Origin of the sequence: Novosphingobium sp. MD-1 (assembly GCF_001014975.1) — a bacterium.
Lineage (GTDB): Bacteria > Pseudomonadota > Alphaproteobacteria > Sphingomonadales > Sphingomonadaceae > Novosphingobium.
Window position 1 is genome coordinate 1 of sequence record NZ_BBXA01000027.1, and the last position, 56730, is coordinate 56730.

The 56730-nt window shown below is 66.5% G+C and carries 52 protein-coding genes and 1 pseudogene (1 of these 53 only partly in view); 22 read left to right on the top strand and 31 right to left on the bottom strand.

Features of this window, described 5'->3' with window-relative positions; all coding sequences use genetic code 11:
- Positions 1–276, bottom strand: a pseudogene (locus NMD1_RS09790) (ABC transporter); the annotation flags it as partial.
- Positions 261–1706 carry an ATP-binding cassette domain-containing protein gene (locus NMD1_RS09795; RefSeq protein ID WP_233497530.1) on the bottom strand — a complete coding sequence of 482 codons (1446 nt, stop codon included), beginning with the start codon at positions 1704–1706 and terminating at the stop codon, positions 261–263. The gene NMD1_RS09795 and the pseudogene NMD1_RS09790, both read right to left, overlap by 16 nt.
- On the opposite strand from NMD1_RS09795, the gene NMD1_RS21525 reads away from it, so the two are divergent.
- From NMD1_RS21525 to NMD1_RS09815, 5 genes are all read left to right on the top strand, one after another.
- A complete protein-coding gene (locus NMD1_RS21525) occupies positions 1596–1868 on the top strand; it encodes a hypothetical protein (RefSeq protein WP_233497541.1) in 273 nt (90 codons plus the stop codon). The genes NMD1_RS09795 and NMD1_RS21525 overlap by 111 nt on opposite strands.
- Positions 1869–2000: 132 nt before the next feature.
- A complete protein-coding gene (locus tag NMD1_RS09800) occupies positions 2001–3572 on the top strand; it encodes a cytochrome ubiquinol oxidase subunit I (RefSeq protein WP_125954585.1) in 1572 nt (523 codons plus the stop codon).
- Positions 3573–3584: 12 nt separating this feature from the next.
- Positions 3585–4733, top strand: coding sequence for a cytochrome d ubiquinol oxidase subunit II (gene cydB, locus NMD1_RS09805; protein WP_125954587.1), 1149 nt, complete (start codon positions 3585–3587; stop codon positions 4731–4733).
- A gap of 12 nt (positions 4734–4745) precedes the next feature.
- The gene (gene cydX, locus NMD1_RS09810) at positions 4746–4856 is read left to right on the top strand and encodes a cytochrome bd-I oxidase subunit CydX (RefSeq protein ID WP_124809957.1); all 111 of its coding nucleotides are present in this window, start codon (positions 4746–4748) and stop codon (positions 4854–4856) included.
- Between the two features lie 169 nt (positions 4857–5025).
- Entirely contained in the window at positions 5026–5367 is a 342-nt protein-coding gene (locus NMD1_RS09815) for a helix-turn-helix transcriptional regulator (protein WP_124809956.1), read from the top strand.
- A 4-nt stretch (positions 5368–5371) separates the two neighbouring features.
- Here the strand turns inward: NMD1_RS09815 and NMD1_RS09820 are convergent, their stop codons facing one another.
- The 3 genes from NMD1_RS09820 to NMD1_RS09830 form a co-directional block, all read right to left on the bottom strand.
- Positions 5372–5980 carry an HNH endonuclease gene (locus NMD1_RS09820; RefSeq protein ID WP_124809955.1) on the bottom strand — a complete coding sequence of 203 codons (609 nt, stop codon included), beginning with the start codon at positions 5978–5980 and terminating at the stop codon, positions 5372–5374.
- 248 nt (positions 5981–6228) lie between these two features.
- On the bottom strand, positions 6229–7674 hold the full coding sequence (locus NMD1_RS09825; RefSeq protein WP_125954589.1) for a M20/M25/M40 family metallo-hydrolase: 1446 nt from the start codon (positions 7672–7674) through the stop codon (positions 6229–6231).
- A gap of 40 nt (positions 7675–7714) precedes the next feature.
- Positions 7715–9148: a M20/M25/M40 family metallo-hydrolase gene (locus NMD1_RS09830; RefSeq protein WP_125954591.1), complete on the bottom strand. Its 1434-nt coding sequence runs from the start codon at positions 9146–9148 to the stop codon at positions 7715–7717.
- A gap of 203 nt (positions 9149–9351) precedes the next feature.
- Between NMD1_RS09830 and gyrB the strand changes: the two genes are divergently transcribed.
- The 3 genes from gyrB (at position 9352) to recQ (ending at position 14095) form a co-directional block, all read left to right on the top strand.
- A complete protein-coding gene (gene gyrB / locus NMD1_RS09835; protein ID WP_125954593.1) occupies positions 9352–11859 on the top strand; it encodes a DNA topoisomerase (ATP-hydrolyzing) subunit B in 2508 nt (835 codons plus the stop codon).
- 4 nt (positions 11860–11863) lie between these two features.
- The gene (locus tag NMD1_RS09840) at positions 11864–12109 is read left to right on the top strand and encodes a hypothetical protein (RefSeq protein ID WP_125954595.1); all 246 of its coding nucleotides are present in this window, start codon (positions 11864–11866) and stop codon (positions 12107–12109) included.
- Positions 12110–12343: 234 nt separating this feature from the next.
- Positions 12344–14095 (top strand): DNA helicase RecQ, encoded by a 1752-nt coding sequence (gene recQ, locus NMD1_RS09845; RefSeq protein WP_125954768.1) that lies wholly within the window; start codon positions 12344–12346, stop codon positions 14093–14095.
- Here recQ and NMD1_RS09850 read toward each other — a convergent pair.
- Both NMD1_RS09850 and NMD1_RS09855 read right to left on the bottom strand, forming a co-directional pair.
- Positions 14079–15071 carry a TerC family protein gene (locus NMD1_RS09850; protein ID WP_125954597.1) on the bottom strand — a complete coding sequence of 331 codons (993 nt, stop codon included), beginning with the start codon at positions 15069–15071 and terminating at the stop codon, positions 14079–14081. The two genes, recQ and NMD1_RS09850, sit on opposite strands and share 17 nt — an antisense overlap.
- 14 nt (positions 15072–15085) lie before the next feature.
- Positions 15086–15265, bottom strand: coding sequence for a DUF465 domain-containing protein (locus NMD1_RS09855; RefSeq protein WP_124809949.1), 180 nt, complete (start codon positions 15263–15265; stop codon positions 15086–15088).
- A 300-nt stretch (positions 15266–15565) separates the two neighbouring features.
- Here NMD1_RS09855 and NMD1_RS09860 point away from each other — a divergent pair, with 300 nt between their 5' ends.
- Positions 15566–15913, top strand: a complete 348-nt coding sequence (locus NMD1_RS09860) for a hypothetical protein (protein WP_124809948.1) — start codon at positions 15566–15568, stop codon at positions 15911–15913.
- 56 nt (positions 15914–15969) lie between these two features.
- Positions 15970–16269, top strand: coding sequence for a hypothetical protein (locus tag NMD1_RS09865; protein WP_125954599.1), 300 nt, complete (start codon positions 15970–15972; stop codon positions 16267–16269).
- A 34-nt stretch (positions 16270–16303) separates the two neighbouring features.
- On the opposite strand, the gene ribA is transcribed toward NMD1_RS09865, so the two are convergent.
- The 8 genes from ribA to NMD1_RS09905 all read right to left on the bottom strand — a co-directional run bounded on the left by ribA (position 16304) and on the right by NMD1_RS09905 (position 23555).
- The gene (gene ribA, locus NMD1_RS09870; RefSeq protein ID WP_233497500.1) at positions 16304–17368 is read right to left on the bottom strand and encodes a GTP cyclohydrolase II; all 1065 of its coding nucleotides are present in this window, start codon (positions 17366–17368) and stop codon (positions 16304–16306) included.
- Entirely contained in the window at positions 17365–18156 is a 792-nt protein-coding gene (locus NMD1_RS09875; protein ID WP_125954603.1) for an exodeoxyribonuclease III, read from the bottom strand. Before NMD1_RS09875 ends, ribA begins: the two co-directional genes overlap by 4 nt.
- 371 nt (positions 18157–18527) lie before the next feature.
- A complete protein-coding gene (locus NMD1_RS09880; RefSeq protein ID WP_375600799.1) occupies positions 18528–19211 on the bottom strand; it encodes an outer membrane lipoprotein carrier protein LolA in 684 nt (227 codons plus the stop codon).
- Positions 19212–19294: 83 nt separating this feature from the next.
- On the bottom strand, positions 19295–19462 hold the full coding sequence (gene rpmG / locus NMD1_RS09885) for a 50S ribosomal protein L33 (protein ID WP_124809944.1): 168 nt from the start codon (positions 19460–19462) through the stop codon (positions 19295–19297).
- Positions 19463–19573: 111 nt separating this feature from the next.
- Positions 19574–20353: a polyphosphate kinase 2 gene (ppk2, locus tag NMD1_RS09890; RefSeq protein WP_125954605.1), complete on the bottom strand. Its 780-nt coding sequence runs from the start codon at positions 20351–20353 to the stop codon at positions 19574–19576.
- Positions 20354–20455: 102 nt separating this feature from the next.
- The gene (locus tag NMD1_RS09895; protein ID WP_124809942.1) at positions 20456–20722 is read right to left on the bottom strand and encodes a GlsB/YeaQ/YmgE family stress response membrane protein; all 267 of its coding nucleotides are present in this window, start codon (positions 20720–20722) and stop codon (positions 20456–20458) included.
- Positions 20723–20856: 134 nt separating this feature from the next.
- A complete protein-coding gene (locus tag NMD1_RS09900) occupies positions 20857–21672 on the bottom strand; it encodes an undecaprenyl-diphosphate phosphatase (RefSeq protein WP_125954607.1) in 816 nt (271 codons plus the stop codon).
- 92 nt (positions 21673–21764) lie between these two features.
- On the bottom strand, positions 21765–23555 hold the full coding sequence (locus NMD1_RS09905) for an ABC transporter transmembrane domain-containing protein (RefSeq protein WP_124809940.1): 1791 nt from the start codon (positions 23553–23555) through the stop codon (positions 21765–21767).
- A gap of 229 nt (positions 23556–23784) precedes the next feature.
- Between NMD1_RS09905 and NMD1_RS09910 the strand changes: the two genes are divergently transcribed.
- Positions 23785–25041, top strand: coding sequence for a polyhydroxyalkanoate depolymerase (locus NMD1_RS09910; RefSeq protein WP_124809939.1), 1257 nt, complete (start codon positions 23785–23787; stop codon positions 25039–25041).
- 52 nt (positions 25042–25093) lie between these two features.
- Here NMD1_RS09910 and NMD1_RS09915 read toward each other — a convergent pair whose 3' ends face one another.
- The 3 genes from NMD1_RS09915 to NMD1_RS09925 all read right to left on the bottom strand — a co-directional run bounded on the left by NMD1_RS09915 (position 25094) and on the right by NMD1_RS09925 (position 28179).
- Positions 25094–25555, bottom strand: a complete 462-nt coding sequence (locus NMD1_RS09915) for a MaoC family dehydratase (protein WP_125954609.1) — start codon at positions 25553–25555, stop codon at positions 25094–25096.
- A 90-nt stretch (positions 25556–25645) separates the two neighbouring features.
- Positions 25646–26761 carry an acyltransferase gene (locus NMD1_RS09920; protein WP_125954612.1) on the bottom strand — a complete coding sequence of 372 codons (1116 nt, stop codon included), beginning with the start codon at positions 26759–26761 and terminating at the stop codon, positions 25646–25648.
- Positions 26758–28179: a putative O-glycosylation ligase, exosortase A system-associated gene (locus tag NMD1_RS09925; RefSeq protein WP_125954614.1), complete on the bottom strand. Its 1422-nt coding sequence runs from the start codon at positions 28177–28179 to the stop codon at positions 26758–26760. Before NMD1_RS09925 ends, NMD1_RS09920 begins: the two co-directional genes overlap by 4 nt.
- A 164-nt stretch (positions 28180–28343) precedes the next feature.
- Here NMD1_RS09925 and NMD1_RS09930 point away from each other — a divergent pair, with 164 nt between their 5' ends.
- The 4 genes from NMD1_RS09930 (at position 28344) to NMD1_RS09945 (ending at position 37376) form a co-directional block, all read left to right on the top strand.
- Entirely contained in the window at positions 28344–29591 is a 1248-nt protein-coding gene (locus tag NMD1_RS09930) for a TIGR04063 family PEP-CTERM/XrtA system glycosyltransferase (RefSeq protein WP_125954616.1), read from the top strand.
- A 42-nt stretch (positions 29592–29633) separates the two neighbouring features.
- A complete protein-coding gene (locus NMD1_RS09935; RefSeq protein ID WP_125954618.1) occupies positions 29634–31055 on the top strand; it encodes a hypothetical protein in 1422 nt (473 codons plus the stop codon).
- Positions 31056–31279: 224 nt separating this feature from the next.
- Entirely contained in the window at positions 31280–35920 is a 4641-nt protein-coding gene (gltB, locus tag NMD1_RS09940) for a glutamate synthase large subunit (protein WP_125954620.1), read from the top strand.
- A gap of 22 nt (positions 35921–35942) precedes the next feature.
- The gene (locus NMD1_RS09945) at positions 35943–37376 is read left to right on the top strand and encodes a glutamate synthase subunit beta (RefSeq protein ID WP_125954622.1); all 1434 of its coding nucleotides are present in this window, start codon (positions 35943–35945) and stop codon (positions 37374–37376) included.
- A 201-nt stretch (positions 37377–37577) separates the two neighbouring features.
- On the opposite strand, the gene NMD1_RS09950 is transcribed toward NMD1_RS09945, so the two are convergent.
- Positions 37578–38387 carry a cystatin domain-containing protein gene (locus tag NMD1_RS09950; RefSeq protein ID WP_125954624.1) on the bottom strand — a complete coding sequence of 270 codons (810 nt, stop codon included), beginning with the start codon at positions 38385–38387 and terminating at the stop codon, positions 37578–37580.
- Between the two features lie 111 nt (positions 38388–38498).
- Positions 38499–39179, bottom strand: coding sequence for a uracil-DNA glycosylase (ung, locus tag NMD1_RS09955; protein WP_125954626.1), 681 nt, complete (start codon positions 39177–39179; stop codon positions 38499–38501).
- Positions 39180–39303: 124 nt separating this feature from the next.
- Between ung and NMD1_RS09960 the strand changes: the two genes are divergently transcribed.
- The 3 genes from NMD1_RS09960 to NMD1_RS09970 are packed head-to-tail and all read left to right on the top strand — an operon-like array spanning position 39304 to position 41172.
- A complete protein-coding gene (locus NMD1_RS09960) occupies positions 39304–39921 on the top strand; it encodes a ribonuclease D (protein ID WP_125954628.1) in 618 nt (205 codons plus the stop codon).
- 10 nt (positions 39922–39931) lie between these two features.
- A complete protein-coding gene (locus NMD1_RS09965; protein ID WP_124809928.1) occupies positions 39932–40576 on the top strand; it encodes an LPS export ABC transporter periplasmic protein LptC in 645 nt (214 codons plus the stop codon).
- Between the two features lie 14 nt (positions 40577–40590).
- Complete coding sequence (locus NMD1_RS09970) at positions 40591–41172, top strand: LptA/OstA family protein (protein ID WP_125954629.1); 582 nt, start codon at positions 40591–40593, stop codon at positions 41170–41172.
- A 16-nt stretch (positions 41173–41188) separates the two neighbouring features.
- Here NMD1_RS09970 and NMD1_RS09975 read toward each other — a convergent pair whose 3' ends face one another.
- Positions 41189–42430 (bottom strand): capsule biosynthesis protein, encoded by a 1242-nt coding sequence (locus tag NMD1_RS09975; RefSeq protein WP_125954630.1) that lies wholly within the window; start codon positions 42428–42430, stop codon positions 41189–41191.
- A 192-nt stretch (positions 42431–42622) separates the two neighbouring features.
- Here NMD1_RS09975 and NMD1_RS09980 point away from each other — a divergent pair, with 192 nt between their 5' ends.
- Positions 42623–44107, top strand: coding sequence for an LTA synthase family protein (locus NMD1_RS09980; RefSeq protein WP_307545210.1), 1485 nt, complete (start codon positions 42623–42625; stop codon positions 44105–44107).
- Here NMD1_RS09980 and NMD1_RS09985 read toward each other — a convergent pair.
- Positions 44088–44900, bottom strand: a complete 813-nt coding sequence (locus tag NMD1_RS09985; protein WP_124809924.1) for an SDR family oxidoreductase — start codon at positions 44898–44900, stop codon at positions 44088–44090. The genes NMD1_RS09980 and NMD1_RS09985 overlap by 20 nt on opposite strands.
- 268 nt (positions 44901–45168) lie before the next feature.
- Between NMD1_RS09985 and NMD1_RS09990 the strand changes: the two genes are divergently transcribed.
- The gene (locus tag NMD1_RS09990; protein ID WP_233497504.1) at positions 45169–45717 is read left to right on the top strand and encodes a sterol desaturase family protein; all 549 of its coding nucleotides are present in this window, start codon (positions 45169–45171) and stop codon (positions 45715–45717) included.
- Between the two features lie 3 nt (positions 45718–45720).
- On the opposite strand, the gene NMD1_RS09995 is transcribed toward NMD1_RS09990, so the two are convergent.
- Genes NMD1_RS09995 through NMD1_RS10015 form a run of 5 tightly spaced genes read right to left on the bottom strand, consistent with a single transcriptional unit; the run spans position 45721 to position 50995 of the window.
- Complete coding sequence (locus NMD1_RS09995) at positions 45721–46929, bottom strand: glycosyltransferase family 1 protein (protein WP_125954633.1); 1209 nt, start codon at positions 46927–46929, stop codon at positions 45721–45723.
- Positions 46926–48554 carry a beta-3-deoxy-D-manno-oct-2-ulosonic acid transferase gene (locus tag NMD1_RS10000; RefSeq protein WP_233497506.1) on the bottom strand — a complete coding sequence of 543 codons (1629 nt, stop codon included), beginning with the start codon at positions 48552–48554 and terminating at the stop codon, positions 46926–46928. Before NMD1_RS10000 ends, NMD1_RS09995 begins: the two co-directional genes overlap by 4 nt.
- A complete protein-coding gene (locus NMD1_RS10005) occupies positions 48551–49165 on the bottom strand; it encodes a histidine phosphatase family protein (protein WP_125954635.1) in 615 nt (204 codons plus the stop codon). Before NMD1_RS10005 ends, NMD1_RS10000 begins: the two co-directional genes overlap by 4 nt.
- A gap of 8 nt (positions 49166–49173) precedes the next feature.
- Entirely contained in the window at positions 49174–50016 is an 843-nt protein-coding gene (gene kdsB, locus NMD1_RS10010) for a 3-deoxy-manno-octulosonate cytidylyltransferase (RefSeq protein ID WP_233497508.1), read from the bottom strand.
- Complete coding sequence (locus NMD1_RS10015; RefSeq protein ID WP_124809919.1) at positions 50009–50995, bottom strand: SIS domain-containing protein; 987 nt, start codon at positions 50993–50995, stop codon at positions 50009–50011. Before NMD1_RS10015 ends, kdsB begins: the two co-directional genes overlap by 8 nt.
- A 206-nt stretch (positions 50996–51201) precedes the next feature.
- Here NMD1_RS10015 and kdsA point away from each other — a divergent pair, with 206 nt between their 5' ends.
- Together kdsA and NMD1_RS10025 are read left to right on the top strand one after the other, a co-directional pair.
- A complete protein-coding gene (gene kdsA / locus NMD1_RS10020; RefSeq protein WP_125954636.1) occupies positions 51202–52029 on the top strand; it encodes a 3-deoxy-8-phosphooctulonate synthase in 828 nt (275 codons plus the stop codon).
- Between the two features lie 151 nt (positions 52030–52180).
- Positions 52181–52390 carry a hypothetical protein gene (locus NMD1_RS10025; protein ID WP_147457742.1) on the top strand — a complete coding sequence of 70 codons (210 nt, stop codon included), beginning with the start codon at positions 52181–52183 and terminating at the stop codon, positions 52388–52390.
- Between the two features lie 15 nt (positions 52391–52405).
- On the opposite strand, the gene NMD1_RS10030 is transcribed toward NMD1_RS10025, so the two are convergent.
- The 4 genes from NMD1_RS10030 to gmd all read right to left on the bottom strand — a co-directional run.
- Positions 52406–53455 (bottom strand): polysaccharide biosynthesis/export family protein, encoded by a 1050-nt coding sequence (locus tag NMD1_RS10030; RefSeq protein ID WP_233497510.1) that lies wholly within the window; start codon positions 53453–53455, stop codon positions 52406–52408.
- A gap of 228 nt (positions 53456–53683) precedes the next feature.
- Positions 53684–54769 carry a glycosyltransferase family 1 protein gene (locus NMD1_RS10035; protein ID WP_125954638.1) on the bottom strand — a complete coding sequence of 362 codons (1086 nt, stop codon included), beginning with the start codon at positions 54767–54769 and terminating at the stop codon, positions 53684–53686.
- Positions 54766–55662 (bottom strand): GDP-mannose 4,6-dehydratase, encoded by an 897-nt coding sequence (locus tag NMD1_RS10040; protein ID WP_125954639.1) that lies wholly within the window; start codon positions 55660–55662, stop codon positions 54766–54768. Before NMD1_RS10040 ends, NMD1_RS10035 begins: the two co-directional genes overlap by 4 nt.
- A 162-nt stretch (positions 55663–55824) precedes the next feature.
- On the bottom strand, positions 55825–56730 hold the 3' portion of the coding sequence (gene gmd / locus NMD1_RS10045; protein WP_125954640.1) for a GDP-mannose 4,6-dehydratase. It continues 129 nt past the right edge of the window; only the last 906 of its 1035 coding nucleotides appear in the window; its start codon lies beyond the right edge, outside the window — the gene reads right to left on this strand; the stop codon is at positions 55825–55827.

The window sequence follows — 56730 nt, forward strand, 5'->3', positions numbered from 1 at the left end:
CTTGTGGCCCAGCAGCCGCTCGCCATAGCGCGTGGCGGTGCGGGTGATCGCCAAGCCCCGGATCGCCGCACTGGGCAGCAGGTAGTTGAACGCCTGCACCGCCGCGATGCCACCCAGCCCGGCGATCGCCGCGCCCGCCAGGAACCAGCCCGACAGCGCCAGCAGTGTTACGCCGGCCGCCGCGGCCAGCACGGCGCAAAGCATGGCCAGGCGCAGCGTGGCGCGCTGGGGCCGGGCGGCTTCGGTCAGCAAGGTGTCGATCAGGAGAGGCGGCATGTGGACCCCGCTATGGCGATGAGGTCGGCGTCGTGCGTGGCGGCGATGACAAGGCGGCGCGCGGCCTGATCGGCCAGGATCGCGCGGATCGCGCGCGCGGTGTCGGCATCGAGATCGGCGGTCGGTTCGTCCAGCAGCAGGATGGGGCGGCCGCTGAGGATGGCACGGGCGAGCCCCATGCGGCGGCGTTCCCCGCCCGAAAGTCCGCTGCCGCGATGATCGAGCGGCGCGTCCAGCCCGCCGCGCGATCCAATCATCGTGCCGAGCCCCAGCCGCCCCAGCAGGATCAGCGTGGCGGCTTCGTCGAGCGGCGTGTCGGTCATCACCAGATTGTCGCGCAGGGTGCCGGGCACGAGCGCGACGCTTTGCCCCGCCCAGCCGATCGCCGGATTGAGCGCGCCGGGCGCGAAGGGCGTTCCGTCGCGCGCGAGGGTGCCTTGTTCGACCGGGACATGGCCGATCAGCGCCAGCAGCAGCGAGGACTTGCCCGCGCCGGTGGGGCCGGTGATCGCGTGGAAGCCGGGGCCGCGCCAGTCCGCGTCGGGCACCGTGATGGCCGCGCCTTCGGGATGGCGCAGCACCAGCCCGCGCGTGGCCAGCATGGTTGCTGCGGAGGGGATGGCCTGCGTTGCCACCGGGGCCGGCATCCGCGCGCGCTCTGCGGCGATCGCGGCCAGCGCGGCTTCGCCGGTCTGCTTGTCGTGATAGGCGGCGGCAAGGCGGCGCATCCCCAGGTAGAACTCGGGTGCGAGCGCGAGGACGAAGAAGGCGCGCGTCAGGGTCAGGTTTTCCGGCGCGGGAAAGGGCAGCAGGCCCAGCAGCGAAAAGCCGCAATAGACCGCCACCAGCGCGACCGAGAGCGCCGCGAAGAATTCCAGCACCGCGCTCGACAGGAAAGCGATGCGCAGCACGGCCAGCGTGCGCCGCGCGACATCGGTGGACGCCGTGCCCAAGTGCGCGGCCACGCGCGCCTCCGCCCCGAACGCAAGAATCGCCGGCAGCGTGCGGACGCGGTCGACGAACAGGCCCGAAAGCCGGGACAGCGCCTGGTGCTGGGCATCGGCGGCGCGGCGCGCGGCCGATCCGGCGAGCGCCATGGCCAGGCCGAACGGCGCCAGTGTTATCAGCATGATGCCGGCGGCGATCATGCTTGCAGGCGCGGCCGCAAGCGCGATAAGAAAGGGCGAAATGGCTGCCGCCAGACGCAAGGGGGAGAAGCGCGCGGTGAGACCTTCTGTCACATCGACCGCGTCCACGGCGAGGTGTAGGTCCTCGCCGACAAGGCGTGCGCGTTGCAGCCTTGTCGGAAGGAGCGCGCGGTGGAGATCCTGTCGCACCATTCGTTTTTCCGCATTGGCGGCGATTTGCCCGCTGATGCGGGCGCGGGCGACAGCGAAGGCGCGCAACGCTCCACCCGCGAGCAGGAGCAAGACCCATACCAAAGCATGATGTCCTTCCGCCCGCCGGCCCACGATGATGGCCAGCGCAAGGGCAACGGCCACTGCGCCCGCGCTGTCCAGAAGCCACCAGGCGCCGGCGCGACCCGCGCCGCGGCGTTTTCTTTCAGGCATTTGGGAAATCGCGCTGCTTGACATATTCGTAAAGTCTTATATTAGTAAATATTGTAATTGATCAAGGGTTTGAGTCAAACCTCCGGCGCCGGCCCAGTGGCACCAACCATGCCGCCCCGCAATCTGCCGGCCAATTAACGGGGAACATGCCAGATGGATATGGCAGTCGTAGAGCTTTCCCGCCTTCAGTTCGCGCTGACGGCCATGTACCACTTCCTTTTCGTGCCGCTTACGCTTGGCCTTTCGTTCATGCTCGTCATCATGGAGAGCATCTACGTGATGACCGGGCGGGAGATCTGGCGCGTCGTCACGCGCTTCTGGGGCAAGCTGTTCGGAATCAATTTCGTGCTGGGTGTGGCCACGGGCCTTACCATGGAATTCGAGTTCGGCACGAACTGGTCGTACTATTCCCACTACGTTGGAGACATCTTCGGCGCGCCGCTGGCGATCGAGGGGCTGATGGCCTTCTTCCTCGAAGCGACGTTTGTGGGCCTGATGTTCTTCGGCTGGGACCGGCTGTCGAAGATCGGGCACCTGCTGGTGACGTTCCTGACCGCGCTGGGCACCAACCTTTCCGCGCTGTGGATCCTGATCGCCAACGGCTGGATGCAGAACCCGGTGGGCGCGACGTTCAATCCCGACACGATGCGCATGGAAGTGACCGACTTCTATACGGTGCTGTTCAATCCGGTGGCGCAGGCCAAGTTCGTCCACACCGTCAGCGCGGGCTATGTCTGCGCCTCGGTCTTCGTGATGGGCATTTCGGCGTGGTACCTGCTCAAGGGCAAGTGGACCAACATCGCCCGCCGGTCGATGATGGTGGCGGCCGCGTTCGGCCTTGCCTCGTCGCTGTCGGTCGTCGTGCTGGGCGACGAATCGGGTTACGCCCTTACCGACAACCAGAAGATGAAGCTCGCCGCGATCGAATCGATGTGGCACACCGAACCGGCGCCGGCCGGGCTCTCGCTGTTCGGCATCCCCGACATGCAGGCGCAGGAAACGCGGTTCGACATCAAGGTCCCCTATGTCCTCGGCCTGATCTCCACGCGCAGCCTGACGGGCGAGGTGACCGGCATCAACGAACTGGTGCTGCGCGCCGACCAGCGCATCCACAGCGGGTTGATCGCCTATGACGCGGTGGAGAAGCTGAAGGCCGACCGGAACGACATCGCCGCGCGCGCAACGTTCGAGAATCACAAGGCTGATCTCGGCTATGCCCTGCTGCTCAAGCGGCATCTGGCCGATCCGCGCCAGGCGAGTGACGCGCAGATACTCAAGGCCGCGTGGGACACCGTGCCCAATGTGCCGGTGATGTTCTGGCTGTTCCGATTCATGGCGGGGCTGGGCTTCTTCTTCATCGCCTTCTTCGCGGCGGCCTTCTGGTGCGCATCGGTCTGCCAGTTCAACCGCACATGGTTCCTGCGCGTGGCGGTGGCGATCATTCCGCTGCCGTGGCTGGCGATCGAGTTCGGCTGGGTGCTGGCGGAAATCGGCCGTCAGCCGTGGGCGGTGGACGGCGTGCTGCCGACCTTCCTTGGCGCATCCTCGCTGACGGTCGCGCAGGTCTGGGCGACGATCGCCGGCTTCACGCTGCTCTACGGCACGCTGGCGGTGATCGAGGTGCGGCTGATGCTGGCGTCGATCCGCAAGGGACCGGTCGAACATCACGCGCCGGCTGCGCAGCACGGCATGAACGGCGGCTTCGCGCCGCTGCCGGCGGAATAAGGAGACAGGCGCATGGGTATCCCGCTCGACTATGAAACGCTGCGCCTGATCTGGTGGGTGCTGCTGGGCACGCTGCTGATCGGCTTCGCGCTGACCGACGGTTATGACCTTGGCGTGGCGGCGCTGCTGCCGTTCGTCGGCAAGGACGACGAGGAGCGCCGGCTGGTCATTAACGCGGTGGCGCCGCACTGGGAAGGCCATCAGGTATGGCTGATCCTGGGCGGCGGCGCGATCTTCGCCGCCTGGCCGTTCGTCTACGCCGTGAGCTTCTCCGGCTTCTACCTCGCCATGTTCCTGGTGCTGGCGTCGCTGATCCTGCGACCGGTAGCGTTCAAGTACCGCTCCAAGAAGCCCGATGCGGGCTGGCGCGCGCGGTGGGACTGGGCGCTGTTCATCGGCGGCTTCGTGCCCGCGCTGGTATTCGGCGTGGCCGTGGGCAACGTCCTGGCCGGCGCGCCGTTTCGGCTGGATAGCGACTTGCGCGTAACCTACGAAGGCACGTTGCTGGGCCTGTTCACGCCCTTCACGCTGCTCACCGGCCTGCTGTCGGTGACGATGGTCGTGCTCCACGGCGCGGGTTGGCTGGCGGTGAAGATCGAGGACGGCCCGGTGATGGAACGCGCGCGGCGGATCGGCACCTGGGCGGCAATCGGCTCGATCGTGTTGTTCGCGGCGGGTGGGTTGATCGTGGCCAAGGGCGGACTGGGTTTCCGCCTGGACGGGTTGATCGACGCCGCCGGGCCTTCCAATCCGCGCTTTTCCAGCGCGGCGGCGGCGCCCGGCGCATGGCTGGCCAATTACGGTGCGCATCCCTGGATGCTGGTCGCGCCGCTGCTGGGCCTTGGTGGTCCGGCGATCGCGCTGGCGGGCATCCGCGGGCGCAGTTCCGTGCTGAACCTGATCGGGTCCGCGCTGGCGACGGTGGGCATCATCGCCACCGTCGGCCTGTCGATGTTCCCGTTCATCCTGCCCAGTTCGATCGATCCGCGATCGAGCCTGACGGTGTGGAACGCCTCGTCGAGCCACCTCACGCTGTTCGTCATGCTGCTGGTGACGGTGATTCTCCTGCCGATCGTGCTGGCCTATACAAGCTGGGTCATGAGCGTGCTGTTCGGCCGCGTGACGATCGAGGATGTCCGCACCAACCCCGATTTCTACTGAGGATACGGACCGATGTGGTATTTTTCGTGGATTCTCGGCCTGGGCCTGGCGCTGGCCTTTGGCATCATCAACGGCATGTGGCACGAATTCAACTCGCCGATCGACGACGATCCGGCGATCTGACGCGATCAACCGATCCGGACCCTGCCGGGACTGTCATGGTCCCGCGCGCTGGGGGCGGGGGCCTGTGCGGCTTCCCGCCCCTTCTTTTGACCGATCAGGCGGATTTTGGTGTGTTTGTGCCGGTGGCGGGGCTTGTGTGGCGTCGCGAAACACTTACGTCACGGAAGTCATGAAGCCAGCAGACCTCTCCGACCTGAAGGCCAACGCCAACCGTATGGCCCAGCGGCTCAAGATCATGAGCCATCCCGAACGGCTGCTCATGCTGTGCCGGATGGACGAGGGCGAGGTATCGGTGAACGAGCTGGTCGCGCTGACCGGCCTGTCGCAATCGGCCGTGTCGCAGCATCTCGCCATGCTGCGCGAGGAAGGCGTGGTGGCAATCCGTGGCGAGGCGCAGACCCGGTTCTACAGCCTGAAGGACCCGGTGGTCCGCGCGATCATCCATGCCTTGTGCATCATCTGCGATCAGCAGGGCGACAGCGGGCGGGATGCGGGGCAGGCGGCGGCCTGAACCTTCAGCTTTCCAGTTCAACGTCCCAGTACAGCCAGTCGCGCCAGCTTGCGTGCAGGTAGTTGGGCGGGAACGCCCGGCCCTTTTCCTGCAATTGCCAGGTGGTGGGCCGGATCGGTTCCTCCATCAGCCGCATGTGGGCCTGCTTCGGCGTCCGCCCGCCCTTGCGCAGGTTGCACGGCGCACAGGCGGTCGACACGTTTTCCCAGGTGGTGCGGCCGCCCAGGCGGCGGGGTACCACGTGATCGAACGTCAGCTGGTCCGGGCTGCCGCAATACTGGCACACGAACCGGTCGCGCAGGAACAGGTTGAAGCGGGTGAAGGCCGGAAACTCGCTGGGCCGCACGTACTGGCGCAGCGCGATCACGGAAGGGATCTTCATGTCCAGCGAAGGGCTGTGCACCTCGCGGTCATACGTGGCGATGATGTCCACCCGCTCCAGGAACACGGCCTTGATCGCGGTCTGCCACGGCCACAGGCTGAGCGGATAGTAGCTCAAGGGGGTGTAATCGGCATTGAGGACAAGCGCGGGGCAACCCGACAGGTTCCGCGCGGCATCGCCGCTATGGGGCCTGGCCGCAGCCGCCCGCTCTATCAACGCGGTATGAAGCATGCTCCGGCGCGTCTCCCGCAAACCTGCCTTGCCGGCTCCGGTTCGGCGAACCAGGGCCTGCCAGAGCGGGCAGCGGCAGCAGGAGGAATGCCCGCCTGCGTGGGTATGTGGAAAATCTGCGTGACCGCTTCGTGACGCATGCCAGCCAAGGAACACGGCAGGGCGGGATGCGTCAAGAGCCTTGTCCCCGCGCTATCCACAGCTTGTCCCGCAGGGAGGGCGCCGGGCAGCGTCGGGTGGCGCTGCCTTCAGCCGGCATAGGCCTTGATCAGATCGAACAGGAAATCGCGGCCGACGAACAGCGAGCGCACCTCGATCCTTTCGTTCAAGCCATGGGCGCCGTTGCCGTCGGGATCACCCCACATGCCGGGAACGCCATAGGTCGGGATGCCCACGGCGCCCAGGAATGTGGAATCGGTATAGCCGTTGGCCATCACCGGCACGAGCGGGACGCCGGGGAAATACTTCGCCACCAGCTTGCGCGCCGGATCGATCACCTTGGGCGATAAGGGCGGCGGGGGTGGCGAGGGGCGCAGCGGCGCCAGCGCGGTGACGGTCACGCCGGGATCGCCGATGATCGCGGCCAGTTCGCCCCGGATCGCTTCGACCGAATGGCCGGGAAAGATACGGCAGTTGATATTGGCGCCGGCGCGCTGGGGCAGCGCGTTGCGGGCATGGCCGCCATCCAGCATCGTGGCGACGCAGGTCGTGCGCAGGTTCGAATGCAGGAACGGGTCGGTATTGACCACCGCTTCCGCCGCCTTGTCCGCCGGGTTGGCCGCGAGCGCGACCATCGCCTTGCCGATGGCATCGTTGCGCGCCGTGCCCGCCGCGCGGAAATAGGCGCGTGTGGTATCGGTGAATTCCACCGGAAATTCATGTGCTTCCACCCGGTCGAGCGCGTGGACGAGCTGGTAGATCGCGTTGTCCGGCCGGGGCACCGAACTATGGCCGCCGGGATTGCGCGTTTCCAGCCGGTAGTTGCCGAAGGTCTTTTCGCCGACCTGGATGGTCTGCTCCACCACCTTGCCCCCGGCGGCCACGGCGCGTCCGTCGGTGGTGCCGCCGCCGCCCTCGTTCAGCGCGAATTCGGCATCGATCAGGTCGCGCCGGTTGGCGGCGAGCCATTCCGCGCCGTTGAACGCGCCGTTGGTCTCCTCGCCGCAGGTGAGCGCGATCTTGACCGTGCGGGCGGGCTTGTAGCCGCTTTCCCGGAAGCGGATCAGCGTATCGACCAGCATCGCCGCCATCGATTTCACGTCGCCCGTGCCGCGCCCATAGAAGTAGCCGTCTTCCTCGACCAGCTTGAAGGGATCGCGCTCCCAGTCCTCGCGCTTGGCCTCCACCACGTCGATATGGGCGATCGCGAGCAGCGGCTTCAGCGTCTTCGACGTGCCGGGATAGACCGCGACGAGGCCGCCGTCCTTGGGGTGTTCGGGCGTGCTGAACAGCGTGATCTGGCTTTCGGGCAGCCCGGCCGCGCGCAAGTGGGCGGCCATGCGCTCGGCCGCGAGCGTGCAGCTGCCCGCTGAAAGCGTGGTGTTGGTTTCGATTAATTCGCGGAACAGGTCGCGGAACCGTACCTGGTCCGGCCGCAGTGGCGCTTCCGCCGCCTGCGCGCCGGTCGATGCCATCAGCAGCCCCGCCAGGGCCAGCCCGGCCACCCTGGAGCGCCATCCGGATCGCTTCGTCATCGTTCCTCCCCCTGCTTGCCCGCTCATGCCCGCGTTGCCCTCAGCCTGCGTAGGCCTTGACCAGATCGGTCAGGAAATCGCGGCCGGTATAGACGGCCTTGGCGCGCATCCGCTCGTTGAGGCCGTGCGCGCCGTTGCCGTCGGGATCGCCATAGAGGCCCGGCGGGCCATAGGACGGAATCCCCACCGCTTCGAGGTAGATGCCGTCGGTGGCGCCGGTGGACATCACCGGGACCAGCGGTACGCCCGGATAGTACTTCGCCACCAGCTTCTCGGCCGGACCCAGGATCTGCGGAGTCAGCGGCGGCGCCTTGGGCAGCGGGCCGCGATCGTCGATCTTGGTCACCGTCATGCGCGGATCGGCGATCACGTCGGTCAGCGTCTTCTGCACGGCTTCGAACGAGACGCCGGGGAAAATGCGGCAGTTGACCATGGCCGCCGCGCGCTGCGGCAGCGCGTTGTTGGCGTGGCCGCCTTCGAGCAGCGTGGCGACGCAGGTCGTGCGCAGCATCGAATGGAACGAGCGGTCGGTGTTGAGCGTGGCTTCGGCCTGCTTGTCGGCCGGATTGGCCACGATCGCCAGCATCGCCTTGCCGATCGCGTCGTTGCGCGTGGCGCCCAGCTTCGCGAAATAGCCGCGCGTGGTATCGTTCAGCATCAGCGGGAATTCGTAGTCGCGCAGCTTCACCAGCGCGTCCGACAGTTCGTAGATCGCGTTGTCGCGGATCGGTATCGAACTGTGGCCGCCGGGATTGGTCGCCTCGATCTTGAAGTTGGCGACGACCTTTTCGCCGACGTGCAGGTTCTGCTGGATCACCTTGCCTTCGGGCGATCCGTCGGTGCGGCCGCCGCCGCCTTCGTTCAGCGCGAATTCGGCGTCGATCAGGTCGCGCCGGTTCTCCGCCAGCCAGCGCACCCCGTTGAACGCCCAGCTCGTCTCCTCGCCGCAGGTCAGCGCCAGCTTGAGCGTGCGTTTGGGACGATAGCCTTCGCTCTTGAAGCGCGTCAGCATGTCGACCCAGATGGCGTCCATCGCCTTCATGTCGGCCACGCCGCGGCCATAGAAATAGCCGTTTTCCTCGATGAACTGGTAGGGATCGCGGGTCCAGTCCTCGCGCTTGGCGACGACCACGTCGAGATGGCCAAGCAGGAGGATGGGCTTGAGCGTCTTCGAACTGCCCGGCAGCACCACGACCAGCCCGCCTTCCTTGGGATGATCGGGCACGGCGAAGCGGGTGATCTGCGTGTCGGCGAAGCCGGCGGCCTTGAGATGGCCTTCGATCTTGTCGGCCAGCGCGGTGCAGCTGCCGGTGGTGATCGACGTGTCGGTCTCCACGAATTCCTTGTAGAGTTCGCGGAACTTCGCCTGATCGGCGCGCAGTGGTGCGGGCGCGTCGGCCGCGTGGGCGGCTGGTGTCATGAGTGTGGCGGCAAGCAGGCTGGCGGCCAGGGCGCCAAAGCGGAACGAACGCATTCCTATCCCCTGAAAAAGCGTTTCCATGGCGCCCGTTTCAGCATCATTCCCGGCCCTTGGGAAGCGGCCCGGCAATGCCTTTTTCGCGCGCGCGGTGCCGATCGCGGCAAACCGTGCGGATTTGTGACCATTCCTTGTGGAAAATCCCCCGCATCAGGGCTCTTTCGCTTGGGCTTGGGCGCGGCTCTGCCTATATGCTCGGTATGGCCAGCTCTTCAGAAAACACCCCGAACACCAATTCCTACGGCGCGGATTCGATCAAGGTCCTCAAGGGTCTTGATGCGGTCCGCAAGCGGCCGGGGATGTACATCGGCGATACCGACGACGGGTCGGGCCTGCACCACATGGTGTTCGAGGTTTCCGACAACGCGATCGACGAGGCGCTGGCCGGGCATTGCGACCTGGTGCTGATCGAGCTGAACCCGGACGGATCGGTCTCGGTCGAGGACAACGGGCGCGGCATCCCCACCGGCATCCACGCCGAAGAGGGCGTGTCGGCGGCCGAGGTCATCATGACCCAGCTGCACGCCGGCGGAAAGTTCGAGAACACCAGCGACGATAACGCCTACAAGGTTTCGGGCGGCCTCCATGGCGTCGGCGTCTCGGTGGTCAACGCGCTGTCGGAATGGCTGGAACTCACCATCTGGCGCGACGGCGAGGAACACTGGATGAAGTTCGCCCATGGCGATGCGGTCGCGCCGCTGGCGGTGCGCGGGCCGGCGCCCGAAGGCAAGAAGGGCACGCGCGTGACCTTCCTCGCCTCGGACGAGACGTTCAAGAACGTCACCGTCTATGATTTCGAAAAGCTCGAACACCGCTACCGCGAACTGGCGTTCCTCAATTCGGGCGTGCGCATCCTGCTGCGCGACAAGCGCGGCGAGGAGGTCAAGGAGCACGACCTTTTCTACGAGGGCGGCATCGCGGCCTTCGTGCGCTATCTCGATCGCAACAAGGTGGCTCTGCTTCCCGATCCGATCGCGATCTCCGCGCAGCGCGACGGCATCGGCATCGATGTCGCGCTCGAATGGAACGACAGCTACTACGAAAACGTGCTGTGCTTCACCAACAACATCCCGCAGCGCGATGGCGGCACGCACCTGGCGGCGTTCCGCGCGGCGCTGACGCGCACGCTCAACGGCTATGCCGAAAAATCGGGCATGCTGAAGAAGGAAAAGGTCAGCCTGACCGGCGACGACATGCGCGAAGGGCTGACGGCGATCGTCTCGGTCAAGCTGCCCGACCCCAAGTTCTCCTCGCAGACCAAGGACAAGCTGGTCAGCTCGGAAGTGCGCCAGCCGCTCGAAAGCCTGATGGGTGACAAGATGAGCGAGTGGCTGGAGGAAAACCCGGCCCACGCCAAGGCGGTGATCCAGAAGATCATCGACGCCGCCGCCGCGCGCGAGGCGGCCAAGCGCGCCCGCGAACTGACGCGGCGCAAGGGCGCGATGGACATCGCCAGCCTGCCCGGCAAGCTGGCCGACTGTCAGGAGCGCGATCCCAGCAAGTGCGAACTGTTCCTGGTCGAAGGGGATTCGGCCGGCGGTTCGGCCAAGCAGGGGCGTGACCGGCACTACCAGGCGATCCTGCCGCTCAAGGGCAAGATCCTGAACGTGGAGCGCGCCCGGTTCGACCGGATCATCTCGTCCAAGGAAGTGGGCACGCTGATCCAGGCGATGGGCACCGGCATCCGCGACGAGTTCAATCTCGAAAAGCTGCGCTACCACAAGATCGTCATCATGACCGACGCCGACGTCGACGGTGCCCATATCCGCACGCTATTGCTGACGTTCTTCCACCGCCAGATGCCCGACATCATCCGTGCCGGGCACCTCTTCATCGCCCAGCCGCCGCTCTACAAGGTCGCCAAGGGCCGGTCGGAAGTCTATCTCAAGGACAATGCCGCGCTCGATCGCTACCTGATCGAAGCGGGGCTGGCCGGGCGCGTGCTGGAAACCGCCGGCGGCGCGCGGGGCGGCGTGGAACTCGATGCGCTGGTCGAACACGCGCTGCGGATGCGCAACCTGATGGCCTTCGTGCCGCGCCGCTACGATCCGGCGATCATCGAGGCGCTGGCGCTGGCCGGAGCGCTCGATCCCGATTTGTCCGCCGATGCCCGCGTCGAAGCGCTGGCGCGCACGGCCCGCTGGCTGGACCGGGGCGATACCGAAGCACGCTGGAGCGCGGGGCTTTCGGAAGAAGGTGGCTATCACATCCAGCGCCAGTGGCGCGGGGTGACCGACCACCACATCATCGAGCCGGGCTTCCTGACCAGCGCCGAAGCGCGCAAGCTGGCGCGGCTGACGGCCGAAACCGCCGAGGTCTATTCCGCCACCGCGCGGCTGGTGCGCGCCTCCGCCGCCGCGGTTGAACCGGAACCGGCCGTCACCGCCGACGAGAGCGAGCAGGAAGCGGCCAAGCCGCGCGCCGAGCCGAAGGACGCGATCACGCGCCCGTCCGAGCTGCTCGATGCGGTGCTGGCTGGCGGCCGCAAGGGTCTGTCGATCCAGCGCTACAAGGGGCTGGGCGAAATGAACGCCGAGCAACTCTGGGAAACCACGCTCGATCCGGACAACCGCTCGCTGCTGCAGGTCAAGGTGGAAGACGCCGACGTGACCGACGAGATCTTCACCCGCCTGATGGGCGACATCGTCGAACCGCGCCGCGATTTCATCCAGGAAAACGCGCTCAACGTCGCCAATCTGGACGTCTGATCCGATGCTCACATCCAGCATTCCGTGGGATCAGGCGGCCACGATGATCGACCTGGAAGGGCGCGCGCCGATCATCGGCACGATCCGCGACTGCGCGATGCATTACACGCTCTACAAGCCCCACGCCCGCACCCAGGCGCGCGTGCTGCTGACCGTGCCGGTGCACCGCGAAGGCCGCGCCACGCGGACGTGGGTGCTCGATCCGGACGAGATCGCGCAGCTGGCGGACTGGCTGGCGGCGAAGCAGTAATCCTGCGGCGGTCGCGCCGTCTTTTTCCCATGGCAGGCGGCCGCGCGCAGGTTCCCTGCGGCCCGTTCCTCTGCCATAGCGGCGGGCGTGACCTTGCCTGACGAACCCCATACCTATTCCTACTACGCCGAAGAGGACGAGCGGGACTTCACCGACCCCGGCCTGTTCTTTCCCGAAGCCGCGTCCGCTGCGTCAGCCCCGCCTGCCCCCGTCTGGGCCGATCCGGCCGAGGCACTGCACGCGGTGTTCGGGTTTTCGGCGTTCCGGGGCGTGCAGGAACAGGTTGTGGCGCGCGTGCTGGCGGGGCAATCGACGCTGGCGGTGATGCCCACCGGCGCGGGCAAGTCGCTGACCTACCAGTTGCCGGCCGTGATGATGGCGGGCACGTGCGTCGTCGTGTCGCCGCTGATCGCGCTGATGCACGATCAGTTGCGCTCGGCCACGGCCAACGGCATCCGCGCGGCGGCGTTGACCAGCGTCGATACCGACCGGGGGCAGACCATCGACCGCTTCCTCTCGGGCGATCTCGATCTGCTCTACGTGGCGCCCGAACGCGCCAGCCAGCCGCATTTCCGCGAATTGCTGACGCAGGGCCGCGTGGCGCTGTTCGCCATCGACGAGGCGCATTGCGTATCCGAATGGGGGCACGATTTCCGCCCCGATTATCGGCTGCTGCGGCCGATGATGGACATGTTCCCGGCAGTGCCGCGCCTGGCGCTGACCGCCACGGCCGACCGGCACACGCGCGCCGACATCCTCGAACAGCTCGGCATCGCCGAAGACGGGCTGATCGTGGCGGGGTTCGACCGGCCGAACATCCGCTATGCCATCACCCCGCGCGACAATCCGCTGCGCCAGCTTACCCGCCTGATGGCGGAGCAGCCGGGGCCGGGCATCGTCTATGCCCCCACCCGCGCCGGGGTGGAGCGGCTGGCGGAGCAGCTTTCGGGGCAGGGGCGGCCGGTGCTGCCCTATCACGCCGGCCTGCCGCCCGAAGTGCGCGCCGCCAACCAGGCCGCCTTCGTCGCCAGCGAGGACATGGTGATGGTGGCGACGGTCGCCTTCGGCATGGGCATCGACAAGCCGGACGTGCGCTTCGTCGCCCATGCCGCGCTGCCCAAGTCGGTCGAGGGCTATTACCAGGAGACCGGGCGCGCCGGGCGCGATGGCGATCCGTCGGTGGCGCTGCTGCTGTGGGGCGCCGACGATTTCCTGCGCGCGCGCCAGCGGATCGGCGAAGTCGAGGAACACCGCCGCGCCAGCGAGCGCCAGCGTCTGGATGCCATGGCCGGGCTGGTCGAGGCCGGCGGGGGCCGCCGCGCGGTGCTGCTGCGCCACTTCGGCGAGGACCCGCCGCCGACCTGCGGCAATTGCGACAACTGCCTGTCTCCGCCCGCGCAGACCGATGCCACCGAACTGGCGCGCAAGTTCCTGTCCGCCGTCTATCGCACGGGGCAGAGCTTCGGCTTCGGGCATATCGAGAAAGTGCTGACCGGCCGCGCCGATGAACGGGTGACCGCGCGCGGGCACGATCAGCTGTCGGTCTTCGGCATCGTGCCGGCGGAGGACGCGCCGTTGCTGCGTGTGCTATCGCGGGCCTTGCAGGCGCGCGGCAGCCTTGTCGCCACCGAGCATGGCGGGCTGGCGCTGGGCGGCGATGCGCGCGAAATCCTGAAGGGCGATGTGCGCGTCGACCTGATCCTGCCGCCGCGTCAGGAAGGCGGCGGCCGGCGGCGCAAGGGGGCGGCCGGTGCCGCGCTCAACCCGGTGGGCGATCCGCTGTTCGACGCGCTGCGCGCGCTGCGCCGCGATCTGGCGCAGGAACAGGGCGTGCCGCCCTATGTGATTTTCCACGATTCGGTGCTGCGCGAGATGGCGGCAACCCGCCCCGCCAACCGCGCCGAACTGGGCGGGATCGGCGGGGGGGGGGCGCGCAAGCTCGACGCCTATGGCGAGCAGTTCCTCGAGGTCATTCGGCAGCATTGAGCGCAGGTTGCGCGCTGCGCGTATTCCAAAGCGAATAGAGGACGCCCGCCGCGATCAGGCCGAAGGTCACGCCCAGGCTGGCCAGCGGCGGAAACTTCGCGCCGCCCAGCAGGAAGTCGGACACGAAGATCTTGGCGCCGATGAACACCAGCACCGCCGCCAGCGAGACCTTGAGGTACTGGAAGCGGTCGACCATCGCCGAGAGCGCGAAATAGAGCGCGCGCAGGCCCAGCACCGCCATGATGTTCGAGGTATAGACGATGAAGGGGTCGGTGGTGATCGCGAAGATCGCCGGCACGCTGTCCACTGCGAACACCAGATCGGCGACGTTGATGACCACCAGCGCCAGGAACAGCGGCGTCGCGGCCAGCACCAGCCGGCCGGTGCGGCGATCGGGCACGCGCACGAAGAAGCGCTGGCCATGGAGCGCGGGTGTCACGCGCATATGGCGGCTGATCCAGCGCACGGCGGGGTTGTTGGCCACGTCGGGTTCGTGATCGCCGCCCAGCAGCATCTTCACGCCGGTGAAGATCAGGAAGGCGGCGAAAAGATAGAGCACCCAATAGGCTTCGGAGACCAGCGCCGCCCCCGCCGCGATCATCGCGCCGCGCAGCACGATCACGCCGATGATGCCCCACAGCAGCGCGCGGTACTGGTACTTCGCCGGAATCGCGAAGGTGCCGAAGATCAGGCCGATGACGAAGACGTTGTCGATCGACAGCGCCTTTTCGATGAAGAACCCGGTGTACCAGGCCATGCCGGAACCGGCGCCCTTTTCGGCCCAGACCCAGGCGCCGAAGAGCAGGGCGATGGTGATGTAGAAGGCGGTCAGCCGCAGCGATTCGCCGATGCCCATGGCCCGGTCGTCCTTGTGCAGCACGCCAAGGTCGAAAGCGGTGAGCGCGATGACCAGGCCGGCGAAGACGAGCCACAACCAGGCCGGAGTGCCCAGCCAGTCCGCGAACAGAATTTCCATGGTCGCTCTCCGCCTTAGCCGTGCAGGGCGATGCGGCGGCGCATCAGGCGGCCAAGGCGCTGGCGCAGCGCCAGCTTGGCGCGTGTCAGGCGCAGGATTGCCAGCGGATCGGGCCAGCGGCGGCGGCGCTCGGCGCGCAGCGCCTCGTCGATCTGCTGGTGGCGCTCCATCAGGCGGAAGGTAATGTCGGACATCGTTTGCTCCTCGATCGAAACGGTTGATTCGATCGGGCGCACCGAAGCCCTGCGGTCCATGGGCGGGAAATGGGAAGGAACCCGGACCGGCAGGCATCGGTGTCACCCGATGCGGTCCGACATCGCAAGGCGGCTGCCCGAATGGGCCAGCGCGCCAAGCCAGAGGGGCCCGGTCCCGCAATCTCTTTATGGACCGAATCGCTCCGGATTTCAAGTCCCCGGCTGGGCAAGGGTGAGGGCGGGGCGCCGAAACCGGCCCGCGCGCTTGCCGTTCGCGCGCCCAATCCCTACGTTGGCCGGGTGCTGAGCCGGCTTCCTTCTCGGCTGGCGGCGCGGTTCTGGGCCGCGCTGCTGGTCCTGACCGTGGCGTTCCATGCGGTCACGCCTTTCGAGGCGCCGCTGGTCGTGCGCAGCGGATCGGCGTTCAGCGCGGCCACGGCGGAAGTCGCCATCGCGCCCGCGCGCAAGACCGCGGTCGAGCGCCACGTCGTGCAGATCGCGCCGGTGCTGCCGACGGTGTCGGCCGTCGTCTTGCCGGCGATGCCGCTGGTTGCGGCGATTCCCCATGCCTGGCCCGACCAGACCGGCCCGCCGCTTCCCGCGCCGCTGGCGCGCAAGATCGCGCCACGAGGTCCGCCCACCCCCTGATGTGCCACCGCGCCCCACGTTCGGGCGCAGACTTCACGCATATCAGGAATACCGACATGACCATTCAGGAAAGCAGCCCCGCTGCTCTCGCCCGTCGCGCGCATATCGAGGCGCTGCTGGCGGCCTACCCCGACGTATCCACCGAGGAGCACGGCGTGCTCGTCTCCTATTTCCGGCGCGAGGCCAATGCGCTCGACATCGGCATGATCGCCAGCAATCCCGCCATCGCCAGCGGCTATGCCCGGTTCCGCGGCGATCATATCGACCGGTTCACGCTGAAGGACGTGATGAAGGGCGTCGCCGGCGCGGCCGTGCTGGTGCTGTGCGTCGGCCTGATCATGTTCCGGGCGCTGTAGCGGGACGCAGGCAGGCGGCGCGCAGCCGCCTGCCTTACCGCAGCAGGTGGCCGGTGCGGTCGCGCTTGGTGGCGAGGTAGCGTTCGTTGTGCGGGTTGGCGGGCAACTGGTGCGCCACGCGCTCCTCCACGTCCACGCCCAGTCCCTGCAGCGCGGCGACCTTGCCGGGATTGTTGGTCATCAGCCGGATCGTGGTGACGCCCAGCAGATCGAGCATCCGCGCCGCCACAGGAAAGTCGCGCGCCTCGCTGGGCAGGCCAAGCCGCTCGTTGGCGTCCACGGTGTCGAAGCCCTGGTCCTGCAGTTCGTAGGCGCGCAGCTTGTTGATCAGGCCGATGCCGCGCCCTTCCTGGCGCAGATAGAGCAGCACGCCCCAGCCGCCGGCGTTGGCTTCCTCCGCCATGCGCGCCAGCGCGGCGTCGAGCTGAGGGCCGCAATCGCACTTCAGGCTGCCCAGCACGTCGCCGGTCAGGCATTCGCTGTGCAGGCGGACCAGCGGCACGCGCTCGCCGCTCTGCGTGCCGAGAATCAGCGCGACGTGTTCGCGCAGGTCGTCGCGCGCGCGGAACGCCACAATCTCGGCGTGTTCGCAGGCGTGAACCGGCAGGCGCGCGCGCGCCTGGATGGTCAGGTTGAGCGGGTCCTTGAACGCCGCGAGGTCGGCGGCGGAGACCGTGACCGCCGGTTCCACTCCCGTCGCCACCAGAAAGGCGGGGAGGATGCCGGCCAGCCGCGCCAGTTCCATCGCGGTGACGGCGGCTGCGTGCGCCGCGATCGGCAGGGCGCGGAACGGGCCGCGCAGCGGGCGGTCCAGATCGAGCGAGGGATCGGCCAGCTCGCGCGCACTGAGCTGGGTGAACGGGTCGGCGCCGTGGATCAGCACCGGGGCCTCGGGCACGGCCGCCTCGCGCTGGTTGGCGAGCTTCAGCGTGGCCGCGCGGGCGGCGGATATCAGCAGGTTCGCGGCATAGACGCCGGGCTGGACAAAGCCGGTTTCCGCCGGGAGCAGGTCCAGCGCGCCATCATCGGCGGTGACGCGCACGGCCCAGCCATGGCGCAGCGCATCCAGCGCGCGCGCAACCGTGCGCGTATCGCTCACAGGTCGAACCCGGTCACCAGCGGAATGTGGTCCGAAGGCTGGTCCCACTTGCGCGTTTCCTCGACGAAGCGGTGGCTCGTCGATTGCCCGGCAAGATCGGGCGAGGCCCACATATGGTCGAGCCGACGGCCCTGATCCTTGTTGCGCCAGTACGAACGATAGCTCCACCAGCTGTAGTTCCGCTCTGGCGCGGGGATATGCTTGCGGCCCAGGTCGATCCAGCCGTGCGCGTCGCGGAAGCGGCCCAGCGTTTCGACCTCGATCGGGGTGTGGCTGACCACCTTGAGCAGCGCCTTGTGGCTGTAAACGTCCGATTCGAGCGGGGCGATGTTGAAATCGCCGACGATCAGCGTGGGCCGGTCCACCTTGTCCGCCCAGCGCGTCATCCGTTCGAGGAAATCGAGCTTCTGCCCGAACTTGGGGTTGAGTTCACGGTCCGGAATGTCGCCGCCCGCCGGGATATAGACGTTTTCCAGCAACATCCCCTGGCCGGGCCCGAGCAGTTCCACGCCCACATGGCGCGCCTCGCCATTGTCCTGCCAGTCGTGCCGGCCGATCTCGCGGAAGGGAACGCGGCTGACTGTGGCGACGCCGTGGTAGCCCTTCTGCCCATGCACCGCGCGATGGGTATAGCCCAGCCGTTCGAACATTTCGTGCGGGAACAGTTCCTCGGCGGTCTTGATTTCCTGGAGGCACAGGACGTCGGGCGCCTGTTCGGCCAGGAAGCGCTCGACCTGATCGATGCGCAGGCGGACGGAATTGATGTTCCAGGTAGCGATAGAGACCATGGCCAAGGCTTTAGGTGCAGGCCGGTAGCCGGTGCAAGCCCGAAGCGCTGTCTCGTGATCGCTGCCTGAAGGGGCAAGGAAAAACCCTCGCCCCGGGGGCATTGGGGGCGAGGGTTCCATCTGCGTTCGTCACGCTTAGACGCGGCGGCTTTTCGAAGGCCGGGCAACAGGGGGGAAACCCGCCTCGACCGCCTCGTCTGAACCCGTTCTAGGACCGCCGCGCTTGCTGGCGGATGAACGGAAACGACAAGTTTGTCGCAGCTTGTCGCGTGCCGCGCACAGGTTGTTGCCGAAGCGTCGCGTGCCGGCGACGAACGGCCGGAACGCCCGTCCGGTAAAGAACGGGTCGCCGGGATCGCGGGCAGACCGCGTCAGTGCTTGGGCGAGTTGGGACGCGGATCGTTCCAGCGGAACGTGTTTTCCGGCACATCGATGCCGTATTGCTGGCCCGACAGGCGCACGGTGGTTCGCTTGTTCTGCGAATCGAGCGCAACCCAGCTGTCGAGTTCGAGTCCGCCCGGCGCGGAAGCCTTGCGAATGAAGATCAGCGTGATCGTGCCGTATTCGGGGTGGCGCGTGTCGCGCACCTCGATGCTGACCACGCTGGAATGGTTGGTCGGTATCAGCCGCGCAAAGCGGGCGACATCCTTGCTGGGATCGAGCAACGCGCCCAGCGGGCTGTTGCGGATCGGCCAGCGCTGGACCTGCCGCACCTCGTAGTCGATCAGCGTCAGCGCGCGCCCGTCCGAAACGATCAGCAAAGGCACGCCGCGTTCGTACTGGAAGCGGATCTTGCCCGGGCGCTTCATCGTCATCACGCCGGACAGCGATTGGCCGGACCGGTCGGTCTGGACGAAGTTGGCGCGCATCGTGGTGATCGCGCGCAGCGCATCCACCGCACGGTCGACGTCGTTGGCGGGAGCCGGCGCGGGCGCGTTCTGCGCCGCGAGCGGGGCCGGCGCCATCACGGCGCCAAGGCCAGCGGACGCCATCGCGGAAACCGCGACGGCGTGCATCAGGCGGGATCGGCCGGGAAGGCGGAAGAGATCAAGCATCGTGTTCATCGCCGTTTGTTGCAGGACCGGCGTTGAACTCGCCGTGAACCGGGAAGGTTCCGGCGAACGGTAGGCGGAACGCCTTACTTGATCTTGGCTTCCTTGAATTCGACGTGCTTGCGCGCCACCGGATCGTACTTGCGGAAGCTGAACTTCTCGGTGCTGTTGCGGGGATTCTTCTTGGTGACATAGAAGAAGCCGGTGTCGGCGGTCGAGACCAGACGAATCTTGACGGTGGTGGGCTTTGCCATGGCTCTAACAATCCTGAACTAGCTTGCGCGCGCGTGCTGAAAACTATTGCGGCGGCGCGTTGCCACGCCGCCTTCGCAGGGCGCGGGCGTTGGGGGAGAATCACGCGAAAGTCAAGCCTTGGGATAAGGGTGCAGCGGTTCCACCAGACCGAAGCGTTCCTTGAGCGGCTTGTCCTTCAGCGGCGGCAGATCGAGCGGCGGCACATCCACGCGGGTATCGGGCATACGGTCCAGCAGGTTGCGGATCACGGTCAGCCTGCCCCGGCGCTGGTCGTTGAAGTCCACAAGCGTCCACGGCGATTCGGGCGTGTGGGTGGCGGCCAGCATCGCCTCACGCGCTTCGGTGTAGGCCGCGTACTTGCCGCGCGCCTCCAGATCGACCGGGGAGAGCTTCCAGCGTTTCATCGGATCGTCGCGGCGCTCGGCAAAGCGCCGTTCCTGTTCCTCCTGATCGCAGGTCAGCCAGTATTTGAACAGCAGCAGGCCGTCCGTCACCAGCAGCTTCTCGAACGCGGGCGCCTGCGCCAGGAACGCGCGCACCTGATCCTCGCTGGCATAGCCCATCACGCGCTCCACACCGGCACGGTTGTACCAGCTGCGGTCGAACAGCACGATCTCCCCGGCGGCGGGGAGGTTGGCGATATAGCGCTGGAAGTACCACTGGCCCTGTTCGCGCTCGGTTGGCTTGGGCAGCGCCACGGCGCGGCATTGGCGGGGGTTGAGCCGCTGGAGTATGGCGTGGATCACGCCGGTCTTACCCGCAGTGTCGCGCCCTTCGAAGATCACCAGCACGCGCGCGCCGGTCTTTGCTACCCAGCGCGCCATGCAGGTCAGTTCCTCCTGCATGGGTTCCAGCAGGTCTTCGTAGTCCTTCTTCTTCAGTTCACCCATGGAGCCCGTGCCTGTGCGATTCGAACGGAGGGTGAGCGTGCACGAAAAAGGGGCAGCCCGCGAGTGGCCGCCCCTTTCTCTCGGGATTCCAATTCGTAGCGTTCAGCGAACCGAACCGCGCCGCACCAGATTGACGATCGCCAGCAGGATCACCGCGCCGAGGAACGACACGATAAGGCTGCCCGCCGAAATGCCCTGGGTGATGCTGCCGCCGCCGATGAAGGGCGTGAGCAGAAACCCGCCGAGCATGGCGCCGACGATGCCGACCACGATATTGAGGAAGATACCCTGCTGTGCGTCGGTGCGCATCACGATGCTGGCCAGCCAGCCCAGAATGCCACCCACGATGAGAAGGACGATGATACCCATGTTCCGGACATCCCCATTGTTGCCTTGATGCCTTTCACAATCCGGCGGCGGGGATTTGGTTCCGGAAACCCCGCCGTTATGGCGCGATTGATCGGCGGCTGGGAGAATCGGTGGGGCGGGGACCGGTGGGGCGGTCAGGCGCGCAGCAGCCAGAACATCGCCGCCGCGCCCGCCACGATGCGGTACCATGCGAACGGCGTGAAGCCGTGCCGGCTGACATAGGCGACGAAGAAGCGGATCACCGCCAGCGCCACCACGAACGAGACGAAGAAACCCACCGCGATCTCCGCCCAGCCCACGCCCAGCGTGCCGGCGGCCAGTTCGTGCCGCTTGTCGAGCAGTTCCAGCGTGGTCGCCCCCAGCATCGTCGGGATGGCCAGGAAGAAGCTGAATTCGGCGGCGGTGCGGCGCTCGATGCCCATGGCCAGCGCGCCCATGATGGTCGCGCCCGAACGGCTGACGCCGGGGATCATGGCCAGGCACTGCACGAAGCCCACGCCCACGGCCTGTCGCAGCGGCAACTGGCCGATCCCGGTCGGTTCACCGCCCTTGGCGAAGCGTTCGACCACGAGAATGCCGATGCCGCCCACGATCAGCGCCCAGCACACCACCAGCGGGCTGCCGAGCAGACCCTCGATCTGGTGTTTCAGCAGCAGGCCGATGACCGCGGCGGGCATGAACGCGGCCAGCAGGTTGCGCAGGAAGCGCAGCGACAGCGGCTCCAGCCGGAGCAGGCCCATGCCGACGGCCCAGAACGTGCGCCAGTATTGCACGACCACCGCCAGGATCGCGCCCAGCTGGATCACCACGTTGAACATGGCCCATTGCGCGGCGTCATAGCCGAACAGTTCGGTGGCAAGGATGAGGTGCCCTGTCGAGGAGACCGGAAGGAACTCGGTGAGGCCCTCGACGATGCCGAGCAGTACGGCGGTAACGATCGTGCTGTCCATGCGCAGGGCGTTGCCGCACCGCAGCACGGTGTCAAGGGCGGTCGGCGTTCGGCAACCTTAAATTTCGGCAATGCCTTGCGGGGCACACGCGATCAGGCGGCGGCATCCTGAAACTGCAACCGCGCAAGCCGGGCGTAGAGCCCGTTGGCGGCGGTCAGGCTGGCGTGGTTGCCCTGTTCGACGATCTTGCCGCCGTCCATCACGATGATCCGGTCGGCCGCGCGGATCGTCGCCAGCCGGTGCGCGATGACCAGCGTGGTGCGGTCCTTCATCAGCCGGTCGAGCGCGGCCTGCACCAGCTGTTCGCTTTCGGCGTCCAGCGCGCTGGTCGCTTCGTCAAGCAGCAGGATCGGGGCGTTGCGCAGCACCGCGCGGGCGATGGCGATGCGCTGGCGCTGGCCACCGGAAAGGCGTGCGCCGTCCTCGCCCAGGAAGGTATCGAGCCCTTCGGGCAGCGCGCGCAGGAAGCTTTCGGCGTTGGCGGCGCGCGCCGCTTCCCAGATGTCCTCGTCGCTGGCGGCCCAGTTGCCATAGCGCAGATTGTCGCGCGCGCTGGCGGCGAACAGCGTGCCGTCCTGCGGCACCAGCGCCATCCTCGCGCGAATCTCGGCCGGATCGGCCGACGGCAGCGGCACGCCGTCGATGCGCACGGTGCCTGCCTGCGGATCGTAGAACCGCTGCGCCAGCAGGAACAGCGTGGACTTGCCCGCGCCGGAAGGCCCGACGATCGCCACCGTCTCGCCCGGTTCGACGGTCAGCGAGAAATCCTCCAGCGCCGCCACTTCCGGGCGGCTGGGATAGCGGAAGCCGACGTTCTGGAACGCCAGCTGGCCGCGCGGCGGCACGGGCAGCGCGGTCGGCCGCGCGGGCGGGGCGATGTCTGGCTGTTCCAGCAGCAGTTCGTTGAGGCGGCTGGCCGCGCCGGCGCCGCGCAGCAGGTCGCCATAGACCTCGGTCAGCGCGCCCAGCGCGCCGGCGACGAGGCCCGCCGTCACCACGATCGCGAAGATCGTGCCACCGCTGATAGTGCCTTCGGCCACACCCACCGCGCCTTCCCACACGAGCAGGACGATGCCGCCAAACACCAGCAGAATGACGATCGCCGTCATCACCGCGCGCAGGATGATGCGGCGGCGGGCCACGTCAAACGTGCGTTCGACGCGCTCGCCGAACCGCTCCAGCTCGCGCTTTTCCTGCCCGAAGGCCTGGACGATCTTCATCGCGCCCAGCGTTTCCGACACGATCACGCCGATCGCGGCGACGCGGTCCTGGCTCGACCGCGAAACGGAGCGCACGCGCCGGCCGAACCACACGATCGGCAGGACCACGAGCGGGATGCCGATGATCACCGCGCCGGTCAGCTTCGGCGCCAGCACGAACAGGTAGATCATGCCGCCCAGCGCCATGATCGCGTTGCGCAGCGCCACCGAAACCGTGGTGCCGACCACCTGTTCGATGATCGCCGTGTCCGACGTCATGCGCGAGGAGATTTCCCGGGGGCTGTTGGTTTCGAAGAAGCTGGGCGGCAGGCGCAGCAGGTTGGCCTGCACTTTCAGGCGGATGTCGGCGACCACGCGCTCGCCCAGCCAGGACACGAAATAGAACCGGCAGGCGGTGCCGACGGCCAGCACCAGCACGACCAGCAGCAGATAGCGGAACCAGCGGCCGATCTCGGTGATGTCCGCCCCTTGCGAGAAGCCCTTGTCGACGATCAGCTTGAGGCCGGAGGGGATCGCCAGCGTGGCGCTGGCGGTGACGAGCAGCGCGGCAGCGGCGGCGGCGACCCGTCCCGGATAGTCGAGCGCCTGGCGCCATACCATGCGCAAGGGGGTCAGGGTGCGCGCGGGGCGCGGGGCTTCGACAGGCTGGGTTCCCTCGTCCATTCCGCTCGCCTAGCCGAAGCGCGCCCGCGCAGGAAGGGGGCGCATGCCGGTAAGGCGCGGCAATGCTTTTTCCGCAGTCCATCCCGCGCGATCGAGGCGAGGATTAGGGTCCGGTTTGGTCCGGTCGGAGCGCGATCTTCAATGTTGCGTTGCACAAGGCAACGAATCGCGGCAATCTGGGGGCAAGCGAGTCCCGGTGTTGCCGGGCAACAGAACAAGGACAACGGCCGTGCTCTACAAGGCCTATGAAATCCAGCGCTCTCTGCTCAGCGCGAGCAGCGCGATGGCGTCGATGACAGCGGACCTGCTGGGCGATCCCCGGCTTCCGTTCAGCGGCTTCGGCCCCAGCCAGATGATGGCATCGGCGCTGGAAGTGTTCGCCCACGCGGCGGCCCCGCGCGGCAAGCCGGCGTTCGGCATCCGCACGATCCATGTCGATGGCACGACCCACGCGGTCCGGGAATCGACGGAAATCCATCGCCCGTTCGGCGATCTCAAGAAGTTCACGCACGAAGGGCTTCCGCCCGACGCGCCGCGCCTGCTGATCGTGGCGCCGATGAGCGGCCATTACGCCACGCTGCTGCGCGGCACGGTGGAACGGATGCTGGAACGCTGCGTGGTCTACATAACGGACTGGGCCGACGCGAAATACGTGCCGCTGGCCGAAGGGCGCTTCGACCTGGACGATTACATCGACTATCTGGTCGGCTTCCTCGAATATATCGGCCCCGGCGCGCACATGATGGCGGTATGCCAGCCTTCGGTGCCGGCCTTTGCCGCCACCGCGATCATGGCGGCCAAAGACCATCCGTGCCGACCTGTGACGCTGACGATGATGGGCGGGCCGATCGATACCCGCGAATCGCCCACGGCGGTGAACGATCACGCGATCACCAAGCCCTATGTGTGGTTCAAGCACAACGTCATCACCACGGTGCCGGTGAACTATCCGGGCGAGGGGCGGCAGGTCTATCCGGGCTTCGTCCAGCTCGCGAGCTTCATGTCGATGAACCTCGGCAGCCACATGATGAGCCACTATTCGCTGTTCAAGCACCTGGTGCAGGGCGATGGCGAAGGCGCCGAGGCGACCAAGACGTTCTATGACGAATACCGCGCCGTCTGCGATCTGCCGGCGGAGTTCTATCTGCAGACCGTGGATGTCGTGTTCCAGCGCCACGCGCTGCCCAAGGGCGAATTCGTCCATCGCGGGCACGCGGTCGACCTGGGCGCGATCCACGACACCGCGATCCTGTGCATCGAGGGCGAGCGGGACGACATCTCGGGCATCGGCCAGACCAAGGCCGCGCTCAAGGTGACGCCGAACGTGCCGGAGGAAATGAAGCAGTACCTCCTCGCCGCCGAGGCGGGGCACTACGGCATTTTCAACGGATCGCGCTGGCGGACCAAGATCGCGCCGGTGGTCGATGCGTGGATCGTGCGCCACGAAGGCCGGGGCAAGGGCCGCAAGCTGACGGCCGTCGCCTGAAGACAGACGGTGCGGAAAGAAGACTTCCCGCACCGTCCCGAAACGCCGCTTCTCAGACGAAGAACTGGGTCAGCCACTCGCAGATCAGGGCGGGCTTCGACTCGCCTTCGATCTCGACCGTGATTTCCATGGACTGCTGCCACTGGCCGGGACGCTTTTCCTCGATCTCCAGCAGCTTGAACACGCCGCGCACGCGCTTGCCCGAACGGACGGGGGTGAGGAAGCGGGTGCGGTTGCCGCCATAGTTCACGCCCATCTTGATGCCTTCGGGGCGCGGACAATCGCTGAGCTGTGTCAGCAGCGGGATCAGCGACAGTGTGAGGAAGCCGTGCGCGATCGTGCCGCCGAACGGCGTCAGCTTGGCCTTTTCCTCGTCGACGTGGATGAACTGGAAGTCACCGGTCGCTTCGGCGAACTGGTTGATTCGTTCCTGGCTGACCTCGACCCATTCCGATGTGCCCACGATCGTGCCTGCCAGCGCCTTGATTTCTGTCGCGGGAATGATCCTCGCCATACCGTTGCTCTCCTGCATTCTCTTGTTCCGCCATCATGGACGGACCCTTGCAAAGGTGCAACCGGGCGCAATCCGGTCAGGACGGATGGGCTATTCGGCGGGCGACGCGGGCAAGGGACGGGTCCAGCCCGGCGTTCGCGCATTGAGCCAGCGCTGGGCCGGCTTTTCGATCAGGCGATAAAGCGCCCACGACGCGATCAGCAGCAGCAGGAGATAGGCCGCCAGTTCCGCCCAGCCGATTTGCAGCGAGGCATCAACGAACAGCAGCTTGAACACCAGGAACAGAAAGGCGTGCGCGAGGTAGGTGGAATAGCTCACCTCTCCCAGCCACACCGCCGCGTGGCTGGCGAGAAAGCGTGCCAGCGGCCCCTTATCATAAATCAGCGCCAGCATCGCGGTGACGATCGCGGGCGGGACGATCGCGGTTTCGGGCCAGCCGGCCACGCTCCCCAGCGCGATCCAGCCCGTCGCGAACAGCGCCCAGGGCCAGGCGCGCGGTGATCGTGCCGCTTGCCAGATCACGCAGGCCAGCGTGCCCAGCATGAAGCCGATCAGGCAGCGCCACAGCCCCATGGTGGGGATGTCCGCGCCCAGCGTGCGCAGACCCCGGTGCGTGAACAGCGCATATTCTCCCGCCAGCAGCAGCGCCGCGATCGCGATCGCCAGGCGACGGCGGCCCATGATCGGCTGGCCCGCCGCGACAATCGCGGGAAACACCAGATAGGCGGCGAATTCGGTGCTGATCGACCAGGCCGGGTGGTTCCAGGCCAGTTCGTGCGTAAAGCCCCAGTTCTGGATCAGCAGCACCTGCAGCGGCAATTCGTCCAGTGGTAGCCCCTCTACGGGGCGCCCGGAAACGTTCAGTGCCGCTCGGAACAACACGAAGCCGCCGAGTATCAACAGGTGCAACGGCCAGATTCGCGCCATCCTTCGCCACAGGAAACGGGCGGCGGCGCGTGGCCCACCCGACGCCAGTGGAACGGCATAATTGTACCACATGACGAAGCCGGACAGGACGAAGAACAGATCCACCGCCAGATAGCCGCGCGCCAGGACCGCGATGACGCCTGGGGGCAGTATGGACACCAGCGACAAGCGGATATGATAGAGGACCACCAGCCAAGCCGCTATCCCGCGCAGGCCGGTCAGCGAGTCGAGATGGCGTGGTCTGCGTTCGCTCGGTTCGTGGAGATGGGGCTCGCTCATCTGGGGGCGCTCAGCGGGGGCTGCCCCGAACTGCCCTGTGTCGCCGCGCGCGACGGCGCGTTAACCCGCCGAAGCGGACGGAACGTCTCCCGGCTCGGGTCGATCCGCATGGCATAGGCGCGCAGGCCGATCTGCAGCCCGATCAGCATGTACATAAAGGGCTGGAAGGCGATGCCGACGAAGCTGCCGCCGACCATATAGACCAACTGCCCCTGTTGCAGCGCATTGGCCAGAGGCCCGATCCATCGCGCATCGGGCAGGCTCTCCTGCGGGCCACCCCGCTTGGTCCAGCGTGCGCGCACCCGCTCCATCTGCCACAGCCCCAGAAGGTGCAGCGTCAGCCAAAGGCCCAGGCCGGGATAGCCCTGCTCACCCAGCATCTCGAAGTAGGCCGAATGATAGGCGCGGCCCTTTTCCACGATATCGTTGGTTTCGAGCGCGGCGTTGTTCTTGCCGGCATAGTCGGTGTTGACGGTCTTGTAGCTCACCTCGTTCTGGCGATAGGCTTCGAAGCCTCCGCCGAAGGGGTTGTGCTTGGCGAATTCCCACGTCCATTTCCACACCGCCACGCGGGTGGAGGCGGACTGATCCGATTGGTGATTTTCGATCGTGCTCATGCGATCGGTATAGCTCTTGGGCAGGAATGGCATCGCCACCACGGCCAGTACCCCCGCTGCCGCGAGATAGGTGAAGCGCCGCTTGGTGGTGCGCAGCACGAGCACGCCCAGCAACAGCACGCACAGCAGGCCGGTGCGCGTCTGCGTGCCCACCGGGATCAGCAGGCAGGCAAAGCCGAGCCCCAGGGCATAAAGCGTGACCAGCTTTCCCGGTTTGAAGATAGTGCCGTACCGCGCCAGCCAGTAGATCAGCGGCATGATCGCAACCGCCACCATCGACAGCGTGCTGCCTTCGTAAAGGCCGGTGTTATCGTTCACCAGCAGCTTCAGTTCGCCATAGCCGCCGCCGGAGGAAAGCGTCTTGATCCCGCCGCCGATCACGATCACGCTGATGGACAGCACCATCACCAATGCCAGCGCCTCGATGCGCAGGCGCGTGCGCAGGGTGAGCGGCAGGAACATCGCGAAGACCAGTGCCTTCCACACCCAGCCCCACTTTTCCGCCGCTTCCACAGGGAAATCGGCGGTGCGGGTGGTCAGCCCACAATAGACCAGCAGCAGCAGGAGCAGGAACTGGCGGAACGAGAAGCGGATGCCCTGCTTGTTTTCGGCCACCATCCAGGCGCCGAACGCGCAGACGAACGCTATCAGCGAGATCGGGATATGGGCGAGGAAGCCCCAGGTGACCTTCTGCGGCGCGACGATGTCGATATAGGTATAGGCCAGCACCAGCAGGAACGGCCGGCGCATCCCGGCGCCCAGGAAAGCCAGCACGAAGGCGGTAAGGAACAGGTTAAGCACGGCGGCCCCGCTGGCGGCGCAACGTCCCGGGCAGGCGCGGCAAACGGCAGTGCGACAGGGGGGAGGGCGTCAGGGTCATGTCCGCGCGATGATCGTTGCCGGGACCGCGGGCTTAGCGGAACGGGGTTGACGGCGCGTTAAGGCTTGCGTGGCAGGAAAGGGGCATGACCCGCGTTCTGCACGTTCTCGACCACAGCCTGCCGCTGCACAGCGGCTACACCTTTCGCACGCGCGCGATCCTCAAGGCCCAGCAGGCGCAAGGGATCGAGGTGCGCGCGATCACCGGGCAGCGTCACCGCTTGCCGGATGGGCCGCTGGTGGCGGACGACGGCGCGCCCGAACAGATCGACGGGCTGGAATTCCATCGCACGCCGGGGGAAGCTGAAGGCATCGTGGGGGTGCGCGAGTGGCGCGAGGTGGTTGCTCTGGCCAGCCGGATCGAAGCGGTGGCCCGCGCGTGGCGGCCGGACGTGCTGCACGCCCATTCGCCGGCGCTGTGCGGCCTTGCCGCCGTGCGCGCCGGGCGGCGGCTCGGCATTCCGGTGGTCTATGAAATCCGCGCGTTCTGGGAAGACGCCGCCGTGGGCAATGGCACCGGCCGCGAGGGTTCGCCGCGCTACTGGCTGACCCGCCAGCTCGAGAACCGCGTGGTTGCCGGCGCCGATGCGGTGGTGACGATCTGCCGCGGCCTGCTGGAGGATCTGGCGGCGCGGGGCGTTGCGCGCGATCGCCTGTCGATCATGCCCAACGGCGTGGATCTGACCATGTTCGGGCAGGCACAGCCGCGCGATCCGGCGCTGGCCGAAGCGCTGGGGCTGGGCGACGGGCCGGTGATCGGCTTTCTCGGCAGCTTCTATCCCTATGAAGGGCTGGACGATCTGATCGCGGCCATGCCGGCGATCGTGGAGGGGGTGCCGGGAGCCAGGCTGCTGCTGGTCGGCGGCGGCCCGGCGGGCGATGCCTTGCGCGCGCAGGCGGAGGCTTCGTCGGTTGCGGACGCGATCCGCTTCGTCGGCCGCGTGCCGCACGCCGAGGTCGACCGCTATTACGCGCTGGCCGATGTGGTGTGCTATCCGCGCAAGGCGATGCGGCTGACGGACCTTGTCACGCCGCTCAAGCCGCTGGAGGCGATGGCGCAAGGCAAACTGGTTGCCGCGAGCGACGTGGGCGGGCACAGGGAACTGATCGAGGACGGGGTGACCGGCACGCTGTTTCCCGCCGACGATCCTGCCGGGCTGGCGAAGGCAATGATCGCGCTGTTGGGCGACCGGAGCGCATGGCTGGAACGGCGCGCGGTGGCGCGGCGGTTCGTCGAGCGCGAGCACGACTGGGCCGGCAATGTTCGTCGTTATCAAGCTGTTTACCAAAAGGTGATAGCCGGGAAAGGTACAATTGCGGGTGTCGCCGCCTGATGGCGTGGGGCACTTGCCAGGTTTGAACGGATCGATACGCACGTGACCATTCCGCAGGGCAAGCAGGCGAAACGCAAGCAGGCCGCATCGATTTCGGCGCACCGCCTGTTCCCGGTGGTGATGATAGTGTGGTTCGCCGCCTTGCTGGGGCTGACGAGCTTCGTCGTGCCGCCCCGGATGCTGGCGAGCCTGGTCGTGGCGAGCGGACTGCCCAAGGTCCTGCCGGCCGCCGCGCCGCCGCTGGGTTTCACCGCCCGCGTGCTGGTGGCTTTCGCGCTGGCCGTGGTCGGCGGGCTGATCGGCCTTGTCATCGCCGCGCGGTTGCGCAGGGGCAAGGCGGCCAAGCTCGACATGCCGGCTACGCCCGATCGCGACGAGGCGATGGAATCCGGAGCGCCCGCCGTGGCGGTATCCCAACGTGCCGTGAAAATCCGCGCGCGCGACGCGCACCCCGATGCCCCGCCGCGCCGGCCGCTGGTGCTGAGCGAGGAATTGGCGACGGTGCCGGCGCTCGAGGACCCGGAGCCGGGTGGCGAGCTTGAACAGCCCGTGATCGCGGAAGATTGGGGCGCGGAGGTGCCCGTCGATGGTGCGGACTTGTCCCGAACGGCGCTTGAAGCGGCGGATCCGGACGAAACGGCCGGGCAAGACGACGTGCTTGCGGACGAAGTTGGCGCTCCCGCGCGCCTTGCCGCGCCGATGATCGACGACGGACCGTTTGCGCCGCCGCTGCTTGCGCTGCCTGCCGCGCTGGCGGACGAGCCATCGGCCGATGCGGACCTTGATCTTGCAGGGCTAGAGGCTCCGCCCGGCGAAGATGATGCGCGGCTACCGCTGGCCTCCGACACGCAACGTCCCTTTGTGCAGCCCTATCCGACGTTGCCCGCGCCCGGCATTTTCAACGATGCGGCGGAAGCACGCGCGGATGCGCCCGCGATGGATGCCGCGCCGCTGGAATCGCTGGGTCTCGTGCAGCTCATCGAGCGGCTGGCGATGGCGATCGCGGTCCGGCGCGACGAACTGGCGCGACACGCGGAACAGGATCCCCGGGCCGAGGCGGAAGTCGACGCCACGCTGCCGCCTGGTACAGCCACGCACGCCGCGGACGCGGTCGAACAGGGCGTGGAGGACGCGGAAGCAGGTGGGGAGGCGGATGCGCCGCCTTTCCTGGCGATCGTGTCCGGCGAGGCACCGTTGCCCGAACACCGCTATCCCTCGCTGGTCGATATGCCGTCCCCCGCGCCGCGCCGCCATGACGACGCGCCGGTGGATCCGCCGTTTGCCCGCCCCGATACGCCGTTGGCCAGCCGTGGACGGGCCATGCCATCGTCTGTGACGGAACCCGCGCCGCCGGCCTTCGCGCCGCCCGCCGGGGCCGTTCCCGCGTTCAGCGATCCCGAAGAGGCCGACCGCGCCTTGCGCGCGGCCCTCGCCACGCTCCAGAGAATGACCGCCAAGGGCTAACCACGTCCGCAATCGGTCCTGAATGTAGCCATTTTCGACGGAATCCTGCCCGTTTTGAAGGGTGCAACCGTATTTCCCGCGCGGATCGGCGCGGGAAATGACGCTCGCGGTTGCAAAATAACTTTCCTGCAGTCATGGGGGATATTCGCGCAACTTTCGTCGCCAAGGGGGGCGGCGCGATTCGTGCGATATTTCCAATTCTGGATGTAGGGACGACCTTCGATATGGGATTTCCGCCGGTTCAGGGCCTGTACGATCCGCGTAATGAGCATGACGCCTGTGGTGTGGGCTTTGTTGCCCATATCAAAGGGGCGAAAAGCCACGCGATTATCGAGCAGGCGCTGGAAATTCTGCGAAATCTCGACCATCGCGGCGCGGTGGGTGCCGACCCGTTGCTGGGCGATGGCGCCGGCATCCTGATCCAGTTGCCCGATCAGCTTTTCCGCAAGTGGGCGGCCGCGCAGGGCAAGGAACTGCCAGCGCCGGGCGATTACGCCGTGGCGATGTGCTTCCTGCCGCAGGACGAGCCGTCGCGGAACTTCGTGACCGAGTTCTTCGAGAAGTTCATCGCCAAGGAAGGCCAGGAACTGATCGGCTGGCGCGACGTGCCCGTCACGCTCGACGGCCTCGGCAAGACCGTGATCGAATCGATGCCGGTGGTGCGCCAGTGCTTCATCAAGCGCGGCGAGGGCACGCCCGACCAGGACGCGTTCGAGCGCAAGCTGCTGGCGATCCGCAAGCAGACGCAGAACCCGCTTGCCGCCATGGCCGAAAAGCACGGGCTTCCGGGCGTGACGCAACTCTACATGCCGAGCTTTTCGACGCGCACGATCGTCTACAAGGGGCTGCTGCTGGCGAACCAGGTTGGCTCGTTCTATGACGACCTGCGCGATCCGGACTGCGTTTCCGCGCTCGGCCTTGTCCACCAGCGCTTTTCGACCAACACCTTCCCGAGCTGGAAGCTGGCGCATCCCTTCCGCTTCATCGCCCACAATGGCGAGATCAACACGGTTCGCGGCAACGTGAACTGGATGAATGCGCGCCGTCGCACAATGGAATCCGAGCTGCTGGGGCCGGATCTCGACAAGATGTGGCCGCTGATCCCGCACGGGCAGTCCGATACCGCGAGCCTCGACAACGCGCTCGAACTGCTGCTGGCGGGCGGATACAGCCTGGCGCACGCGGTGATGATGCTGGTGCCCGAGGCCTGGGCGGGCAATCCGCTGATGGATTCCAAGCGCCGCGCCTTCTACGAATACCACGCCGCGCTGATGGAGCCGTGGGACGGCCCGGCCGCCGTTGCCTTTACCGACGGCCGCCAGATCGGCGCCACGCTCGACCGCAACGGGCTGCGCCCCGCGCGGTTCTCGATCACCCGCGACGACCTGATCTGCATGGCTTCGGAAAGCGGCGTGCTGCCGTTCCGCGAGGAAGACATCGTGCGCAAGTGGCGGCTCCAGCCCGGCCGCATGTTGTTGATCGACCTGGAAAAGGGCGCGATCATCGAGGACGAGCAGATCAAGGCCGAACTCGCCGGGGCGGAGCCCTACGAGGACTGGCTGGAATCGGCGCAATACAAGCTCAAGGAGCTTGAAGTGGTCGAGCCCGAACTGGCGGCGCTGCCGGTCGAGACGACCAGCCTGCTCGATCGCCAGCAGGCGTTCGGCTACACGCAGGAGGACGTGACCAAGTTCCTCGAACCGATGGCCGTCTATGGCGACGACCCGATCGGTTCGATGGGCACGGACACCCCGATCGCCGTGCTGTCCAGCCGCTCACGGCTGCTCTACGACTATTTCAAGCAGAACTTCGCGCAAGTCACCAACCCGCCGATCGATCCGATCCGCGAGGAACTGGTGATGAGCCTGGTTTCGATGATCGGCCCGCGCCCGAACCTGCTGGGCCGCGACGCTGGCAGCCACAAGCGGCTCGAAGTCGACCAGCCGATCCTGACCAACGACGATATCGCCAAGATCCGTTCGGTCGAGGCCGCGCTCGACGGCGCGTTCCGCACCGCCACGATCGACACCACCTGGGATGCCGCTGCCGGTGCGCAGGGGCTGGAACTGGCGATCAAGGAAATGTGCTGGGCGGCGACCGAGGCCGTGCTGGCGGACAAGAACATCCTGATCCTGTCTGATCGCGCCCAGTGCGACAGCCGCATCCCGATGCCGGCGCTGCTGGCCACGGCGGCGGTGCACCACCACCTCGTCCGGCAGGGCCTGCGCATGCAGACCGGGCTTGTCGTCGAAACCGGCGAAGCGCGCGAAGTCCACCACTTCTGCGTGCTGGCGGGTTATGGCGCGGAAGCGATCAACCCGTACCTGGCGTTCGAGACGCTGGAAGCGATCCGGGTGGACAAGGAGCTGCCGCTCACCACCAAGGACGTGCAGAAGAACTACATCAAGGCGATCGGCAAGGGCATCCTCAAGGTCATGTCCAAGATGGGCATCTCGACCTACCAGTCCTATTGCGGCGCCCAGATCTTCGACGCGGTGGGCCTCAGCTCCGCCTTCGTGGACAAGTATTTCACCGGCACCGCCACGACGATCGAGGGCGTGGGCATCGAGCAGATCGCCGAGGAAACCGTGCGGCGCCACGCGGCGGCCTATGGCGACAACCCGATCTACCGCAAGATGCTGGACGTTGGCGGCATGTACCAGCTGCGCCTGCGCGGCGAGGAACACGCCTGGACGGCCTCGAACATCGCCAATCTGCAGCACGCGGTGCGCGGCAACATTCCGGACAAGTACAAGGAATTCGCCCAGTCGATCAACGACCAGTCCGAACGGATGCTGACGATCCGCGGGCTGATGGATCTGAAGAAGGCCGACGAGTCCATCGACATTGCCGAGGTCGAGCCGGCGAGCGAGATCGTCAAGCGCTTCGCCACCGGCGCGATGAGCTATGGCTCGATCAGCTGGGAAGCGCACACCACGCTGGCCGTGGCGATGAACCGCATCGGCGGCAAGTCGAACACCGGCGAAGGCGGCGAGGATCCGGCGCGCTTCAAGCCGCTGGCCAACGGCGATTCGATGCGTTCGGCGATCAAGCAGGTCGCGTCGGGCCGGTTCGGCGTGACGGCGGAATACCTCGTCAATGCCGATGACATCCAGATCAAGATGGCGCAGGGCGCGAAGCCCGGCGAAGGCGGCCAGCTGCCCGGCGACAAGGTGGACAAGACCATCGGCAAGACGCGGCACTCCACGCCGGGCGTCGGCCTGATCTCGCCGCCGCCGCACCACGACATCTATTCGATCGAGGATCTGGCGCAGCTGATCCACGATCTCAAGAACGCCAACCAGCGCGCGCGCATTTCGGTCAAGCTCGTGTCCGAAGTGGGCGTGGGCACCGTGGCGGCGGGCGTTTCCAAGGCGCGCGCGGATCACGTGACGATCTCGGGCTACGAAGGCGGCACCGGCGCCTCGCCGCTAACCTCGCTGACCCACGCCGGGTCTCCGTGGGAAATCGGGCTGGCTGAAACGCAACAGACGCTGCTGCTCAACAACCTGCGGTCGCGCATCTGCGTGCAGGCGGACGGCGGCATCCGTACCGGACGCGACGTGGCCATCGCCGCGCTGCTCGGCGCCGACGAGTTCGGCTTCGCTACCGCCCCGCTGATCGCGGCCGGCTGCATCATGATGCGCAAGTGCCACCTCAACACCTGCCCGGTGGGCGTGGCCACGCAGGACCCGGTGCTGCGCGCGCGCTTCACCGGCCAGCCGGAACACGTCATCAACTACTTCTTCTTCGTGGCGGAAGAACTGCGCGCGATCATGGCCGAGATGGGCTTCCGCACCGTCGCGGAAATGGTCGGCCGGGTCGACCGGCTCGATACCAAGAAGGCGGTGGCGCACTGGAAGGCGCAGGGCGTCGACCTGTCGAAGCTGCTGCACCAGGTCGATCCGGTGCCCGGCACCACGCTCAACTGGAGCGGCACGCAGGATCACGGCCTCGAGGCCGCGCTCGACAACGATCTGATCGCCGCCAGCGCGCCCGCGCTGGACACGGGCGAGCCGGTCCGGCTCGAACGCAAGGTGATCAACGTCAACCGCACGGTGGGCGCGATGCTGTCGGGCGAAGTGGCCCGGAAGTATGGCCACAAGGGGCTGCCGGACAACACGATCCAGGTCAGCTTCACCGGCGTTGCCGGCCAGTCCTTCGGCGCCTTCCTGGCCCACGGCGTCACGCTCGATCTGGTGGGCGATGCCAACGACTACGTGGGCAAGGGCCTTTCGGGCGGCCGCGTGATCGTGCGCCAGCCGGCGCATGTCGATCGCGAGCCGACCGAAAACATCATTGTCGGCAACACCGTGCTCTATGGCGCGATCGCGGGCGAGGCCTACTTCAACGGCGTCGCCGGCGAACGCTTCGCCGTGCGCAATTCGGGCGCGATCGCGGTTGTCGAGGGCACCGGGGACCATGGCTGCGAATACATGACCGGTGGCGTGGTGGCCGTGCTTGGCCGGACCGGCCGGAATTTCGCGGCGGGCATGTCGGGCGGCATCGCCTATGTCTATGATCCGGATGGCCAGTTCGAAAAGCTGTGCAACCCAGCGATGGTGGACCTGATCCCCGTTTCGGCCGACCGCGACGAGGATGACGGAGCCGGTCGCCCGCAGCAGCGCGGGCATGACGTCTATGACTACGGCATGGGCGACATGCTCCGCCACGATGCGGAACGCCTGAAGGTGCTGGTCGAACGCCACCATCTCTACACGGGCAGCAAGCGGGCGCGCGCGATTCTCGACAACTGGGCCGACGAGGTGAAGCGCTTCGTCAAGGTGATGCCGCGCGACTATGCGCGCGCGCTCCGCCAGATGGAGGCCGAGCGCCTCGCCGCCGCCAACGTCGCGGCCGAATAAGAACAGGGATCAGGGAAACATCATGGGCAAGGCAACCGGCTTTCTCGAGGTCGACCGCAAGGACCGTACCTACGATTCCCCCGCGGAACGGCTGAAGCACTATCGCGAATTCGTGATCCCGCACGATGCGGCGGGGCTGCAGGGGCAGGCTTCACGCTGCATGAACTGCGGCATTCCGTATTGTCACAACGGCTGTCCGGTGAACAACCAGATCCCGGACTGGAACCACCTGGTCTACGAGAACGACTGGCGCGAGGCGCTCGATAATCTCCATTCGACCAACAACTTCCCGGAATTCACCGGCCGCATCTGCCCCGCTCCGTGCGAGGCGGCCTGCACACTGAACATCGTCGACCAGCCGGTGACGATCAAATCGATCGAATGCGCGATCGTCGACAAGGGCTGGAAGGAAGGCTGGATCGAGCCGCAGGTGCCCGCGAAGAAGACGGGCAAGTCGGTCGCCGTCGTCGGCTCCGGCCCGGCTGGCCTCGCCTGCGCGCAGCAGCTGGCCCGCGCCGGCCATTCGGTGACGGTGTTCGAGAAATCCGATCGCGTCGGCGGGCTGCTTCGCTACGGCATTCCGGACTTCAAGCTGGAAAAGCACGTCATCAACCGCCGCATGGTGCAGATGGAGGCCGAAGGCGTCCAGTTCCGCACTTCCGTCGAAGTGGGCGTGACCGTTTCGGTCGCCTCGCTGAAGGAAAACTTCGACGCGATCGTGATGGCGGGCGGCGCGGAAGACCCGCGCCCGCTCGACATTCCCGGTTTCGAGCTTCCCGGCGTGCGCTTCGCCATGGAATTCCTGACGCAGCAGAACAAGCGCAACGCGGGTGACGATGAAATCCGCGCCGCGCCGCGCGGTTCGCTGCTCGCCACCGGCAAGCACGTAGTGGTGATCGGCGGCGGCGATACCGGTTCGGACTGCGTCGGCACGTCGAACCGCCAGGGTGCGCTGTCGGTCACGCAGCTGGAAATCATGCCCCGGCCGCCCGAAAAGGAAGAGAAGGCGCTGAGCTGGCCCAACTGGCCGCTCAAGCTGCGCACCTCGTCCAGCCACGAGGAAGGCTGCGAGCGCGAATTCGCGGTGCTGACCAAGCGGGCGGTGGGCGAAAACGACGTGACCGGGCTGGAATGCGTCCGCGTCGAATGGGTGAACGGCAAGATGCAGGAAGTGCCGGGCAGCGAATTCACGCTGAAGGCGGACCTGATCCTGCTGGCGATGGGCTTCCTCGGCCCGCGCAAGCAGGGCTTGCTGGAACAGGCCGGCGTCGAACTGGACCCGCGCGGCAACGTCAAGGGCAACGTGGTGGACTACAAGACCAGCGTCGAGAACGTGTTCGCCTGCGGCGACATGCGGCGCGGGCAGAGCCTCGTCGTGTGGGCGATTCGCGAAGGCCGCCAGTGCGCGCGTTCGGTGGACGAAGCGCTGATGGGGGTTTCCGAACTGCCGCGCTGATCGGGCCGGTTCTGCGGGACAAGACAGGAAGGGCGCTCCGTGCGGGGCGCCCTTTTCCGTTTCGGCCTCGTCATTGCGAGGGGCGAAGCCCCGCGGCAATCCAGGGGCAGGCCAGAGCAGCATGTGGGGCTCTGGATTGCTTCGCGTACCGCTCGCAATGACGATTCAAGATAACGCTGGCATGCCCCCAGGCGCGCCGCGTCAGCGGAAGGCGCAGGAGAGGCCGGCCCACAGGTCGGTCACGCGCGCGCGGGCGCCGGTGCCGTTTACGATGCCGCTGATCGCGCCCACGGTGAACTCGTGGCCCAGTGTGGTGCGTTCCAGCCGGAAGCCGCGCTTTTTGCGCAGCTCGGCGAGGGTGGTGCCGATGCGGATGCCGTCGGTCGTGCCGATGGTTGTGTTCCGGCCGCTCAGCACCCAGCCGCCGAACCGGTCATGCTGGAACAGCAGGCTCACGCCATCCTGCCACTGCGCGAAATCAACAGGCCCGGCGCCGCATTCGCCGTTCGTGCTGGTCCGTGGGGCCGGGCGGAAGCGCAGCGCTTCCAGCACCCGTGCGCGGGGTATGCCAAAGGAGAGGACGATCGGCGCCGCCCCGGCGCGGCGCACCTGCAGCCCGTTCCGGGCAAGGCGCAGGCTGGCCGCCACCTGTGGCGCGGCGGCTGCCAGCCGCGTCGATTCGCTCAGGCGCATCTGGCCCGATAGCATCCTGTAGACGGTCACCGCCCAGCGGCTGCCATCGGCGAGCGTCAGCTCGATGCGGTAGTTCATGCCGGCAACGACTTGCTGGCTGGCCGAATCGACGCTTCTGACCGTGCCCCCGCCCGGCAATTGCGATGCCGCGAAATCGGCGGCCTGGCGTACCTGCGGATCGTTGACGCCGGCGGGCGCCCAGCCGCCCGGGATCCCTGCTCCCGGCGGGGGCACCTGTGCGGCGGCAGGCGCCAGCGCGGCCGCGCAGAGCGCCCCGTACAGCGCTCCGTACAGCGCCAACGACAGTGTCTTGGTCATGATTCAGGCTCCCTCCCGCATCGCGCGGACGGGAAGAGTGACCGGCCGCCGGGGATGCGGCAACCGGATTTGCGTCTGCTTCGGAGGCGATTGCGCGCCCACGTCGGCGGCTCAGGGCTGCCAGTCGATCGCACCCCGGCCGTGTTGTTCGAGAAAGGCGTTGGCCTGGCTGAAATGGCGGCATCCGAAGAAGCCGGCATGGGCGGACAGCGGGCTGGGGTGGGGCGCTTTGAGGACGAGGTGCGGTCCATTGGCCAGGCCCGGCACGCGCGCGGCCTTCTTCTGCGCATGGCTGCCCCACAGCAGAAACACGGTGGGCACGTCACGCTGCGCAACGGCGGCCACCGCCGCGTCGGTGAAATCCTCCCAGCCTTTGCCGGCGTGCGATCCGGCCTGCCCGGCCTCTACCGTCAGCGCGTTGTTCAGCAGCAGCACGCCCTGCCGCGCCCAGTTTTCGAGATTGCCGTGGGAAGGTCGTGGCAGGCCGAGATCGGCTTCCAGTTCCTTGTAGATGTTCACCAGCGATGGCGGCGGCTTGACGCCCTGCGGCACCGAGAACGACAGGCCGTGCGCCTGGCCGGGGCCGTGGTAGGGGTCCTGCCCCAGAATCACGACCTTCACCGCGTCCAGCGGGGTCAGTTCCAGCGCCCGCAGCCGGGATCCGCGTGGCGGAAAGATCGCCTTTCCGGCCGCCTCTTCGGTGTTGAGGAAGCCGCCCAGCGCCCGCAGCGGGCGGGTGGCGAGAACAGGGGCCAGCGCCGGCTGCCAGCTTTCGGGAAGGGGAGTTGCCATAGGAAAGGCGTTCCTACCGCAACTCGAAACGGGCGCACAAGCCTGCCGGGCGCCAAAGCCAAGGTTGCCGTTTCCCGGCATTCCCAAGGTTGCCGTTTCCCGGCATTCATCGTAGGCGGGGTCCATGGCCGTCTACCTGCATGAAGAAGATTTGCCCGAAGGCGCGCTGGCGCCGGGCATCGTCGCCGTCGATACCGAAACGATGGGGCTGATCACCCCGCGCGATCGGCTGTGCGTGGTCCAGATTTCCGACGGGCAGGGCGATGAGCACCTTGTCCGCTTCCAGGTGGACAGTGCCTACGCCGCGCCGAACCTGAAGGCGGTGCTGGCCGATCCCGCGCGGCTGAAGCTGTTTCACTTCGCCCGGTTCGATCTGGCCGCGATCGAACACTATCTGGGCATTACCGCCGCGCCGGTGTTCTGCACCAAGATCGCGTCCAAGCTGGTTCGGACCTATACCGACCGCCACGGCCTGAAGGATCTGGTGCGCGAACTGCTGGGCAAGGAGATTTCCAAGCAGCAGCAGTCGAGCGACTGGGGCGGGGCGGTCCTGTCCGACGCGCAGCAGGAATATGCCGCGTCCGACGTGCGCCACCTCCACGCCATGCACACCATTCTGGTTGAACGGCTGGCGCGGGAGAAGCGGACCGAGATGGCGCAGGCCTGTTTCGACTTCCTGCCCGTGCGGGCGCGCCTCGATCTGGCCGGCTGGGCCGAGCGGGACATCTTCAGTCACGAATGAGGCTGCGGGGATGACCGTCCAAGCCGAGAAGATCCGCTCGCGCCGCCAGCATTTCGCGGCGCCGGGCGGCTTTCATGACCGTCTGGTACGGTTCCTGGCGGTGGCGCTGCCGGCCGCGATTGGCGTGCTGGCGGCGGTGATGGTGCTGACCCCGCTTTCCCCGCGCGGCGAGATCAGCTTCCTGCTCGATCGCAACAAGGTTTCCATCCTGGAAGATCGTCTGCGTGCCGCCAGCGCGATGTATCGCGGCCTGGACGACGACGGGCGCACGTTCTCGATCACCGCCGGGTCCGCCGTCCAGCATTCGGCGCGGGTTCCCGTGGTGATGATGAACGACCTGACCGCGCGGATGCTGATGGACGACGGGCCGGCGATCCTTTCGGCCAATGCCGGCAACTATGATTTCAGCCGCGAACAGGTGGACGTGGCCGGGCCGGTCAATTTCCAGACGTCGGACGGCTATCGCATGACCGCGAACAACGTGGTGTTCGATGTGCGGGGCAAGAACCTGCACAGCAAGGGGCCGGCGGAAGGCCGCATTCCGGCTGGCACTTTCTCGGCCGACAGGATATTCGCCGACCTCTCCGCGCATACCGTCACGCTGGACGGCCATGCACGTCTTCACATGGAACCGGGCAAGATGCGCAAGCCATGACTGCACCTCGGCAAATGACGTCCCTTCGCGAAACGATCCGTTCCGCCCGGCCTTTCCGGGCGTTCCTGCTGGGCTTTGCCGGGGCTGGCGCCGTCGTTGCGGCCCTTTCCGCGCACGCGGCCTCGCGGGTGAACAGCGATGCGCCCGTCAACTTCGCGGCGGACCGCATCGAACTGCAGGACAAGCAGAACCGCGTGATCCTGACGGGGAACGTCGACATCACGCAGGACGACATGCGGATGCGCTCGGCCCGCACCGTGATGGCCTATACCAACACCGGCGGTGACACCGAGATCCAGCGGATCGACGCGACCGGCGGCGTGGTGGTGACGCAGCGCGACGAAACCGCGCGCGGCGACGTGGCGGTCTATGACGTGAACCGCCGCCTGATCACGATGGTCGGCAACGTGGCGCTGCGGCGTGGCACCGATACGCTGAACGGCGGCCGGCTGGTGATCGACCTCGACAGCGGCCTGTCCAGCGTGGATGGCCGTTCGGGCGGTTCCTCCGTTCCCGGCGTCAACGGTTCCGGCAACGGCGGCGGGCGTATTTCGGGCACGTTCAAGGTGCCCAAGCGCAACGACAGCAAGCCGTAGGGCGTCTCCCCGCCGGTTATTCGGGCGGAAGCGGCATTCCCTCGAACCGCGCGATGGCGTGCCGGACGACCTTGTCGAGCGCTTCCTTCGAGAAGAAGCCGCCGGGAATCAGGCAGCGTTCGATCAAGACGCGGCGGAACGCGGCGAAAGTTTCGGGATCGGGCGGCACCGGGTTCTGCCAGAAGGCGTCCAGCCCGCCCTGCGCGGTGAGGTCCGGGATATCGTAGACCGCGTGGCCCAGCGCGACGACGGGGACGCCCATCGCCAGCGCGAACGTGCCGCTGGTGCTGTTGATGGTGACCATGCCGCGCGCGTCGCGTGCAACGGCCACGATGTCTCCGGCGGCCAGGTAGTCGATCCGCGCGGCCACGCCATAGCGTTCGCCCAGATCGCGCGCCGCCTGCTCCCAATCGCGCACGCCGTTGTCGAGCGGATGCTCCTTGATGACCAGACGCGTGTCGGCCGGGGCGTGCCGGGCGAACGAGGCGATGATCAGGTTCAGCGCTTCCGCAATGCCCGCGAAAGGCGAATGCAGCCGGATTTGCGCGTCCGAATCGAGCTGGAGCGGGAACAGGAAATAGGGCTCTGGCGACGCTTCCATGCGCGCGAACAACCGGGCGGCCTGCGCCTCGCGCAGCTTGCGCGCGCGCAGCTTGCGCAGCCAGCCCATGCCTTCCACCAGCGGCGGCCAGGGGCGATGGTTGTTCCAGTTGGAATAGTGCCAGCGCGTGAACACGTCGGCGACGTTGTAGAGTAGCCCTTCCAGCGCGCGGCGGCGGAAAGAGGAGGGCACCTGGCTGTGCTGCGGCACCGGCGGCAGCGCGGCGGCAGTATCGCGATACCACTGCGGATCGCGCGGGAGCGACGAATGGCCATTGACCCCGCCCAGCTCCAGCGTGACCCAGTCCGGCCGGATATAGCCTTCCTCGAAGACGTGGACCGGCACGTCCAGCGCACGACAGACCTGCGTTGCGGCCATGTGATGATCGCGGCAATCGCCGAACAGCACCACGTCGGTGATTTGCCGGTCGCGCAGCATCTGCTCCAGCGCGGCGGGCCAGTCCTGCAGGGTGCCGCGATAGTCGATGCCGCCGGGCAGGCGCCAGAACGCCCGGTCGCCGCCGTTGAAATTGACCTTGTAAACCGTGTGCCCGGCGCGGATCAGACCTTGTCCCAGATGGCGGAACAGCGGCCCCATCAGCCCTTGCAGCAACAGCACCCGGCGCCGTTCCCCGGTACGCACTATTTCATCGGGCATCGGCAAGTGTTCCGGAACCTCATCCAGACGTCCCTAGGGCGAAGCGCACGAAGCGTCGATGAGCCATGTTCAGGTTTCCACCAATCAATTTCATCCACTTGCGCACGAGCCGCCCATGACATTGCCTTCGGGGATGGCTAAGGCATTCACGCAGCGGCCACCCTGCCCGCGCGGATGTTCTATCGAGGGGCTGTGACAGGCACGTTTCTGCTGTTTTCGGGGCTTGTCGCCGCGTCGTTGGTGCTGGACGGGCTGGTTCGCCCCCGGCGGGGCGGCGATGCGCGTTGGCCTTTGCGCAGCGCGGCCGGCATGGTGCTGCACATGCTGCTGGTCGCCAGCGGCTTCGGGTTGTTCCTTGGCATCTGCGGCAATCCGCTGGCCTCGGCGATCCTGACGCTGGCGCTGGTGGCGCTGTTCACGGTTGTTTCCAACGCCAAGCACACCATGCTGGGCGAACCACTGGTGTTTACCGACCTCGTGCTTGTCGGCGCGGTGTTGCGCCATCCGCAGTTCTATCTGTCGGCGTTGAGCCCGGTGCAAAAGGGTGCGCTGATCGCCAGCGGACCGGTGCTGCTGGCGCTGTTCGCGTGGCTATTCGTCGGCGACATCGGTGCCCATCTGGCCGGCGCGGTGCTGCTGGCGGGCAGTCTGGTGCTGTTGCGGTGGGTCATGGCGATTCCGCCATGGCGCGATCTTGCATCGGCGCCCGATCTGGACGGGGACGTGTGCCGCCATGGCTTGCTGGCGACTCTGCTGCTTTATTGGCTGCGCTGGCGCGCGACGGCCAATCCCGCGCCGCGTGCGCACCCCGAGGTGGCGATTGGAAGGACGGCAGCCGAACCTCCGCTGGCGGTGATCGTGCAATGCGAATCCTTCGCCGATCCCGTGGAGCTGTTCGGCGATCCGGCGCTGGAATTGCCGGGTCTGGCCCGCGCTCGTTCGGTCGCCTGGCAATGGGGCGATCTCAACGTCAGCGGGTTCGGCGCCTATACCATGCGCACCGAATATGGCCTGATCTTTGGGCGGGACGAGGAGGAACTGGGCTTTCGCCGGTTCGATCCGTTCCTGACCGCGGTGGGCGAAGCCTCGCACGCCTTGCCGGCCCGCCTGGCCGGGCGCGGCTGGCGGAGTCTGTTTCTGCACCCGCACGATCTGCGCTTCTACAACCGGCAACGCATCATGCCCGCCGCCGGGTTCGCGGAGATGGTGGGTGAGGAACATTTCGCGCCGCCCTCGGCAGGAGAGGGGCGCTACGTAACCGACGCGGCCATGGCTGGAACGATTGGCGATCTGGCACGAAAGGCCACGGAAGCAACGGTGCTTTACGCCGTGACGATCGAGAATCACGGCCCCTGGGCACCCGAGGATGGATCGGGGCCGCGCGATCTCGTTTCCTCCTATCTGCGCCTTGTGCGTAACAGCGATGCGATGCTGGCGACATTGCTCGAAGCGCTGGCTGACCTTGGCCGGCCTTCGGTCCTCGTCTTCTTCGGCGATCACCGCCCGAGCATCCCCGGTGTCACCACGCCGGGGCCGGTGCGCCACACGCCGTATGTTGTCGTCCGCCTCGATGCCTTCGGCGCGGTGGTGAAGGGGGAGCGGCGGCGCGTGGATCTGACCCCGGCGCAGCTCCATCACGCGGTCCACGATCTTCTGGCTACACTCCCGGCGGCGTAAGCGCGCGCAGCAACCGATCGCGCAGGAAGCGCGGCAGGATCGCCGAGATGAGCCGGAGCAGCCCAAACGGCCAGGGCAGCACGGCATGGGGCTTTCGGCGCGCTGCCGCTCTCGCGATCAGCGCGGCGACTCTGTCAGGCTTCAAAATCAGCGGCTTGGGGCCAGGAACCCGCCGGGCTGCTGCCGTATCGATGAAGCCGGGGGATACGAGCGTCACGGATACGCCGTAAGGCCGCACACCGATGCGCAGCGCGTCGGTGAAGCGGGCCAGACCCGCCTTCGATCCGGCATAGGCGGCGGCGAAAGGCAGTGCGTGATCGGCGGCGGCCGAACCGATCACGACGATCGCGCCGTGCCCGCGCGCGGCCATCGCTTGGGCGCAACGGGCGGCCATGGCCGCTTGCGCCACGAAATTGACCTGCCCCAGACGCGCGACCTGCGCGGCGTCCTCCACCAACGCGCCCGCCGCCCGGATATCGCCGCATCCCGCGGCGAACAAGGCAAGGCCGAACGGCTCGTCGGCCTCTTCGCGCGACAGGGCTTCCAGCGCGCCATCGGTATCGGATAGGTCCAGGGATCGGGTATCCACCGCGCCCGCGCCAAGCTCCAGGCAAGCTGCGGCGACGGCATCGAGCCGGCCACTGTCGCGCCCCCACAGCGAGAGCCGGGCGCCCGCGCGGGCATAATGCCGCGCGAGGGCGCCACCCAGTTCGCCCGATGCGCCTACGACAAGAACCCGGCCTGTCTGGGGGGCAGGAACAAAACTGCCATCAAACCGTATAGGGCTGGCCATATAGGGGTGTAATCCTGAGTCCTAACCAAGGGCGAACCCGTGGATTTATGCAATTTCTACTGCACTGCACACGCGCCAATACCGCATTTTCAGTGGGATGGCGGTTTGGGCATCCTGTCGTCCGGAGGGGTGCATTCGCCTATTTTGGGGACTTTAGACTCTTGACACTTGGAGGCCTGTCCTGTCCAGAGTCAAGGTTATGACAGCCCGGAGTTCGCATCTGCAACCGATCAGATTGTTTCGGAACGCGTGGCTTGAAAAGCTGACCGTGGTTTCCCCCGTCGCTTTCGGCGTGATCTGGGGGATGTTTCTCCCCTTCCTGGTCTGGATGGGCTGGGGCACCGTCAGCGTGGCTGCCGCGTTCAGCCTGGTCGTGGGCGGGCTGTGGCTCTGGACGCTGTTCGAATATGCCATGCATCGCTTCCTGTTCCACCTACGGCTGAAGTGGAAGCCGCTGCAGGCTTTTACCTTCATCATGCACGGCAATCATCACGCGAGCCCCAATGATAGGCTGCGCAACATGATGCCACCGATCGTGAGCGTGCCGATCGCCGCGGCGGTGTGGTACGCCTGCGTCTCGATGGTCGGACCGGGTGGGGACTGGCTGTTCCTGGGCTTCATCTCGGGCTACGTGGTTTACGATTTCACCCATTTCGCGTGCCATCAGTGGCCGATGCGCGGCCGCATGGCGCGCGCGATCAAGCAGCACCACATGCGCCACCACCACATCAGCGAACATGGCAACTACGCGATCACGACGCCGCTGTGGGATCGTCTGTTCGGAACCGCGATCACCTCGACCAAGCCGGGGAACTGACGCTCAGGCGGTCGGCTGGCGAAGGCCGGTGATCGCCTTTTCGACAATATCCATATGCTCGCTCCACAGCGGCTTGTGCCATTGGCCAAGGCGCGCCTTCTGCGCGGTGTGGGCCGGGCCGGAACGGGCGTGGTCAAGGATCATCGCTTTCCAGCCGGGGCCGTCCAGCGGATCGAGGTAGTCGGGCGTGTTGCCGCCCACCTCGCGCAAGGCAGCCAAATCGCTGCAGATCACCGGCACGCCCAGCGACAGCGCCTCGGCAACCGGCATTCCGAACCCTTCGGCGAACGAAGGCATCACCAGCGCGCGGGCGCCCGCCAGCAGCGTGGCCATCCGCTGGTCGGAACAGCCGTTGATTTCCTCGACGTGGCCTTTCAGCGCCGGGCAGCGCTCCAGCATGTCGATTACCTGTTCGTTTTCCCAGCCGCGCCGGCCGACGATCACCAGGCGCGGCACGGCCTGCGCTGGCATCGTTTCCACCAGATGGCGCCACAGGTGCAGCAGCAGGAGGTGATTCTTGCGTGGCTCGATGGTGCCGAGGCACACAAACGCGGGCCGCTCCGCCGAGGTCGCTGGAGCGGCTGGGGCGGTGAGGTCTTCGGTGCCCAGCAAGGCGACATGCGTGGCGATCCCCCGGCCGCTCCGTTCGATCCACGGGCGCAGCGACTGGCCGGTGGCGGCGGAATTGACGATCACCGCATCGGCGCAGGCGGCCACCGTTTCCATGCGCTGCCGATGCAGCGCCGCGCCCGAAGGCCGGGCATATTCGGGAAATTCGATCGGGATCAGATCGTGCACCATGCACAGGAAGCGCGCCTGTTCCCGCCGCAGAATGCGGCGCACCTGCGCCTGGCGCGTGAGGTGATGGGGCGAGACCTGGACATAGACGGGCGGCACCGGGCCGGACGGGGCCGGCGGGCGATGCGGCCACAGCGCCGCCATCTGCGGCAGGACGGACGGCAGGGAGCGCTGGTGCGGATCGTCGGCTTCCTGCGTCCAGCGCCGTTCCAGTTCGTCGAGATAGGCGATGGCCTGCGCCCGCCGCAGCCGCCCGTAAAGGCCGGCGGGATGGACGGCGGCGAAGGCCAGCCTATCACCATAGCGCTGCAACAGGCCGCGCGCGTAGGCCATCTCCACCCGGTCCACGCCCGACGGCGTATTGTGGCGCACGCGCGAGATCAGGCGTGAGATGTCGAGAATGACGGCGGTCATCGCCACATCGCCATGAACCGCCCCTGCCAGCGGCGCAAGGGCGCCACCCAGCCCAGCCGGTTGGGCGCGTGGTTTTCCGCCATGCGCCGCACCAGCACTTCGGGCGGACAGGGGAGGCTAGTGACGGGATCGAGATAGCGGGGGTAGAGGATCAGCACCCCGGCGACGAGTTCGTCGAGCGTCAGCGCGCGCCCGCGCCGGTCCGGCACCGTGCCCAGATCGCGGGTCAGCCCCCAACCGGCGTAGAACGGCGTGCCATGGCATGTCACCGCGCGCCCGCGCATCAGCGCCTCGAACCCAGTCAGCGAGGTCAGCACATGCACGGCATCGACCACGTCGAGCAGCGGGGCCATGCCGCCTTCGCGCACGATACGGTCGGCCAGTTGCAGCACCTCCCCATCGGGCACCGCGCCCTTGCGGTGCCCGGCATCGACATCGGGATGTGGCCGGAACCAGATTTCCGCATCCGGCTCCAGCGCGCGGACGCGGCGCAGCAGCTCCAGATTGGAATGCAGCCCGCCGCCGCCGGCCAGCACCGACATGTCGTCCTCGACTTGCGCAGGCACCAGCACAAGCCGCCGCCCTGGCTGGCGGGGAGGGGCGGACGAGGCCGCGCCGGTGGAATACTTGCTGATCCCGGCGGCCACGATCGTTTCGCGCAAGGCGCACGCGCGCGCGATCAGGTCGGGCGCGAAGCGGGTGGAGGCGAGAACCGTTTCGAGGTCGCTGGGGCCGGATGGATCGAAATGGATGCCCTGGCGGTCCACCACGATCGAGGAGGGGGGCACCAGATTGCTGCCCAAGCCCACCGAGCGGACGAACCCGTCCTCCACGCGCACGAGCGGCACGCCCTTGTCTGCGGCTGCGGCCAGCAGCGCAGGCGATACACGCGATGGCCAGATGGCTACCTGACCGTCCTGCCGTTGCGCCAGACCCAGCGCGCGGGCGGGGCGCGAGACGATCCGCAACGGTTGGCCGGGGCACCAAAGGAAGCGACGGATTTCCTCCCGCTTCCACCACGCCATGCCGCAGGCCGCGACGATGCCCCGGTTGCCGTCGATGATCCGGCGCCATTCGGCCAGGGTCATGATCGTCGCGAAGAGGGTCGTGGCATCGCCGGTAAACGGATCGCGATAGCAAGGTGTGGTCAGCGCGCGCAGGGCGGCCGTTTCCAGCTCGGCCTGCGCGTCGCCCGGTGCGCCGAAGGGGCCGGGCGACAGAACGCGCACGGGTACGCCGGCGATGCACGCCAGGGCGACCCATTCGTCATCGCCGTGCGCGACGAGCAAGCCCGCGCCGTCGATCGCGGACCACGGATCGGTTGCATCCGCGCGAGCGGGTGTGATCCACAGTGCCTCTGCCGCTTCCTGCTGGTTGAGACCGCTGGCCAGCGTTGCGGCTTCATCGGGCGAGCGGGGGCGCAGGACGACCGTGGCAGGGCGAGAAAGCGCGGCGGGCCTTTCCCAGAACGCGCCGCCGACTCGCGCCGCGCGGATACGGGCGAACAGCGCTGCCGGATCGCTGTTTTCCGACGATGCGGAGGCAATGCCGGCGATCGTGACTCCTGCATCAAGGCCCGGAAACGGCGGCGCGCGCAGCAAGGGCTGGGGGGCGGTTGCGCTCAAGGGCGCTGGCCCCACACGGGAACTTCAAGCCGACCGTCCGAACTGCGGCGGATCATGCCATAGCCGCCCGTGGGCAGCTTCAGCGAAGGCAGCGCTGCGGCAGCCTCGCGCAAGGCCGGATCGGCGAGCAGCGCAAAGCGGGCGGCGCCGTTGCTGGTCACCAGCAGCACCGGGGCATCAGGATCGGCGGGTGGGCGCGCAAGCAGATCCGCCCAGGCCGCGATGCGCGCGGGCGCATTCACGATCCATCCGGACGGCGGTTCGGCGGCGTGGTCCCATGCGTGCAGTGCAGCGTGGCCGATTCGCGCCAGCACGGCGTCCTCGGTCTGGTTCTCGTCCGGTCCGTGGTCGATCTCGGCAAGGAAATCGGCGGGCTCGGGCGTGATGGCCGTGCCTTGCGCCGCCAGGATGGGCACTGCAGTCTGTTGGGCGCGGAGCAGCGGAGAAACCAGCGCGCGGCCGAAACGCCAGCCCAGTTCGGCGAAGTGGTCGCCCAGCCGGCGGGCTTCCTGTTCGCCTTCGTCAGTCAGCGGAAGATTGGTGCGCGCGCCGATGCGGCGCGGCGCTTCCCCGGCGGCAAAGGTTTTGCCGTGGCGGACGATGACGAACACGCGGGCGCTTACGCGGGATAGGGATCGCCAAACCGGGCGATGGCTTCTTCGGCCAGCGACAGGTCTGCGGGCGTGTCGATTCCGGAAAGGACATGCGGCGGGACGTCCACGGCGATGGTATCGATCGCCCATCCATGTTCGAGGAAGCGCAACTGTTCCAGACCTTCCAGTTTCTCGTACTGGCTGGCCCGCGCCGATGCGAACCATTCCAGGGCCGGGAAGCTATATCCGTAAAGGCCGAGATGTTGCCAGACCGGAGAAAGCGGTTGTGCCCGCAAACCGTCTTCGCCGCGCAGGGCGGGCAGGATGGTCTTGGAAAACCACAGCGCCCGCCCATGGGGGGCGCGCACGCAAGTCGTGCCGCTGAAAGGGGCTGTCCGCTTGTGCGCGCGCAGGCGGTCCAGCCGTGCCCAGTCGAGCTGGAACACCGGCGTCACGACCCCGGCCGTCCGCTGGCGCAGGACCTCCAGCAGCCCGGCCACGATCGCGGCGGGCGTGAACGGCGCGTCTCCCTGGAGATTGACGACGAATGCGGGCGGGGCTGGGCGTGCACGTGCCGCCGCGAAGGCGCGGACTGAGCCGGAATCGAGATCGGTCGAGGTCATGGCGACATCGACGCCAAGGTCGCGGCCATGCGCGGCGATCCGTTCGTCATCGGTCGCCACCACGACCTCGCAATCGCCGGCCTGTGCCGCCGCCGTCCGCGCGATGGCCACGACCCGGTCCAGCAGCGTTCGGCCGGCGATGGGCAGCAAAGGCTTGCCGGGCAGGCGGGTGGACCCGAAACGGGCAGGGATGACGATGATGTCCGGACCGAAATCCTTTCCGGAACCGGCTCCTAAGTCAGGCAATGCCGGCCCTGACGATATCGTGCATGTGCACCACGCCCACCAGCCGTTCGCCTTCGATCACGAACAGCACGGACACCGCGTTTTCGTTGAGGATGCGCAGGGCGTCGGAGCAGAGCATGTCGGGCGATACCGTTACCGGATCGGGCGACATGTGCAGGCCGATCGCATCGTTCAGGTCATGCACCGCGATGCAGCGGCGCAGGTCGCCATCGGTGAAGACGCCGATCAGCCGCTCGGCATCGTCGACGACCGCCGTCGCGCCATAGCGCTTGCGGCTCATTTCCAGCGTGGCGCCCGACAGCGTCGCGTGCCGGGTGACCTTAGGGATCGCGCTGCCGGTGCCCATGACGTGTGCCACGGTGGAAAGCTGCGCACCCAGCCGGCCGCCCGGGTGGAACACCCGGAAGTCGGAAGGGGTGAAGCCGCGCGCTTCGATCAGCGCCACCGCCAGCACATCGCCCAGCACAAGCTGCAGCGTGGTGGACGAGGTGGGTGCCAGATCGTTGGGGCAGGCTTCGCGCACCTGTGGCAGTTCCAGACAGATGTCTGCGGCCCGCGCCGCCGAACTGTCGGGATGCGCCGTCGCCACGATCAGCTTGGAGCCGAGGCGGTGGCAATAATCGAAGATGTCGCGCAGTTCGGCGGTTTCCCCCGACCAGGTGATGGCCAACACGACATCGCCTTGCGTGATGACGCCCAGATCGCCGTGGCTGGCCTCGCCCGGGTGGAGAAACACCGATGAGGTGCCGGTCGAGCGCAGGGTCGCGGCGATCTTGCGGCCGATATGCCCGCTCTTGCCCATGCCACTGACGATGACGCGGCCCTTGGTCTGCACCATGGCATCGATCGCCATGTCGAGCGAGTGCCCGAATCGCTGCGTCTGCAGCACGCCTTTCAAGGTCTTCAGTGCCTGAAGCTCGATCTCCAGCGTTTTCAATGCGGAAGCCGTGTAAACCGGCCGGAAATTCTCGATCTTCATTTCCACCTTGTTCTCTACACTGTTCGCTCAAGGCCTTGCCAGGTGCCGTGCGGAGCGGTCGTTTTGCATGTATTTCAGATATTTGTAACAAGAGAAATTGCCAAAATGGCCTTGCTTATCCATGAGGGCCAGATCGTTGAAATCAAGTTTATTCGTATCTGAATCGGGTGGTCTCGCCCGGATCTCGAAAGGTGGCGGAATTCCTCATGCGGCTTTGTGAACGCGACGTTGGTGCTGATTCGAAGCTTTTCGCAATCGCCGGCCCCTGCGTGATCGAAAACGAACATCTTACCCTGAGCGTGGCCGAACGCCTGGCCGCCACCGCCGACAAGCTGGACCTCTTCCTGATTTTCAAGAGCTCCTTCGACAAGGCGAACCGCACTTCGGACCAGTCGTTTCGCGGGCTCGGCATGGATGAAGGGCTGCGTATCCTGGAAAAGGTCCGCGAACGGACCGGGCTGCCGGTGCTGACCGACATCCACGAAGCCGGCCAGGTCGCGGCGGTGGCGCAGGCGGTGGACGTGCTCCAGACGCCGGCGTTCCTCGCGCGGCAGACCGATTTCATCGCCGCTGTTGCCGCATCGGGCAAGCCGGTCAACATCAAGAAGGCCCAGTTCATGGCGCCGGGCGACATGCGCCAGGTCGTGGCCAAGGCCCGCAACGCGGCGCGCGCGGCGGGGCACGAGACCGATGCCTTCCTGCTATGCGATCGTGGCACCTCGTTCGGCTACAACACGCTGGTGTCCGACATGCGTGGCCTCGCCATCATGGCGGAAACCGGCTGCCCCGTGGTGTTCGACGCCACCCATTCGGTCCAGCAGCCGGGCGGCCTCGGCGAACGATCGGGCGGACAGCGCGAATTCGTCCCCCTGCTCGCCCGCGCGGCCGTGGCGGCGGGCATTGCTGGCCTGTTCATGGAAACCCACCCCGATCCGGACCAGGCCTTGTCGGACGGCCCCAACGCCCTGCCGCTCGACGCCTTCGAGCCTCTGATGCGGCAGCTGCTGGCGATTGACGAGGTGGTGAAGGGGTAGCGCTAAGCCGCTCGACAGGCAGGGGCCTGGTTCGCCGCTGGACTGATCGTGTTGTCGCTAGGAGCGGATATTGGGCTATTGGTCTGACGCCGCTATCACGCGGCTACTGAGAGATGTGACCCCGCTATATTTGTCTTTTCACGGCGCTGTGATGAAGTTTCGACGTGAGATTCTACATAGGCAGCGTAAGATATTCTATGAAATCCGTATCCCCATTCCGGTTGAAGTCGAGACCAAAAAGCAGCTTTCCGGTCTGAACTTGGCTTGGTACGATTTTTGCGCAGGTCCAGATCCAAAAGACGCCGTCGTTTCTGATGTGATCGAGGGCATCGCCAGCCGACGTTCTATCCATGGCACGTGAACATCTCTGCTCCTATTAGGGCAATATTGTCGCCGCTGTAGCTGCTGGCAGGATCGTCGACGAGATCACATTCACGAACTTCTGGATATCCGCGAGCGGGGCGTTGGAGACATATAGGACGTCATGATTGCGGATCGGAAACGATTGCGCGACAAAAAACGTCGCTGGATCCTTGAGGTTTACGCGATAGATCACGGGAATCTTCCCGTCCGGAGTGGACCGCGCGCCGGCGGCCAAAACCGGATCGATGGCGGCAGGATCCTCGAACCTGAATATGAAGACGCCCTTCACGTCAGCCCGCGAGTCTTGCAGGCCAGCGACGCGACCCAAGGCTTGTACCAAGTTGATGCCGGTTCCCTCGAACGGAACCTCCTCGTTGCGGGTAGTAGCGCCGAGAGCGGTAAAGCTGAAAGGTTGAAACAGCGCGGTCACCACGTCATCGGGCTGGAGCCTGATGTTCTGCCGTGGCTCTCGGATCACCGTTTCCAATGCCATCGATGCCAGCCTGTCGCCGCGGGTGATCTGGATCGTCATCTTGCCGACAGGCTGCTTCACGCCCCCCACGGCAGCAAGGACGTCGAGAAGCCGTTCACCCTTCGCCGTCAGCTGAACCCTGCCGCTGGAGGAGACGTCGCCGACGACGGTCACGTTGTTATTCGCGTTCCGGATGATCCTGACGATCGTCTGGGGCTGGTGCGCCTTGCCCACCAGGCGGCGATCGATCTCTCGGGCAATCTCTTGCGTGGTCCGCCCGGCCGCCCGCACTTGTCCAACGAACGGCACGTTCAGCATGCCGTCACGCCCGACCATCTGCTCCGGCAGCGTCGTGCCACGCGCGGTCGAATTCGAAGAGGACAAGCGAGCATCCCCGCCCGCCGAACCAAAGAGCACTGCGGGTGGCGCCTCCCAGATGCCGATGTCGACGACATCGCCGCTACCGACAACCGCGCCTACAACATAGCCGTCGCCAAGACTTTCGGCGAAATAGCTACGCTCCGTCGTAGCAAGCACCCGACGTGCGGCCGCATCGTTCAGGTCTACGACCTCGATTCCGGCGTTCGTCACCGATTGACCATTTGCGCGATTCACTGCCCGGCTAGACGGGCCTACGGCGGGCACTATTGCGCACGCACCTAGCATCGTCAAAGCAATCGCTGACACGCCAAGCTTCAACACACGATTGCTTGCCATCATAAACATCAACACTCTTCGTGCCTAGGAACCGTCCCAATGGTCGCTATGGCGGAGACCGATAATGGGATCAAGTCGCGCTCCGCGAAGCCCAGCCGTGGATCACGTCAACGTGCGGTAGATTGCCGCTGTCCGCTGAACGCAATCGGTCCAGGTGAATTGCGCCGCCCTTAGCAAACCCGCTTCTCGCGCTCGGGCGCGCCATTGATCATCGCTCAAGCCGATCTCTATCGCCTCAGCAAAAGCCTCGGTATCCAGCGGATCGACTAATGCCGCCGCACCGCCCGTCACCTCGGGTAGGCATGCCCGATCGGCCACGATTGTAGGCACGCCACACGCCATTGCCTCCAGCGGCGGCAGCCCAAAGCCTTCATACACCGATGGGAACAGGAAAAGTCGCGCACCGGCGTAAAGGGCGGGAAGATGCGCTTCCTCAACGTAACCGAGGCGTTTCAGCCATCCCTCGCGTTCCGCACGTTCGAGCGCCGCAATAGTAACGGGATCCGGCCAGCCATCCGCGCCAGCAACGACCAGCGGAAACCGCGCTCGAAGGGATGGTGGCAGCAGTGACCATGCGGCAAGCGCGTGCGACAAGCCCTTGCGGGGCTCAAGCGTAGCGACACAAAGGCCGTAGTCACCCTCCGTAAGCCCCGCTGGCAGCAACGACTGTCCTCTGGCTTCCGGATGGAAAGTAGGCGATATCCCCAGCGGAATCGCCGAGACGCGGTCGGGTGCGAGACCTAGCGTTTCGATAAGCTCCTGCCGATTCCAGGCCGTGTCCGCGATCACGTGACGTGCGATCGCCAGCGTTGCGGAAAAGCGGCGTTCAAACTGACGAACGCGTTCGGCCGGATGCATGTCCGGGAAACGCAGCGCCGAGAGATCATGCACCGTGACGATGCCTGTTTCTGCCCAGGGCGGCAGGAAATAATTCGGCCCATGAAACAGGGCGTCACGATAACGGTGCCGGAACGAAAAGCGCTGGATTCGCCGCTGGAACGGATAACGGGATCTAGCGACACCGACATCTGCGAGAAGCGCCTCAGGGTCGCGTATCTCCCGGCCCCCGCGATGGAAGACCAGATCGTCGCCCAGATAACGGGGAAGCCATCTGGCGAGTTCAAGACAGTAGCGGCCGATGCCGGTGAGTTGCGGGCCGAGACTGTCGACGCATAAAACCTTTGTCATCGACTGCCTGAGAGCATCCAACGCAGTGTATCTGCCAGCGGAATGCGGCAAAGCGGGCCAACCAACGAGTCCAGCAAGGAGGAATCTCCCCAGAGTTGCTTGATCTCATTCTCCCTGATGAGCGCAGGATCGACTTCAACGTCCAACGTGCGACCGGTGATGTCAGCGACGATGCTGAGGATTTCGGACAAAGAATAAGCTCGGCCCGAGCTGACATTGACCGTCTTGCCGATGGCCGAGTCCCCTTCCAACAGCCGGCAATAGGCTTCCACCACGAACCGGACGTCCGAAAAGTCTCTGGCGACGTCGAGATTGCCGAGCTTGATTGCTCCAGCGCCAGCGCGCACATGGTCGACGATCTTCGGGATCAGGAAATCGCGGGATTGCCCGATCCCCGTGTAATTGAACGGCCTCGCCGTAACGATCGGCAGCTGCTGCACGAACATGGAAGCTACCATCTCCGTGGCAACCTTGCTGACCGAATAGTCATTGACCGGGTCGGGTGGCATGCCCTCGCGAAGCAAACCTCCGCTCCGGTTGCCGTAAACATTGGAGCTGCTGGCGAGCAGAATGTTCTTTGGCAGGTGGGCGCACTGCGCAAACGCACCTAGGAGATTGCGCGTCCCCATGATATTAGTACGATAGATTTCCGCCACGTCGCCGTGCAGCACGAACGAGATCGCCGCTAGATGAAGGACGTAGTGAGGCCGCTCCGCCGCGACGATCTTCGTCACGGCCTCCGCATCAGCGATGTCTGCAACGTGCACCCGATCCGCGCCGTGCGCGACGACGGGTCGATGCGTGATGCCGACGACCTCTAGGCCGCGCGCTTTCAACGCATCGACTGCATAGCGGCCCGTGAAACCCGCAATGCCCGTCACGAGAGCCTTCACCTATTTCCCTCCGCTTCGGCCGAGGCCGATTGAACGATTCTCGTCGCAGCATGAACCGCGAACGCACATGCACAGCCGTCCAGATGCTTCTGTCACGACCTACCTGATAGTGGGGCCGGCGCTTCCCCAAGAGCGGTAGAGCCAACCCCGTGATCCGGATCGTCAGAACATCCAGCCCTGCTCGACGCGGCGAAGATCGGCCTCGACCATGATCTCGCACAGGCGCTCGAGGGTCATCGTCGGCTCCCAGCCAAGAACGTTCTTGGCCTTTGCGGGGTCGCCGATGAGGAGGTCAACCTCCGCTGGACGGTGGAAGGCGGCATCCAAACGGGCGATCTGCTTGCCGCTCGTCTTGTCGAACGCGACCTCGTCAACCCCGCTTCCTTCGAAGCGGAGGTCGAACCCGGCGGCAGCAGCGGCCATCGTCAGGAAGTCGCGGACTGTCTCCGTGCGGTTGGTGGCAAGCACGAACGTATCTGGCTCGTCCACCTGAAGCATGCGCCACATGCCTTCCACATAGTCACCAGCGAACCCCCAGTCGCGCTTGGCGTCCAGATTGCCGAGGACCAGCATATCCTGCTTGTTCCGGGCGATTCGGGCCATGCCTGCGGTGATTTTGCGCGTGACGAACTCAAGACCGCGCAGCGGGCTTTCATGGTTGAACAGGATGCCGCTGGACGCAAACATACCATAGCTCTCGCGATAATTCAGTGTCATCCAGTGCGCATACAGCTTCGCAACGCCATACGGGCTCCGGGGATAGAATGGCGTTTCCTCCGTCTGTGGGACGGCCTGAACCTTGCCGAACATCTCCGACGTGCTGGCCTGGTAGAAGCGCGTATCGAGCCCGCTCAGCCGCAGCGCTTCCAGCATGTTCAGCGCGCCGATGCCGGTGATCTTCCCCGTGGTTACCGGTTGCTCGAACGACATTCCTACGAAGCTCTGCGCCGCAAGATTGTAAATCTCGTCGGGCTTCACCGCCTGAAGGAGGCGCAGAATGGAACCGAGATCGGTGAGATCGAAGTCGACGAGCTTCAGTTGCGGATGGTGGGTGACGCCGAGTTCATC

Bases quoted from the DNA above. Each gene is read 5' to 3' on its own strand.
- NMD1_RS09800 (WP_125954585.1), top strand. From the start codon at position 2,001: ATGGATATGGCAGTCGTAGAGCTTTCCCGCCTTCAGTTCGCGCTGACG.
- cydB (WP_125954587.1), top strand. From the start codon at position 3,585: ATGGGTATCCCGCTCGACTATGAAACGCTGCGCCTGATCTGGTGGGTG.
- cydX (WP_124809957.1), top strand. From the start codon at position 4,746: ATGTGGTATTTTTCGTGGATTCTCGGCCTGGGCCTGGCGCTGGCCTTT.
- NMD1_RS09815 (WP_124809956.1), top strand. From the start codon at position 5,026: ATGAAGCCAGCAGACCTCTCCGACCTGAAGGCCAACGCCAACCGTATG.
- NMD1_RS09820 (WP_124809955.1), bottom strand. From the start codon at position 5,980: ATGCTTCATACCGCGTTGATAGAGCGGGCGGCTGCGGCCAGGCCCCAT.
- NMD1_RS09825 (WP_125954589.1), bottom strand. From the start codon at position 7,674: ATGACGAAGCGATCCGGATGGCGCTCCAGGGTGGCCGGGCTGGCCCTG.
- NMD1_RS09830 (WP_125954591.1), bottom strand. From the start codon at position 9,148: ATGCGTTCGTTCCGCTTTGGCGCCCTGGCCGCCAGCCTGCTTGCCGCC.
- gyrB (WP_125954593.1), top strand. From the start codon at position 9,352: ATGGCCAGCTCTTCAGAAAACACCCCGAACACCAATTCCTACGGCGCG.
- NMD1_RS09840 (WP_125954595.1), top strand. From the start codon at position 11,864: ATGCTCACATCCAGCATTCCGTGGGATCAGGCGGCCACGATGATCGAC.
- NMD1_RS09850 (WP_125954597.1), bottom strand. From the start codon at position 15,071: ATGGAAATTCTGTTCGCGGACTGGCTGGGCACTCCGGCCTGGTTGTGG.
- NMD1_RS09855 (WP_124809949.1), bottom strand. From the start codon at position 15,265: ATGTCCGACATTACCTTCCGCCTGATGGAGCGCCACCAGCAGATCGAC.
- NMD1_RS09865 (WP_125954599.1), top strand. From the start codon at position 15,970: ATGACCATTCAGGAAAGCAGCCCCGCTGCTCTCGCCCGTCGCGCGCAT.
- NMD1_RS09875 (WP_125954603.1), bottom strand. From the start codon at position 18,156: ATGGTCTCTATCGCTACCTGGAACATCAATTCCGTCCGCCTGCGCATC.
- NMD1_RS09880 (WP_375600799.1), bottom strand. From the start codon at position 19,211: ATGCTTGATCTCTTCCGCCTTCCCGGCCGATCCCGCCTGATGCACGCC.
- rpmG (WP_124809944.1), bottom strand. From the start codon at position 19,462: ATGGCAAAGCCCACCACCGTCAAGATTCGTCTGGTCTCGACCGCCGAC.
- ppk2 (WP_125954605.1), bottom strand. From the start codon at position 20,353: ATGGGTGAACTGAAGAAGAAGGACTACGAAGACCTGCTGGAACCCATG.
- NMD1_RS09895 (WP_124809942.1), bottom strand. From the start codon at position 20,722: ATGGGTATCATCGTCCTTCTCATCGTGGGTGGCATTCTGGGCTGGCTG.
- NMD1_RS09900 (WP_125954607.1), bottom strand. From the start codon at position 21,672: ATGGACAGCACGATCGTTACCGCCGTACTGCTCGGCATCGTCGAGGGC.
- NMD1_RS09905 (WP_124809940.1), bottom strand. From the start codon at position 23,555: ATGGACGAGGGAACCCAGCCTGTCGAAGCCCCGCGCCCCGCGCGCACC.
- NMD1_RS09915 (WP_125954609.1), bottom strand. From the start codon at position 25,555: ATGGCGAGGATCATTCCCGCGACAGAAATCAAGGCGCTGGCAGGCACG.
- NMD1_RS09920 (WP_125954612.1), bottom strand. From the start codon at position 26,761: ATGAGCGAGCCCCATCTCCACGAACCGAGCGAACGCAGACCACGCCAT.
- NMD1_RS09930 (WP_125954616.1), top strand. From the start codon at position 28,344: ATGACCCGCGTTCTGCACGTTCTCGACCACAGCCTGCCGCTGCACAGC.
- gltB (WP_125954620.1), top strand. From the start codon at position 31,280: ATGGGATTTCCGCCGGTTCAGGGCCTGTACGATCCGCGTAATGAGCAT.
- NMD1_RS09945 (WP_125954622.1), top strand. From the start codon at position 35,943: ATGGGCAAGGCAACCGGCTTTCTCGAGGTCGACCGCAAGGACCGTACC.
- NMD1_RS09950 (WP_125954624.1), bottom strand. From the start codon at position 38,387: ATGACCAAGACACTGTCGTTGGCGCTGTACGGAGCGCTGTACGGGGCG.
- ung (WP_125954626.1), bottom strand. From the start codon at position 39,179: ATGGCAACTCCCCTTCCCGAAAGCTGGCAGCCGGCGCTGGCCCCTGTT.
- NMD1_RS09960 (WP_125954628.1), top strand. From the start codon at position 39,304: ATGGCCGTCTACCTGCATGAAGAAGATTTGCCCGAAGGCGCGCTGGCG.
- NMD1_RS09965 (WP_124809928.1), top strand. From the start codon at position 39,932: ATGACCGTCCAAGCCGAGAAGATCCGCTCGCGCCGCCAGCATTTCGCG.
- NMD1_RS09970 (WP_125954629.1), top strand. From the start codon at position 40,591: ATGACGTCCCTTCGCGAAACGATCCGTTCCGCCCGGCCTTTCCGGGCG.
- NMD1_RS09975 (WP_125954630.1), bottom strand. From the start codon at position 42,430: ATGCCCGATGAAATAGTGCGTACCGGGGAACGGCGCCGGGTGCTGTTG.
- NMD1_RS09985 (WP_124809924.1), bottom strand. From the start codon at position 44,900: ATGGCCAGCCCTATACGGTTTGATGGCAGTTTTGTTCCTGCCCCCCAG.
- NMD1_RS09995 (WP_125954633.1), bottom strand. From the start codon at position 46,929: ATGACCGCCGTCATTCTCGACATCTCACGCCTGATCTCGCGCGTGCGC.
- NMD1_RS10015 (WP_124809919.1), bottom strand. From the start codon at position 50,995: ATGAAGATCGAGAATTTCCGGCCGGTTTACACGGCTTCCGCATTGAAA.
- kdsA (WP_125954636.1), top strand. From the start codon at position 51,202: ATGCGGCTTTGTGAACGCGACGTTGGTGCTGATTCGAAGCTTTTCGCA.
- NMD1_RS10025 (WP_147457742.1), top strand. From the start codon at position 52,181: ATGAAGTTTCGACGTGAGATTCTACATAGGCAGCGTAAGATATTCTAT.
- NMD1_RS10035 (WP_125954638.1), bottom strand. From the start codon at position 54,769: ATGACAAAGGTTTTATGCGTCGACAGTCTCGGCCCGCAACTCACCGGC.